Source organism: Vibrio sp. bablab_jr001 (assembly GCF_016464285.1).
Taxonomy (GTDB): domain Bacteria; phylum Pseudomonadota; class Gammaproteobacteria; order Enterobacterales; family Vibrionaceae; genus Vibrio; species Vibrio fluvialis.
Window position 1 is genome coordinate 115,344 of sequence record NZ_JACDWZ010000082.1, and the last position, 57,671, is coordinate 173,014.

The following is a 57,671-nucleotide window of genomic DNA, read 5'->3' on the forward strand; positions in this document are numbered from 1 at the left end:
GGCGGGGGTTTTGTTATCTGTGCGTGTAGAACCACAACACGCTGCTGCACACCAGATACATCACCAGAATGTAGCGCCAGTTGGCGCTCAGCAACGCCTTGGCATTGATGTCGTAGCGCGATTGAATACTGAGCTGAACGCCGGAAAACGGCGACAGCGTAATGCCCAGAGACCAGCCCATCAGCAGTGTCATGCCGAGTAAATCCGGATCGCTGACGCTCGGTGAGAGCACACTCCCCGCCAGTACCACGCTGGTGACCGGGTGCATGCCACTCATGGCCAGAACTGCCAACACCACCAGAGTCAGGCTCGCTTCCAGCGCGCCGAAATGCGCCGGTGCCAGTTGAATCTGCGTCGCCGCCAGTGCCGATGCCACACCAGAGGCCAGCATGGCCGCTGCCGCAAACAGCACCACTTCCCCGGCCGATCCCGCTACACCGGAAGTGATGTGATTGCGCGCACTGTGCAGCCCCAGTTTGCCCTTTTTCACCGCCAACCAACTGGCAGTAAAGAGAATCGCGGTCATGGTAACCAGCGATAACACGCTGATATGTGGATACAACTCATGACCAGAGATGACTACCAGAGCCAGCAATCCCGGCATCCACAGCGAAGAAAAAGAGATAGGATAACCGCTCATGCGCTCGGCATCCGGACGGCGGGTGATCTGCCACGCACTGAGCGACAGCGCCACCAGACTGACCGGCAAACCATACATCACTAACGTGCCAAGCTGCGCGCCTGGAGCGCTGATGAGGGTTAAACCCATTGAGGCAAAGAATGGCGACCAGAAAGCGCAGGTGGCAAACGCTCTCAAGAGCACCAACCCTTGTGTGGTGGACAGTTTATCTTTTGATGACAGTTTATCGCCGACGATGATCACCGACGACATGTTCAGCACCGCACCAAATAAGTGTGCGCCAAACAGTGTGCGGACTAACGCGCGTTTGCCTTGAGGCAGACGCTCTCCGGTACGGACACTCTCTACCGCAAAAATACGCAGAAAACCTACCCCGATCAGCATGGTGACCACGTTTTGGTTGGCTTCGATCGCCTTCAGCACATAGTGGCTGTCACTGCCCTTGAGCGCGCCATAAATCAGCCCGGCCGCCCCCAGACCAAACAACAGCAATATCTGTTTCTTTTGCGCGGGTTTTACGGCAGGCAGGAATAACCCTGCGGCGATCCAAATAGGAATACCCGCCCAGAAACCGCTCAGTTGATGGGTCAGCTGTGCACTCAGAGACAGCAGCAGGCTTGCCATCAGCAGCCAACCACCGGTTGCAGCAATCGTTGGGTTCATCACTTGTGTTGTACGCTCGTGAAGTTGAGATAAGCAGAGCAGAGACGTGGCACAATCCGGAATGGGCTTGATTAAGCGCGTGTCGTCATTGCTGACATAATAATCAGAGCCGCCTGACGACTGCAAGCGGTTGCGTGAGGGAAATAGGTGGTATCAGCCGCGCAGACAGGTCTGGAAGTAGGTCACTTCATTGCTGGGCAGGCGATAGACGGTGGCGGGTTTACCGCCCTTACCTTTGCTGGAAGCTGCAATCTTATTGGCGCTGACAATCACGCCCGTATCAATCAGGCGACGTTTGACGGTCATGCGGTTCACTTCGACCCCGAACTTGGCGTAGGCCTCAATGATGTCTGCGACCAGAAACTCTTTTTCCAGCGAAAACAGCACGACCGAGGTGTATTCCACCGCCGCGCGCAGCTTTTTCCATGCATGCTGAATTTGCGCCACGTGGTCAAAGGCCAGTTCCATCTCACCATTGAGCAGCGGATCGAGATCAAACCAGCCAGCTCGACGGCTGTCGATACCGAAATCTTCGATCTGCTGCACGTTAGAAGGGTTGAGCAGCGCGTAGTGCGAGATGCTCACGCTCCAGCCATCGGGATCTCGTTTGGGATTGCCGTCGACCAGCGGATCGCTGATGAAGTTCGGGTAGGTATGCACCTTCTGGCGACAAATCCGGCGCCGCGCGGAATCGAAATCTTCATCGGCCGGCTCGCCGCCGCTGGCCGTCATGTCCTCGTCGTACACCAAACCGCCCGGAACGGCCCACTTACCGCAATCTGGCCGATTAGGATTACTTCGCTTCACCAGCAGGGTCTGGATTCCCGTTGGTGCTAGGCGAAGGCAAATCATATCAATGGTGACGATCATAGTTTCTTCCCGCTTGAAGTGGCACTTTCCCCGGCAGCGACACATCAACAAGAGGTGCGTTGAGGGGCAGGAGCGGTCTATTGCTCCTGGGCGACTTCAGGTTATGGCTTGCGTATTTCATGACGAATAATGGGCTCATTCTAGGCAAGCGATCTGTTTGGGTCAAATGTAAATAACAAAATGTGACAAACTAAATTTTATGCAGAGAATGTTGGCTGAAACCACGGATAAAAGCTTGTAATCTCATTGTTTCGCATGAATATCCACTGTCGATGCGCGGGAATTTCGCTAATGTTAGGTTTGTCACAAAAGTTGACAAACTTCGTGTGCTCATTTAATGTGCCGGGAACAGTTAGGAACACAATGTTACTAACATGACCAACCCTATGTCGTGAATTGAAGGAAGGCATCATGAACTCTCGCCTGTTTTCTCCACACATCATCCGCAGTCTGTTGGATCTCGATGCCTATAAAATCAATATGATGCAGGCGATCCACTCACTCTATCCGGACGCTCAGGTGCGCTACGAGCTGATCGTGCGCAGCGATGAGGACGTGAGTGAACTGTTGGAAGAAGTGCGCGATGAGATTCGTCATTTGGCATCCCTGCGTTTTTCGGATGCGGACATTGTGTATCTGAAGCAAAGCTCTCCGCACCTCAAAACCTCATTTTTACAATCGCTGCGTTATTTCCATTTCCAACCGGATCGTCAGGTCGAATTTGGCGTGATGAAGCAAGATGGCAAACATCAGCTGCGCATTGGTATTCAAGGCAGTTGGCGCGATACCATTCTGTACGAAACCATCGTGATGGCGATCGTGTCAGAAGTGCGCAACCGTCGCCGCTGGGCTCAGGTGCCGGCAGAACTGCCGTTGCAGGTGCTGGCGGACAAAGTACAGAAACTGAAAGCGGAAATTGCTAAACGTGGCATCACCAACTTCTCTCTGACTGAAATGGGCACCCGTCGCCGTTTCTCCAGCCAGGTACAACGTGATGTGATGGCGTATCTGACGCAGGAAATTCCGGAGCTGTTGCTGGGTACCAGCAACTACCATTTTGCGCGCGAGTTTAACCTGAAACCGATTGGCACCATTGCGCATGAATGGTTTATGGGCCATCAGGCATTGGTTAATGTGCGTGATTCGCAGCGTGTGGCACTTGAGCAGTGGCTGAAAGCCTTTGACGGCCAGCTTTCGATTGCACCGACCGATACTCTGACCATCGATGCGTTTCAGGAAGACTTCAACATGCACTTAGCCAAGGCGTACGACGGTATTCGTCACGACTCTGGCTGCCCGTTCAAATGGGGCGATCGCATGCTGGAACACTATCAGAACATGGGCATCGACCCATCGTCGAAAGTGTTCATTTTCTCCAACGGGCTGAACTTTGATGAAGCGTTGGAACTGTGTGAATACTTTGCGGGCCGCGTACGTATTTCATTTGGTATCGGTACCTTCCTCACCAATGATCTGGCAGGCTGGAAAAATGAGCAGGGTAAGGCCTATCAACCGCTCTCAATCGTGATTAAGCTGACCGAATGCAATGGTCGTCCGGTGGCGAAAATCAGTGATGAGCCAGAAAAAGCCATGTGTGAAGATCCCCTGTTTCTGGCTAACCTCAAACGCCGATTCAACATTGAGTTGGATGTTGATGCGCTGATCGATGAACTGAAGCATCAAAAACGTACCAAAAAGCAGTACATCGCCGCCGCGTAGTTGAGCGACGGCCAAGACAAAATCCATAAAGCCAGTCTGAATCAGACTGGCTTTTTTTGTGCCTGCGCGTTGAGGCTTGTTCAATCCTGCGTGCGATTTTTTACGTGACATCATCATTCAATGCGGCATAATGCATTAAAAATACTTACGTGATTTTAAGTTTATGACCCAAGAAGAGCGCCTGATTCACTTACAAATGCTGATCAAGCAGCAGGGGAAAATGACCCTGACCGACATCTGTGACCAGTTTGGTGTGTCGCGTGATTCTGCGCGGCGCGATCTGGTGAAGCTCACTCAGATGCCGGGCATTCAGCGCATTCGAGGCGGTGCGATGCTGGCGCCGGTATCGCCGAAAAGCGAGCCGTTCTCGGCCAAAACCGTCAGCGCGAGCAAACACGCATTGGCGCAGTGCGCGGCATCGATGGTGGATGCGCAGGATTACATTGTGCTCGATACCAGCACCACGTTGGCGCTGGTCCCCGGTTATCTGGCGGCGCCTGCGACTATCGTGACTAACTCAGTCAACACGCTGGCTCAGGTTGAAGAAGGCTCTTCGCATTCGGTCCATTTGCTGGGCGGTCATTTCGATCCGTACAGCCGCGCTATTTTAGGCGCGCAGGCTGAACAGCAAATGGCTGGCTATCATGTCAACAAGGCGTTTATTGGCGTGTGTGCGCTGTCTGAGCGCGGCCTGACCACCAACTATGAACAAGAAGCGTCGATGAAACGCGCGATGATGGCGCAAGCGCAGCAGATCATTTTGGTTTGCGAACAGCACAAAATGGGCACCGAGAATTTCCATCACGTGTGTGATGTGGCGGCGATCGACATGGTGATCACCGACGCGCCACCCGCGCCAGCACTGCAAGAATTATTTGACCGTCACGACATTCAGTGTGTTGTGGCGACTGCACCAGAAGGACAGTTTTGATATGACTTACGCTCCGGTAAAAACCGCCGTGATTGGCTACGGCTATTCGGCGAAAACCTTTCACTTGCCTTTCATCAACGCGCTGCCTGAGCTAACGCTGAGTGCGATCAGTTCCAGCCAACAAGCCGCAGTCGCGGCCGATTGGCCGAACGCGCAATGGTTTGGCGATGCGAATGATCTTCTGGACAACAGCGATGCGGAGCTGGTGATCATCACGGCGCCGAACGATGTGCATTACCCGCTGGCCAAACGCGCGCTGCAAAATGGCAAGCACGTGATCGTTGAAAAGCCGTTCGTGACCCGCATTGAAGACGGCGAAGAACTGATTGCGTTGGCGGCGGAAAAAGGCCTAACGCTGAGCGTTTTCCATAACCGTCGTTGGGATGGCGATTTCCTCACTCTGCAAAAGCTGATGGCGGAAGGGCGTTTGGGCGACATCAAACTGTTTGAATCCCACTTCGACCGCTACCGTCCGGAAATTCGTCAGCGCTGGCGTGAACTGGCGCAAGATGGTGGCGGTATTTTGTTTGATTTGGCACCGCACCTGCTGGACCAAACGCTGGCGCTGTTTGGCCTGCCACAAGCGATCAATGCGCAGTGCCGCATGATGCGCCCGGGCGCGACCACCATCGATTACTACAACTTGATCTTGCACTACCCAAATCATTTAGTGCACCTGCATTCAAACCTCTACAGCCCAGAGCCGAACCTGCGCTACAAAGTGCTGGGCAGCCTGGCGAAGTATGAGAAATACGGCCTCGATCCACAGGAAACCTACCTCAAAGAAGGCAAGCAACCAGACAGCCCGCAATGGTCGCAGGAAGAAGCGTCGCAGTATGGTCAGCTACACAGCGAAACGGGATCAGAAACCATTGCGACCGAATTGGGCGGTTACCAGCTCTATTTCAAAGGCGTGGCGGATGCGATTCGTCTCGGCACGGCCAACCCTGTGCCGCCAGAGCAGGCACTGCAAAACATCGCGCTGATTGAAATGGCGCTGGAGAGCAGTAAAACGGGTCAAACGTTGCAGGTGAAACTATGAGCCTCACACTGGCCGAGATTGCGCAGCAAGAAGAGGCGTTGCAACTGAGCCATTTTAACCACGATGTGGCGTGGCAACTGGGCTGCGCGCTCAAACAGATGGCAGAAAGCCAGCAAGTCGCGGTGGCGATTGAAGTGTATGGTTTTGGCCAGACGCTGTTCCAATACGCCATGCCGGGCACGTGCGCGGATCATCTCGATTGGATGCGCCGCAAACGCAATTCGGTGCTGCGTTATGGCCGCAGTTCTTACTATCTGTCGCTGTACAACGCGCAGAAACAGCGCGAATTTGAGACGCAGCCGCACATTGATGCTGCGGAATATTGCGCTCATGGCGGCTCGTTTCCGATTCGTATTGCCGGATCTGGATTGGTGGGGGCGGTGACGGTTTCCGGTCTGGCCCAGCTTGAAGATCACCAGATGGTCAGTAACGCGCTGCAAAGCCTGCTACCAGAGTAAACCCAATAAAAAAGCCCCGTAAGGGGCTTTTTTATTGGCGGTTATCGCAATGCATTGATAAACAGTCGCGGAAATGGCAACAGAACAGAACCATCATCCAGCACGCGATACGCGTCTTGTAACATCTGCTTGTACTGGGTAAGAAATTGCACTTGGTCGCGCTCGCCCAGTTGCAGCAGATAGGGGCGCAGTGCGCTGCCCCGGAACCAATCCACTACATCATCAATGCCACCTTTCAGGTGATGAAAATAGCAGGTTCGCCAAATCGTCACTTGCGAGCTGTGCGCCGAGAGCAGTTCGAAGTACCACTCTGCATTCGCTCTTGGCAGACGTTCCACCGCAGAGAGCTGACTGCGCCACTGTGTGCTGGTGGCGAGCTCTTTCAGCAGCTCATGCGCTGGCTCGCCCAGATTATCGGGCGTTTGCACCGCTAATGCGCCTGTTGGGCTGAGCTGCTGCATTAAATGCGGATACAGTTGCTGGTGGTTCGGCACCCATTGCAATGAGGCGTTAGCGAGAATCAAATCGTAATGTTCATTTGGCATCCAGTCTTGAATACTATCGACGTCAAACCGGACATGGGGCAGTCGCTGCTGCGCCTTTTCAATCATGTCTTCCGAGCTATCGAGCGCGGCAATGGTTGCTTGCGGGAAAAAGCGTTGCAGCACTTCGGTGGAATTACCGGGGCCACAGCCGAGATCGATCGCATTGCCGGTAGTGCGGGTGGCGAGCGGAGCAAGCAGATCAAACACCGGACGGGTGCGTTCGTTTTCAAACGTCGAATAGATTTTCGCGTATTGGTTGAGGCTGACAGACATACATCTCCTGATAAGCAGAGTGAGTGTGTGATTAATCTGTCACCGAAGTGCGTAGCGGTCAATGTTACGCACTTGACGATTTTTCATGCATGGCTTTGAAAACAAAGCGTTGAACAGAATTCATGCATGTTGTGGCCAGGAGATCAGTGTCGTAGCCCGCAATGTGAGGCACGCTGCGGGCTGAGGATGAAAAGTGCGTGTTTACACTGTAAACCTAGCTCAGTTTGATCAACGCAAACTGTTTCTTACCGCGTTGCAGCAGGTAGTAGCGATCGAACAGCGCAAAGCTCTGGCTTAAATCGGCGTCGGCCAATTTTTCCCCGTTGACGCGAATGGCGCCATTGGCCAACCATTCGCGCGCCTGACGCTTGGAGCTGGCGAGTTGCGAAGCGATCAGCAGTTCAACCACATCATCAGCGGTGCTGACGGTGGTGCACGGCAGCCCGTCCAACTCCAGTTGCGCCAGTTCATCCCGGCTGAGCTGTGCAACTGCGCCACTGAACAGGGCGTCACTGATGCGCTGCGCGCTCGCTAAGCCCGCTTCCCCATGCACAAATGCAGTGATGTTCTCGGCCAGAATTTGCTGCGCTTGCGGTTTGCCGCTTCGCGCGGCATCTTCGGCTTCAATGCGTGCAATCTCGTCCACCGACAGGAAGGTGTAGTAACGCAGAAAACGGTATACATCGGCATCGTCGGTGTTCAACCAGAACTGGTAGAACGCGTAGGGCGAGGTTTTACTCGCGTCCAGCCAAACGGCGCCCCTTTCGGTTTTACCAAATTTGGTGCCGTCGGATTTGGTGATCAGTGGTAGCGTTAAACCATGCACGGTTTCGTTATTCAGGCGACGGGTGAGGTCGATGCCGCTGACGATGTTGCCCCATTGATCGTTACCGCCAATTTGCAGGCGACACTGATGTTCGCGGTTCAAATGGGCAAAGTCGAACGATTGCAGCAGCGAGTAGCTGAATTCGGTGAACGAAATGCCTTGGTCCGGGCGAGCCAGACGCTGTTTCACCGATTCGCGGTTGATCATCGCATTGACTGAAAAGTGTTTGCCGATGTCGCGGAAGAAGTCGATCACATTCACTTGGCCCGTCCAGTCGGCGTTATTGACACACCGCAGTGGCTGGGTGAGATGCGGCGTCATGGTGCGCGTGATCTGCTGGCGTAAATCGTCCACCCATTGCTGCACGGTTTGCGCTGAGTTGAGTGTGCGTTCGGTGGCTTTAAAGCTTGGATCGCCAATCATGCCCGTTGCGCCGCCAATCAGCGCAATGGCTTGGTGCCCCGCATCCTGAAAACGTTTGAGCATCAACAGCGGCACCAAGTGGCCAATGTGCAGGCTGCCTGCGGTTGGATCAAAGCCGCAGTACAGGGTTTGCGGTTCAGAGAATAGGGCGGTGAGTTCATCAAGCGATGTGCTTTGCGCGATCAGGCCGCGCGCGGTTAAATCATGAAATAGGGTTTGGGAATTCATACAGCCTCCAAGATGTCTTGCAGGCAGAGTAACGGAAAGGGCTTTGTGCCGGCGATGTCCCTAAAGGGATAATCGCGGTGATTTTTTCAAGCGCGTGGTGAATGGTTGGGCGAGCCAATCAGGTGATTTAAAAACAGCTGAAACAGTTCACTGAGCGAGGCGACATGGAGCTGCGCGTAGATGCGCTTGCGATGATTTTTGACCGTGCCGTGTGTGATACCCAACTGCGTGGCGATCTCTTGCGAATCCAACCCTTGTACCAGTAGCGCGGTAATTTGCTGCTCGCGTGGGCTCAGCAGTTGGGTGCCAAAGCTGGCTAGTGCGCGTTCCACCCAGCGGCGCATGTCGGGCGTGTGGTTGGTCTCGCTCTCCAGCGCGTTGTCATCGCTGTGAGCCAGCAGCAGCGCATTGGCGCTCCAATGTTGGCGGCAGAGCGGCGCCAGCGTGTGGAATCGGTTTTTGAGCGCTTGTCGGTCCTGCGCGGAAAAACGGCGCCCGGCAGCAAGGTGGCCAAGGTAGAGCAAGATCCAGCGCTCACTGTCGAGTTGCACTGCCAGGCTCATTTCATCCTGCCAGCCGGTTTGCGGATAAAACTGCTGCTGGTAATGGCTTTGCTGATAACTGTGCGGCGCACCGCTCATCTCGCTGAGATGAAACACGCCTTCTTGCTGCGTATCGGCCACTAAACGATAGAACGGATCGTGCTGATACGACTCCGTCAGGTAGCGTTGAAACAGCAGTTCGCGGTTATCCGGAATCGAATCGTAGAGATAAATCGGGTGTTTGTTGTGGCGATAGCCGAGCATCACCGCGCAGTCAAAATCGACAATTTCGCGCAGCAGCGCCACATAGCGTGATGTAAAGGCGGGCGTATTGAGCGCGATAATCGCATCACCTAAGGCGTGATATTCGGAAAGAGAGACGTGCACACACACTACCGATTGAGAAGACATCACGGCAGTATGCCTGTTTGCACGCCACAGATCGAGCGCGATGTCTGGGCTCAGCGACCACGCAAAGTGTGAAGCGAATCAATATTTTATTGCCGGTGTTGCGGCAAGCTGGACGTTCGCTGGCTCGTGAACTCAAGGAGGCGCCGCTTTATGGCTGAGATTTGTTGGACGCAGTTTCGTCACACACTGCATCAATATCCGGAACTTTCCAATCAGGAACATCAGACCGCTGAGCGCATTCTCGCGCAATTTGGCGCTTTCTCGCCCGATGAGGTGGTGACGGGATTGGGCGGCCGCGGCGTGGCGTTTGTATTTCAAGGCAAAGAGCCGGGGCCAACCACCCTGATTCGTTGTGAGTTGGATGCGCTGCCGATTGAAGAAACCAACCAGTTTGCGCACCGTTCGGTGCATCAGGGCGTGTCACATAAATGCGGCCACGACGGCCATATGGCGATCGTCACTGCTCTTGGCCAGCAGCTTAGCCAGCAACGCCCGCAAAAAGGACGGGTGGTGTTGGCATTCCAACCGGCGGAAGAGACGGGGGAAGGGGCGATCAACATGGTGAACGATGCCAAATTTTCTGCGTTCATGCCTGATTTCGCCTTTGCGCTGCACAACTATCCGGGGCTGGCGCTGGGCCATGTTGCGGTCAAAGCCGGACCGTTTAATTGCGCGTCACGCGGCATGATCATTCGTCTCAAAGGTAAAACATCTCACGCGGCGCATCCGGAAAACGGTGTGAGTCCGGCGCTGGCGATGTGTCAGATTATCGAGCAATTGAACGCGTTGCCGGCATCGCTCACGGAGCGCTGTTGGGTGACGGTGATTCACGCCAAATTAGGCGAGATTGCGTTTGGCACCGCACCGGGTGAAGCGGTGGTGATGGCGACGCTGCGCAGTGAAACCAATCAGGCGATGGAGACGCTGGTGGCCGCCGCTACGCAGTTAGCGCAGCAGAGCGCACAAGCGAGCGGGCTGACGTGGTCGCTGGAATGGCAGGATGTGTTTCAGGCCAGCGTGAACTCGTCACAGGGCTGTGATTTGGTGGTACAAGCGTGTCAAAACACCCAGACGCCGTGCACCCTGCTTGAGGAGCCGATGCGTTGGTCGGAAGATTTTGGTCAGTTTACCGCGGTCGCAAAAGAGGGCGCGATGTTCGTGCTCGGCTCTGGCCGGCAAAGCCCGCAACTGCACAACCCCGACTACGATTTCCCCGATGAGCTGACGCCGATTGGTCAGCGCATTTTTTCCAGCTTGATTGAGCAGATTAACGGCTTTCAATCTTAAGTAGTGACTGACACCGAGGAATTAAATAAGCACGCCGTGGCGTGCTTTTTTTTCGGTCTGATATGGCCATTTGAGCTTAGTTGAGCGGCGTCAGCTCCAAGCGGGTTTCCTGCATTTCATTCAGGCCGCCGCCGTTGTGCACGTTGGTAAAGCCTTGTTCTAGCAGCGCCTGCATCGCCATAGCAGAGCGGTTTCCGCTGCGACAATAGACCACGATCGGCTGGTGTTTATCAATCGACGAAAAACCAGTTGCGACATCACTGAGCGGAATATTGTGGGCGTTATCCAAATGGCCCTCGGCAAACTCATCCGGCGTGCGCACATCTACCACCAAAGCACCGCTATCGATCAATTGCCACGCCAGCTCTGAGCGTTCAGAAGCCAGTAACTGACCTGCGGACAGTGCCAGCAGCAGAGCCAGGCAAGCGGTTTTCCAGTTGAAGGTTGGCATAATATTCATCCTTGTGACGTTTCCAATGGGCTGATTATGGGCGATAGCGCGCTGTTTCTCCATGATGCCGATTCCAATTTACTCTCTTCAGGCACCGAGATTGCGACGGTATTCATCCGGAGTGACGCCCATCAAGCGGCGGAACATGGCAATGAAGGCAGACGCGCTGGCGTAGCCGAGATCATGGGCGATGTTTTCCACTTTATCGCCCGCTTCGAGCATTGGCATGGCCTTAACCACGCGCAGGCGCTGACGCCATTCCGACACCGAAATGCCTAAATCGCGCTGGGCTCGGCGCATCAGAGTACGTTCCGTGGTGTGGGCTTGCTTGGCCAGTGTTTGCAATGAGGCGTTGCTGGCGGGATCCTGTTCCAGCCACGTCAGCACTTTGCCAAGCAGCGGGTCGGTGGAAGTGGGCAGATAGCTGCCAATCGGTGTGGCGTGGGTCAGCTGTTCCACCAACACTTGCAGCAGACGAAACTCCTCTTCACGGTAAGGCGGCGTGATGGGGGTTTGGCGCAGATGTTCCAGTAGCGCGATCACCAGCGGACTGATTTCCAGCGCGCAGGTGTGCTGCGGCATGTGATGGCACAAGCTTTCATCCACATACAGCGAACTGTGGCAGGTTTCGTAGCGGTTTAGTCCCTGATGTTCAACATTCGGTGGCAGCCACAAGCCATATTGTGATGGCGTCAGATACTGGCGGCTGCCGACTTTCACTTCCATCACACCGCTGAACGAGTAAACGAATTCACCCCAAGGGTGGCTATGGCGTGGATACGCCGCATCGGCGGGCATACAAGCGGTGCGAAACACCAAAGGCGCCGGCAGCTCGGTGCTGAATGGCGGGATATGCATATGTTTAGTTGGAAAACTCATTGCTCACTCTGTCACATCAACGCTATGCGTTGTCAGATTCTAGCTATATGTCTGAATCACGACAACGCATAATGTTAAAAACACATAACAATATGGATAGTAACAATGACGTCGCGGAAACCCATTGATGGCATGGCGCTCGGTATCATGGTGGTGTTTTGTTTCACCATGGGCCTGCAGCAAATCGCACTAAAGGCCACAGGCAATGACATCGCGCCCATTTTACAAATTGGTATGCGCTCTGGTATGGCGGCTGTCTTGGTAATGCTGTATGTGCTGCTGCGCGGTAAAAAGCTGGTGTTTTCTGATGGAAACTGGAAAGCCGGGCTTGCCGTAGGCACCTTGTTCGCGCTGGAATATCTGTTTCTCGGTGAAGCGTTGCGATATACCTCGGCGTCGCATGCGGTGATTTTCCTCTATACCTCGCCGGTGTTCAGCGCTCTGATCCTGCATTTTCTGATTGATTCTGAACGCCTGTCACCCGTGCAGTGGGCAGGAATTCTGCTCGCGTTTGCTGGTATCGCGGTAGCGTTTTTATGGCATTCAGGAGCTTCGGTATCGGCTCAACCTGATATGTTGTGGGGCGATTTTCTGGCACTGATGGCGGGTGTTTCATGGGGATTAACCACGGTGCTGATTCGCAGCTCGAAACTGGCCTACGTCTCTTCTGAGCAGACGCTGCTCTATCAACTGGTGGTGGCGTTTGTGATTCTGATTGGTGCGGCCATTTGGATGGATCAACTGACCATCAATCCAACGCCATTGGCGCTCGCCAGTGTTGCGTTTCAAACTTTGATCATCTCGTTTGGCGGCTTTCTGGTCTGGTTCTGGATGCTCAATACTTACATTGCCTCACGCCTTGGCGTGCTGTCGTTTATGACCCCGCTCTACGGCGTGGTATTAGGCGGCCTGATTCTGGGTGAAACGATTGAAGCAGGCTTCCTGTATGGCTCCGCCATGGTGATTGCAGGCATTGTGCTGGTCAGCGGCCATGGCTGGATCAAGCAGTTGCTGACGCGTCGTCGGGTCAGCCTCAACCCCACCGTCAAACCCGACTAACTGATTGAACGGCTCTTCCTTGTGATGAGCCGTTTTACTTCACACGCAATTCAGGCCACAGCGTCAGCCAGTGCTTGTTCGCAATTCGCCGCCGAAAGACCTCAGGCTGCGGGAAATCGGGATTCATGCTCACCCGTAACGACCAGTTTTCTTCCAGACCAAAGGGCGCAAAAAAGTGCAGGTGGTCATCGGCCTCCAGACGCACACCGACACACGTCTGCACTTCCACCCAACGGGCAATCCCATCGCCGCAACTGGCGTACGGTGCGTGACCATGTTTTAGGTGCATTCTTGCCTGATTACGTACTTCCCAGTGAATCTCTGGCACCAGATGACTGAGCCGATGTTGCCACTGCTGCTCGGTGTCCAGTGAGCAATCATCACGGTCAAAATAAACCACATCCACATCGTTGAGCGGCGTCATCTCACGTTTGTCATGCAGCGAATCCCAGATGGCGTTGCGCAGAAATCCGGCGCCGAGATAGCAATCGGGCATATTCAGCGATTGCATCGCACGCAGGCAGCGCATGCGCAAGTCGTCGTGGCGCAGCAGATTGTCGGTCAGAAGGAGATAATTCATCGGGTCACACCAGTGAAAACACAGGGTGACATTGTAAAACGACGTGGCAGGAAGCCAATGAAAAAAAGCCCTCAAATGAGGGCTTGGGCAGATGAATTACAGTGAGCGGGCAAACTTGGGCTGGCGCTGATCCAGACGATGGCTCAAGCGGGTAAGCAGCAGCGCACCGGCAACGATCAGCGCGCCGACCCACGGCGTGGTCATCAGTCCTGATTGTTTCACTACGATACTGCCACCCCATGAACCGAGCGCAATGCCGACGTTAAACGCGGCGATGTTCAGACCCGATGCCACATCAACCGCTTTCGGTGTGTAGTGTTCCGCCAGTTTGACCACATACACCTGCAAGCCCGGGACGTTACCGAATGCGAAGGCGCCCCAAATCAGGACCATCAGCACGGCGGCGACAGGGTGCGGCGCAGCAAAAGTGAACAGCAGCAGAATCAGGCTCAGGCCGGTGAAAATGATGGTCAGCGCGCGGGTTGGCCCATGTTTGTCGGCCAGTTTCCCGCCCCAAATGTTACCGACCGCCACAGAGACGCCGTACACCAGCATCAAAATACTGATGGTGGTTGAAGCAAAGCCAGACACGTTTTCCAGAATCGGTGCAATAAAGGTAAATGCGGTAAATGTGCCGCCGTAACCCAGCGCGGTGATAGCAAACACTAACAGCAGACGAGGCTGTGCCAGTACTTTAACCTGCTCAGACAATGAGGTTTGTGGGGGCTGTGGCAGATTGCCCGGTACCAAAAACGCACTGCCAATCAGGGCCAGCAGACCCAAAACGGCGACGATCAAAAAGGTGGTCTGCCAACCAAAAGTTTGGCCGATATAAGTCCCCAGCGGCACTCCTGTGACCAGTGCTACGGTCAGGCCGGTAAACATAATCGCGATCGCGCTGGCGGCTTTGTCTTTGGCGACCAGTCCGGTGGCGATAGTGGAACCGATGGAGAAGAACACCCCGTGCGCAAGGCCAGTCAGAATACGGGCCAGAATCAAGGTGGAATAACCCGGAGACTGCCAGGCCAGCAAGTTCCCCAAGACAAACAGCGCCATCACCGACAGCAGTACGCGTTTGCGATTCCAGCTACCGGTTAAGGCCGTCAGCACGGGCGCGCCGATGGCGACGCCCAACGCATACAGGCTGACCAGCAAGCCAGCAGAGGGCAGGGAGACGTTAAGATCATTGGCCATGGTCGGGATCAAACCGACGATGACAAATTCAGTGGTGCCGATGGCAAACGCACTGAGTGTAAGAGCAAATAGAGCGATAGGCATAGATTGATTTCCTTGTTTTACTTCACCGTGACAACGGGAAGTGGGCTGTACTATGCCGAGCATTATTGTTGAGCTTTTATTTGTGAAAAACGCTAGTATTAGCAAAACAATTTTGTAATTTTTGCAATAAATGGAGTGCGTATGCTGACTCGTTCGGACGATTTGGAAATTCTCATCACCGTGGTCGATAGCGGCAGCTTTTCACAGGCGGCTGAGGTGATGGATGTGCAGGTGGCGAAAGTGTCGCGCGCCGTTAGTCGGCTTGAGCAGCAACTGGGCATCACAATTTTAAACCGCACTACGCGGCGGCTGGAACTAACCGAAGAGGGTAAACGCTTTGTGGAATCGGTACGCTCCGGGCTGCAACATCTGCGCCAGGCGGAAGAAGACATTGTTTCGCGCGGCGAGTTACCCAAAGGCAAATTGCGCGTCGATGCAGCGAGCCCATTTATGCTGCATCAACTGGTGCCGTTGGTGCGTGAGTTTCATGCAGCGTATCCGGATATTGAGCTGGAACTGACCTCCAATGAAGGCTTTGTCGATTTGCTGGAAAAGCGTACCGATGTGGCGATTCGTATCGGAAAGCTCAGTGATTCAACCCTGCATGCCCGGCCGTTGGGTAAGAGCGCGCTGTATGTGGTGGCGTCACCGGATTATCTCGCCCGGCGCGGATTTCCAGCCTCGCCGCCAGAGCTGCATCACCACGATATTGTCGGTTTTACGTCGCCGCGCACGTTAAATATCTGGCCGCTGCATGGGGTTGAGTTCATTGAGCCGACCATCGCTTGCAGCAGTGGTGAAACGGTGCGTCAGTTAGTCATCGCGGGCAACGGTGTTGCTTGTCTGTCGGGCTTTATGGTCAAAGAGGACATCGCGGCTGGCCGTTTGGTCGCCCTGCTGGATTCGCACCGCAAGCTGCATTCCGACCGGGAACTGATCAACGCGGTGTACTACAAGTCATCCAATGTGGCGCGCCGTATTTCGGCCTTTATCGATTTCATCCAGCCTAAGTTCACTCTCTGAACCTCACTTTTGCAAAAAGCACAAAAATGTTTTGTCTTTTTGCCACTTAATTTGCTGCGGCGCGGCGGTTAGCATGGTTCCATCGCTGAGTGACTCTGCGTTCTTTGTGAACCAGAGGCTCTGGCCCGAAACATCAAGGGGAACCCTATGACCGACGCTCTATTTCAACCACTGCAAGTGGGCCGCTTTCGTTTGGCCAATCGTATTGTCATGCCGCCGATGACGCGTTCGCGTGCTTCGCAGCCGGGCGATGTTGCCAATGATTTGATGGCAACCTATTACGCCCAGCGAGCCAGCGCGGGCTTGATCATTGGTGAAGGCACGCAGATTTCACCGATGGGGAAAGGCTATGCCTGGACGCCGGGCATCTACAGTGACGAACAAATCGCCGGTTGGCGCAAGGTGACCGACGCCGTGCACGCCGAAGGCGGCCTGATGTTCGCGCAATTGTGGCATGTTGGCCGCGTGACGCACCCGGATAACATCGGTGGCGAGCAGCCGATTTCAGCGTCGGCCATCAAAGCGGAAAACGTCAAAGTGTTTATCGATAATGGCACCGATGCACCGGGATTTGTCGATGTGGTTAAGCCGCGTGAGATGACACACGATGACATCCAACACGTGGTGGCTCAGTTTGGTCAGGCGGCCAAAAATGCGTTGCTGGCGGGCTTTGACGGCATTGAACTGCACGCGGCGAACGGCTACCTGATCAACCAATTCATTGACTCACAATCGAACCATCGCACCGATGAATACGGCGGCAGCTTAACCAACCGCCTGCGCTTTTTAGACGAAGTGGTGACTGCGCTGTGTGACGCGATTGGCGCGGATCGCGTCGGCGTTCGACTGGCGCCCCTGACCACGCTTAATGGCACGGTGGATGACCACCCGGAAGAAACGTACGTGGCGGCAGCCAAACTGCTCAACCAACACGACATTGCCTATCTGCACATTGCTGAAGCCGACTGGGAAGATGCGCCGCTGATGCCACAAGACTTCAAACGTGCACTGCGCGATGTGTTCTCTGGTGCGCTCATTTATGCCGGCAAATACACCGCAGAACGCGCGGAACAAGCAGTGCAATCGGGCTTGGCTGATTTGATTGGCTTTGGTCGTCCGTTTGTCGCCAACCCAGATTTACCTTCACGCATTCAGTTGGGGCAGCCGTGGGCGAAACACGACCCAGACACCCTGTTTGGCGGCGCAGAGAAAGGGTTGACCGACTACCCAACCTACAGCGCCGCGTAACGCATACCAATAAAAATGAAGAGAAAGGAAAGTTAACCATGAAAATACCTCAGCTTGGCGCGGGGACCTTCCGCCTGAAAGGGGAAGACGCGTTTCATTCTGTGACTATGGCGCTTGAGGCGGGTTACCGCCACATCGATACCGCGCAGATCTACGGCAACGAAAAAGAAGTGGGTGAGGCGATCGCCGCTTCGGGTGTGGCACGCGATAAGCTGTTCTTGACCACCAAAATCTGGATGGACAAACTGAGCAAAGCGGCATTCTTGCCAAGCCTGAAACAAAGCCTGAGCGATTTGCAAACCGACTACGTGGATTTGTTGTTGATTCACTGGCCACTTAAAGACAACGCGGTAGCGATGGACGAGTATCTGCAATGTCTCAAAGAAGCGCAGGATCTTGGTTTGGCGAAACAGATTGGTGTGTCGAACTTTACGGTGGCGCAGATGCAACAGGCGATTGAGATTCTTGGCGAAGGCGTGATTTACACCAACCAGGTGGAAGTGCACCCTTACCTGCAAAACCGCGCAGTGGTGGAGTTTTGCCGCGCGCACAACATCATCGTGACCGGCTACATGCCGTTTGCTTACGGTGATGTGCTGAAAGATGTTGTGATTCAAGAGATTGCTGCCGCTCATCAAGCCACACCCGCGCAAGTGGTGTTGGCATGGATGGCGGCCAACGAGTTTGTCACCATTCCATCGTCCACCAAACGTGCCAATATCGAGAGCAATCTGGCGTACGTGAACGTGACGCTGAGTGACGATGACATGGCGCGCATCGCGACGCTGGATCGCAACCATCGATTGGCCAATCCGGACTTTGCACCTGAGTGGGATTAACTATTCATCATGAGTAGACAGCCCGGCTGATGCCGGGCTTTTTTATGCAGATTCGGAACCGATTGGACTTTTCAGATGTTGCAGCACTTGTGCCAGCGGCATCGGTTTAAAGTAAACAAACCCCTGAATCAAATAGACACCGCGCTGAGTCAGATACTCTACTTGTTTTTGTGTTTCCACGCCTTCGGCAATCACTTCAATGTCCGTTTCACGCGCAGAGGCGATGATGGAATCGAGAATATTACGTTTAACGTCGGTGGTTTCGATGGTATCGATGAACATCTTGTCGATTTTGATGCTGTCTATCTGCAGTTTTTGCAAATAGGAAAAGCCGCCATATCCGGTCCCAAAATCATCAATTTTGAACTGATAGCCGTGCTGAGTCAGGCGCTGAATCATGGCGTCGGCAAAATGCAGGTTTTTGATCGGTACACGTTCAGTAATTTCAAACTGGATTTGTCGAGGTCGAGGCCAGTTCAGCCTTTCCAGCAGGTTAAACAGAATCTCTGTTTCAACGTGTTCGGCGACCAGATTGATACTCACCCATTGCTCCATGTTCAGCCTGGTCATATCTCCCAACACTTTTTTCAGCAGTTGTTCAGTGATTGGGATAATCAACCCCGTGGTTTCTGCTACCTGAATGAATTGGCTGGGCGCAACCCATTCGTTACCTCGTTGCCAACGCAACAGCACCTCAAACCCGACAATACGGCCATCCCGACTATCGACAATCGGCTGATAAAAAGGAACAAACTCATTATCACGGATGGCGACCTCAATCAGTCCTTCAATTGAGTTGCGATAGTTACGCAGCATAAAATAACCAAAGCCAATCATGATGCCGAGTATCAGGCTGAGCGGGATGCCCCAAATAATTAGTTGCCTCAGCGCGTAGTGATGCAGTTTATCGCCGGCAGAGAGCGTTATCTGGCTGATGATCTGAGTATCGCTGCTCTGAATAGCGATGGAAATCCGCGATGCCTGTTTGGCGATATCAGGATCACCGCGTTTGATTTTCATGTGTTCCAAGGAAGAGTCGAGAAACTTAAAAGTCATGAAGAAGCAGTCGAGGCATGGCGTTTTGAGAATGTCCTGACCCCAGCCACCATAAAGTACCCAATAGACGGTATTGCCATTGTGTCGATAACTGACCAGCAGCTCGCTCTCGCTATGCTCATACTCCGGAGTGGTCGACATGTAGAAGCCAGTAGCGGGTATGCGAACGCCTTCCAATTCATTTTCAACCAGAGACATGCCAACGGTTGAACAGGTTTTTCCATCAGCCCCGATGATGCCGATGATGCGCACGAACTTGTTGTAATAGTTCGGGTTGCGCATCAGGCTCATATCGTCATCACTGCAATCAAAACGTAACTGTTCGGCTTGTTGCAGCATCATGTCGTTCAGCGCTGTGCTTCGGGTATCAAGGAACTGGCTGACTTCATCCATTTTATGGTTAAGCAGATAAAGGGAATACTGCCGTTCCAAAATTGGAATCGACAGAGAAAAGAGGGCAACGGGTAGTAAAACCAGCAGGACAACAATTTTCTTCGGCGTACGTAACATCCCTTTACCCATTTAATGAGTATTTAGTAGAGAGTAATCTATCACGCAAGAATATGCATATGTGAGACTCAAAGCGGATTAAGCAAAGAGTTTTCCCTTGATGGTGTGACATCAAGGGAAAAGTGTTATCCCCAGTTCAGTACTTGCCAGTGTGGCGGGCGGGAATGACGTGCCAGTTTCTCACATGGATTGACTAAATAGGCATAGTCCGCATGTTGGCACAGTGGCAGATCGTTAATCGAATCGGTGAAGAAATGCAGTTCACCCACGTGCTCGGGGTGAGTCAGCAGCCAGGTTTCAAGGCGCGTGACTTTGCCTTCACGATAACTCGGTACGCCGACAATCTCACTGGTGTAGCGGCCATCGCGTACCGCCATATCAATCCCCAACGCATGCTCGATGCCAATTTTGCGTGCCACGGCTTCGACCAGAAAACTGACGGAAGCGGAAATGATCAGCATGGTGATGCCATCATTTCCTAGCTGCTCGATCAGGGTGTTAGCCTGAGGAAACAGGCGCGGCAGTATTCGGCTGTCGACGCACTCTTCGATCAGCGCGTGCACTTGTTCGACTGACAGCGCAAACAGCGGCTGCATGACGTAATCGAGGTAGTCTTCCATGTCCATTTCGCCGCGGGCATACAGCGACATCAGGTAACGATCCTGCGTGAGAAAATCCGGGTCGGTGGCAATACCTTTGTCGACCAGAAATTCGTTCCAGATCATGGCGCAATCGCCGTCAATTAAGGTGTCGTCCATATCAAAGACGTACAGAGGCTGAGACATTTAGGCACTCACAGGTTGAATTTCATTAAGATTAAAACGTAGCTCCAGCGCACTGCCGCTTGGCAACAGACGTTCGGAGGAACGGTTCAGGGTATCGACCGTCAGTTCGCACTCATCCACCGCCACGTGATAACGAATCACGTTCCCCAGCAACTGATGGCTTTTGATCACCGCGCGCTGCGGAGCTGAGATGTGCGCGCCATAGTGACGGCCGTGCTCGGCGACATAAATCGACTCGGGACGAATCGCGACTTTCCACGGTGTGTCCAGATTAAACAGCGTTTTCGCCTGCGCGGCATCGACCAGATTGTAGTGACCCATAAAGCCGGCGACAAACTCGTTCGCGGGTTGAGTATAAATCGACTCCGGCGAGCCTTGCTGAACAATTTTTCCCTGATGCATCAAAAAGATACGATCTGACATCGTCATCGCTTCTTCTTGATCGTGGGTGACGAAAATCGTGGTCAGGTTGAGCTCTTTTTGAATGTCACGAATCTGCTGGCGCAGGTGTTTACGGATCTTGGCATCCAGCGCCGACAAGGGTTCATCGAGCAATAAAATCCGCGGTTTCACCACCAGCGCGCGCGCCAGGGCTACGCGCTGACGCTGGCCGCCGGACAACTGGTGCGGATAGCACTCTTCTTTGCCTTGCAATGCGACCAGCTCAATCACTTGGGCAACTTCACGGGCCATGGTGGCTTTATCGAGCCCTTGCATTTTGAGGCCAAAGCCGATGTTGCCCGCCACGGTCATGTTCGGAAACAGCGCATAGGATTGGAACACCATGCCAATGCCGCGCTTTTGTGGTGCGGCGTGGGTGATCTCTTCGCCGCCGACGATGATCGAACCGCTATCGACCGGATTGAGGCCGGCCAGGCTGCGCAGCAGGGTCGATTTCCCACAGCCGCTCGGGCCGAGTAGGGTAATGAATTCGCCTTGCTGAATGTCGAACTGAATCGACTCAAATACGGTATTGTCGCCAAAGCGTTTGGTGAGTTGCTGAACAGAAACGTAACTCATTGTTTTGCTCCCAATCGGCTTGCTAGCCAAGTACAGAAAAAGATAAAAAGGAAGTAAGTCATCACTAACGCGGACGTGAAATGGCCGCTGGTCTGGCGCATGTTGTAGAGATAAATTTGCAGCGTTTCATAGCGTGTGCCGACCAGAATATTGGCGAACACAAATTCGCCCAACAGGAATGAAAACGACAGAAACAGCGACGCCATCAGACCTTTGCGCACATTGGGTAACACGATTTGCAGAAAGGCTTGGGTCGTGCTCGCGCCGAGCAGGTGCGCCGCATCCATCAAATCGCGCAGGTTAATCGCCGAAAAACTGTTGGCCAGCGCGCGGTACATAAACGGCAGCGCGATGGTGAAGTAGGTGCCAATCAGAATCCACGGTGTGCCGACAATCGGCACGGCGCTGTCGGCGTAGAGCTGCAACAGGCCAACTGAGGAGACCACGGGCGGGACGGCGAACGGCAACAAGATCAGCAGGTTCATCACGCGGTCCAGCTTCGGAAAGTAGTAAAACACCACAAAAATCGCGGGCAGGATCAGCAGCGTGCTGAGCGCTAACGCGGCCACGCACACCAGCAGTGAGCGTCCGAAAGCTTCGATAAAACGCGTATCGCTGAGCAGTTTGAAATACCAGTCGAAGGTGAAGCCGTCTGGCAGGATGGTTGCGCCCCAGCGAGAGGAGAGCGAATACACCAGCGTGGCGATAATCGGCACCAACATAATGCCGACGATGCCGTACACCACGGTTTTGTGATAGAGGCTATGATTAGCGTTTTGCATGGTAACTCCTTGCAATCAGCCATTGGTTGATCAGCGTGATGAACGCCAGCAGCGCCATCAGCACGACTGAAATCGCCGCAGCAAGATTTGGTTCCAAAAACAGATCGCCTGACACCAGGCTGGCAATGCGCACAGTGATCACGTTGTAGTTACCGGAAGTGAGTGCGTACACACTGGCGTAAGCGCCCATGGCGTTGGCGATGAGAATAATAAAGGTGCCCAGCAGCGCCGGAGACAGCACGGGTAGCGCGATTTTGGCCCAATATTGCCAGGTTTTGGCGCCCAGCAGCGCGGCGGCGGCTTGCCAGTCGTCGCTCAACGCATCAAAGGCCGGGTAGAGGAGTAACACCGCCAGCGGGATCTGAAAATAGATGTAAATCGCCATCAGCCCGGATTTGCCGTACAGGTTGAAATCGTCAATCAGGCCGTACTGTTTGAGCAGCAACGTCAGTGCGCCGTTGGTGCCGAGAATGATGATGAAGGCAAACGCCAGCGGCACGCCCGCGAAGTTACTGCTCATGTTGGTAAAGGCAATCACTGCATCGCGCAGGCGGCCACTGACGCGGCGTAGCGAACTGACCAGCAGCGCCGCAATCGCCAGCCCGACCAGACTCGACCAGACCGAGAGCCACAAACTGTTGCCAAAGCCTTGCTGAATAAAGCTGGAATCGAGGATTTCGCGGTAATTGTCCAGCGACCATTCATCGTCGACCTTAAAGCTGTTGACGCCAACCCAGACCATCGGTGCCAGTTGAAACAGATAGAAAAACAGCGCAAATGGCGAGAGCCACGCCAGCGGCTTAAAACGCTGCCAAGCGTTGCGCGGCTGCGATGCCGCGGTGGCGCCTTGACTGGTGGCGCGCGAAGAAAGGGTGGAACTGCTCATAATGCTAATACCTGCTGGGCAACGGGCTTGTCGTGTTCAAGGCGCAGCAATTCACACACCGTGCCGCAAATCTCAGTTTGCGCGAGGGTGGCGTCGACGTGATGGGAAAAGTGTTCGCCGATGACAAACAGCGGCACCTGACGCTCTTCAGCGAGAATTCCGCCGTGTGACAGGTCGTTATTCATGCCGTGATCGCTGGTCACCATCACCTGATAGCCATCATCAATCCAGCCTTGCAGATAGTTGGCGAGAATGACGTCGGCATGGCGGGCGCTGTTGCGATACTGACGTGAATCGAGGCCAAATTTGTGTCCGGCATCATCGATGTTCATCGGATGAATCAGCAGAAAGTCCGGCTGATGACGCAGGCGCAGATGCTCAGCATCAAGAAACAGCGCTTCATCCGGATAATGGTCCCAGTGGTAAAAGCAGCCGTGCTGAATGTTGAGTGATTCATCATGGGTAAAGCGGTCACGCACGGCATCAAAAGGCGCGCGGTTATACAGTTCACTGACCCAGTGATACGCAGCCGCGGCGGTGGTCTTACCCTGCGATTTGGCGAGGCTGAAAATCGAGTCGAAATGCGACAGGCGCACAATCTGGTTGTTGACGATGCCGCTGTCGACCGGGCGAATCCCTGTCAACAGGCACTCGTAGAGTGGGCGTGACATCGAAGGCAATTCACATTGCAGGGAGTAAAGTGTTGCTCTTTGCTGCTCAATTAAACCGTTGAGATAGCCCATGCAATCACGGGCTACCTGATAATTGAGTCCATCAAGAACAACAAGGATCACCTTATTGTTCATGGTCACCTCTTACTGCTGGTGGATTAGGACGTTTTCTTGCCACTGACGCGGCAGTTTGCGGGCGGATTTTTCCCAGGCATTGAAGTCAGTGACCGGGTGGACATTCTGGTACTGATCGTTCGACAGCAGTTTCGCTTTGATCGATTCCGGCAGCTCAATGTTGCTGCGAATCGGACGTGCGTAACCTTGTGCCAGGTTGATTTGGCCTTGGTCGCTGAAGATGTACTCACGCGCCAGCTTGGCCGCATTCGGGTTCTTCGCGTATTTATTGATGATGGTGGTGTAGCCCGAAATCACCGAACCGTCTTGCGGAATGGTGACCGTAAAGCGGCTGCGATCAATCTGGTCGCGGTAGTTCAGCGCGTTAAAGTCCCACATAATTGCGACTTCCACTTCGCCTTTTTCCAGATTGGCCAGGCTTGGGTCGGTGAACGACAGGCGGCCTTTTTTCGCCAGTTTCGAGAAGAAATCCAGCGCAGGTTTCAGGTTGCTTTCATCACCGCCGTTGGCAAATGCGGCCGCGAGTACCGCGTTATTGGCCTGAGCCGCGACACCGACATCACCCACGGTCACTTTGTATTGGCCGTTGAGCAGATCAGCCCAAGACGTTGGGGCTTGCTTGACCAGATTGTTGTTGGTGATAAACGCAATCGTGCCGGTGTAAGCAAGTGCCCAGTGACCATCTTTATCTTTGGCCCAGTTTGGAATGTCGCCCCACGTGGTCGGTTTATAAGGCTGAGTGACGCCCTTTTTCACCGCAACGCGGGCAAACGCAAAGCCGACATCACCGATATCGGCGGTCGCGTTTTTCTTTTCCGCTTCGAACTTGGCAATTTCCTGCGCTGAACTCATGTCGGTGTCCTGATGGTTCAGGCCGTAATGGGTGTTCAGGTCGTTCCAGGTGTCTTTCCAGTTTGCCCAACTTCCCGGCATACCGACGCTGTAAACAGCGCCTTCTTTTTTGGCGGCATCGATCAGCGATTGAATGTCGCCGTCTTTGGCTAAAGCGGGCATCGCGAGCGTGGTCGCAATCAGTGTTGCACTGGTCAGTAACGTTTTCATTGTCTCCATCCTTCTGGACTAGGTCAGTAAGTTTGTTTTTTATCCTAGGCAGCGAATGTGACGTTTTGGCTCAAGAAATATGACGCTTTTTCGTTAGTTTTATGGCAGTTATGTTTCAGTTGTCTTTAATTAACAGAGGGTTAGCTGTAATAAATTTGTTATGTGCGTTGATTAGTCTGAAAAAAGAGAGACCTTATTGGACTAGATCAGGATGAAGCTACAGGCGACGACCCAACTGGGAAAAATAAAATCCACCCTGCGTGAGCAGATTTGCGGCGGCATCATGAACGACAGGCAGAAGCTGCCATCCGAGCGTGAATTGAGTGAGCTGTTCGAAACCACGCGCATTACCATCAAGGACGCGTTGGTATCGCTCGAAACAGAAGGACTGATTTATCGCGAAGAGCGCCGCGGCTGGTTTGTGTCGCCGGAACGGGTGCGTTACAACCCGCTGTCGCGTTCGCATTTCCATCAGATGGTGCGCGAGCAGGATCGCATTGCGGAAACCAAAGTGCTGAATGTACGAAGCGTAATGGCCTCGCGTGATTACGCCAAAGCGATGCAGATCGAACGCATTACGCCGATTCATATTATTGAACGCCTGCGCTATATCGACGGGCGCGCGGTGTTGTTTGTCGAAAACTGCCTGATTGCGAACCTGTTTCCCAATATTCTGCATGAAAATCTGCAAGGTTCACTGACGGGTCTGTACGCGGAAAAATATGGTTACCGCACCCAGCGTTCGCGCTTTGAAGTGATTCCGACCGCCGCGCCATCGCATGTGGCGAAGGCGCTCAATCTCGCCACGGGGCAACCGGTGCTGAAAATCTGCCGGGTGAACTACAAACAGGACGGGGCGATCATGGACTGTGAATTTGAATACTGGCGACCCGATTCCGTGGTGATCACTATCGACAGTTGTGGCGACTGAGCGCCGCCAATCAATCGGGGTTAACGGTTCGCTTTAAGTTCATCCAATACGTGGCTGAGTGATGGGCGGATGCTGTGACCCAGAGCCACCACATCGTCACTTGGCGTGACCAAATCCGGAATCTGATAGGTGATCATCTTGGCCGCCATCGCTGATTTGACGCCATTATTGGAATCTTCAAACGCCAGGCAGTGCTCTGGTTCGACGTTCAGGCGATTGGCCGCCAGCAGAAAAATTTCCGGATGCGGTTTGCCCTGACTGACTTCACAGCCTGTGGCGAATGAATCGAAGTAATGATCAATGCCAGCCAGACGCAATTTGACGCTGGCGACGTCGCGCTGGCTTGATGTTGCAACCGCCGTAGGGATCTGATGCGTTTTCAGCCATTGCAGCAACTCAATCACACCCTGTTTGACCGGGATTGGCTGATGTTTTACCACCGCGTTGTAGCGCGTGCGCCATTCATTGTGCAGCACCGGATAATCGAGATCAGGCCCGTAGCCTGCGCGCAAAGAGGCTTCAATGCCTGCGGCATTACGGCCAATCACCGATAAATACAGGTCACGCAAAAACGGAACGCCAACGGCGTGACAGGCTTGTTCAAAAATCTCTAAACAGACGCGCTCGGTATCGAGCAGCAGTCCATCCATATCGAAAATAGCAGCTTGGAAATTCATCGGTTCAACGGTATTGGGTGGCGAATATGCTGATCATTGTCACATAAACGGCGCGGTGGCGACCAATGTTTTCTGCCCGAATGGGACGGCAGAGGTTCCGTGATTTCGGCGATTCACTGAGCAAAAATCAATCCTTTGTAAAATCAGCAAATTAGCAGCGAGAGTTTGCGGATCTTGAGTTATGCTTAAATGAGTCGTTGTGCACAGGCAAAAACTTGAGTCAGAGGTGAGGTTACGTTGAAATCGGCTTGGATCCGGCAATGGATGCCGGGATTGTATCAGTTTAAACACTATGAACGCGCTTGGCTGGTTGACGACATGCGAGCGGCATTTTCCGTGGTTGCGGTGGCGCTGCCCGTGGCGATCGCGTATGCGCAGTTGACCGGGGTATCAGCGATCGTCGGGCTGTATTCGTGTGTGGCTCCGATGTTGATATATGCACTGTTCGGGACTTCACGCCAATTGATCGTCGGCCCTGATGCAGCCACTTGTGCCGTGGTTGCGGCGGTGGTGACTCCGCTGGCGGGAGGCGACCCGACCAAACACTGGCAATTAGTTATGACCATGACCGCGATGATGGGCATGTGGTGCATTCTCGCCAGTAAGTTTCGTCTTGGCATTCTGGCTGATTTTCTCTCTCGTCCGATTCTGATGGGGCTGCTCAATGGTGTCGCGCTGACCATCATCGTTGGCCAGTTGAGTAAAGTATTTGGCGTGAAATATGAGCAGCGTTATCTGCTGGAACGACTGGCAGAAGCGCCGCAGCGTCTGTTTGACGTGCATTGGCAAACCGTGGTGGTCAGTTTGCTGACGGTCGTGGTGTATTTTGTTGCCAAGCGTTTTCGCCCCTCTTGGCCAGCGGCGATGCTGGCGATCATTGCGGCTGGCGTGTTGGTGTGGGCTACCCAGTTGGATGGTCAGGGGGTCAGTGTTGTCGGCTTGATCCAAGGCGGATTGCCAGCATTCCAGACGCCAATGTTTGACATCGGTATCAGCCGTGAATTGGTGGTGCCTGCTCTCAACCTGGCGATGGTGAGCTTTGTCAGCATGATGCTCACCGCGCGCAGCTTTGCGGCCAAAAATGGCTACGATATCGACGCTGACAAAGAGTTCCGCGCACTGGGTTTTGCCAACTTAGCCTCCGCCTTTTCTCAGGGTTTTGCGATCAGTGGCGCCGACTCGCGCACTGCGGTAAACGATGCGAATGGTGGTAAATCGCAACTGGTGTCGGTGATTGCCGCAGTCGTGATTGGCGTGGTGGCGATTTTCCTCTACCGCCCATTGCAGTACATTCCTACTGCAGCTTTGGGGGTAGTGCTGATCATCGCCTCGACGTCATTGTTGGATCTGAAAGGACTGTGGGGCCTGAAAAAGCGCGATAAAGATGCGTTTTATCTGGCGGGGGTGACGTTTATTGCCGTGCTGATCGTCGGAGTGATTCCTGGTATCACACTGGCCGTGTTGCTGGGTTTGTTCCAGTTTCTGCGTGTGGTGATGAGACCGAGCGATCAGCGTCTGGGCTTGGATGAGGACGGCACCATTCGCACGATTGACGGTTCAGGTAAAGCGTCACCCATTCCTGGGCTGATGTTGTATCGTTTTAACTCGCCGCTGACTTACTTCAACGCGCCGTATTTCAAACGTCGTCTGTTGGAGCAGGTCGAAACCAGTGATTCGGAAGTGAACTGTGTGATCATCGATGCGGTAGCGAGCTTTACTCACCTTGATTTGAGTGTGATGGCGATGTTGGGGGATGTGCAGAATATTCTGAAGAAACGCGGTGTCCGCCTGATCCTTGCCGGGCGTAAACGTAGCATGCGTCAGTGGTGTGAGCTGAGTGGCGTGCCTGTCGGCGATGGTGGTTTGGTATTGCGTGCCGATATGTATCTGGCGATCAAACTCAGCGGTTGTTACCAACAAGCGGTGGAAGAGGGGCAGGTGCCTCCGGTGCAGAAAGAGCCAGAGGTCGATGCACCACCGAAACCCGTGCCCGAAGTGGCCTAATACGAGAAATAGAAAGCCTGCCAATTGGCAGGCTTTGTTTTATCTGCAAAGTCTTGCGCTTCAGGCGCTGAGTTCGGCTTCGATTCGGTTCGCTTTCTGATAAGCAGTTAGTGTGGACAGACCTGACAGATACGCCTTGATGTTCGGGAAATGATCCAGCATGCCACTGGTTTGCACGCCCTCGGCGATGAACGACATCATGATGTCTGCGCCACTGAGTTTGTCGGCGACCAAGTAGTTTTTGCCTTCGAGCTGTGCGTTGACATAACCCAGTACTTTGGCGGCTTCATTGTTGGCATAACCTTCCAAAAACTGCGTTTTGGCCCCGTCTTTGGCCAAGAACAATTTTAGCAGCAGCGGCAGGATACCCGAGCTTTCAGCAAAATGTAACCATTGCAGATAGTCGATGTAGTCGGCGCTGTCACGCGCTGGAGCGAGACGCTGTGGCGCAAAGCGTTCAATCAAGTATTCGGTGATGGCGCCTGATTCGGCAATCACGCGTCCGTCGATTTCAATCACCGGTGATTTCCCCAGAGGGTGCACCGCTTTCAACTCCGGTGGCGCCAGAAAGGTCAACGAATCTCGTTGGTAAGGAACGATTTGATACTCGACTTCCAGTTCTTCCAGCAACCAGATGATGCGTTTGGAACGTGAGCGATTGAGATGGTGCAATGTGATCATCATGCTCTCCTGTTTACAGCGGCTTGTTCACTGCAATAACCAGTTTGCCGAAGTTTTTCCCTTCCAGCAGACCAATCAGTTGCGAAGGTGCATTCTCCAGCCCTTGCTCAATTTGTTCGCGGTACTGCACTTTGCCTTCGGCAACCCATTGGTTCATGTCTTTGGCGAATTCGCCATAGCGGTGACCGTAATCGTCAAAAATAATAAAGCCTTGCATACGAATGCGTTTCGTCAGGATGAGGCCTGCCAGCAGAGACAAACGATCCGGACCGTCTGGCAGTGATGTGGCGTTGTATTGAGAAATCAGGCCACACACTGGAATACGTGCGCCGGTGTTAAGCAGCGGCATCACCGCATCAAACACTTTGCCACCGACGTTTTCGTAGTAAACGTCAATGCCTTTAGGACAGGCTTTGGCGAGTTGCTCGGCAAAATCGTCCGCTTTGTGATCGATACAGGCATCAAAACCCAGTACTTCGACGGCGTGACGACATTTTTCTTCACCGCCAGCAATACCCACCACCCGGCACTGCTTGATTTTACCAATTTGACCCACAGTCGCTCCCACCGGGCCCGTTGCCGAAGCAACCACAATGGTTTCCCCAGCTTTTGGCGCGCCAATATCCAACAGACCCATGTAAGCGGTAAAGCCAGGCATACCCAGCACGCCCAGTGCGTAGGAAGGATGGCTAGGGTCCATCCCCAGTTTCAGCAGACCTTGGCCATTTGAAACGGAGTAGCTCTGCCAGCCAGTCGTATATGACAGCACCCATTCGCCGACCGCGAACTCCGGGTTGTGTGATTCTTCAACCTGACACACGGTGCCACCGACCATGACGTCATCAATGGCGACAGGCGCTGCGTAAGATTCGGCTGCGCTCATGCGACCGCGCATATAGGGATCGAGCGACAGGTAAATAGTACGCAGCAGCACTTCGCCTGCTTGCGGTGTCGGTTTCTCAACGGTTTCCAGACGGAAGTTTTGTTCAGTGGGGGCACCTGTTGGGCGAGATGCCAGAACAATGCGTCGATTCATTGAATCAGTCATGTGATATCCTTCTTGATTAGACCAGTCGTCTAGTGTTCGTTGCAAAAAATCCGCTATCGAGATAGCGGCATTGATTGTTGTGTATCAGTTGAGCTTGTTGCCTTTCAGCAGCTGCTCTGTAGCCAGTAACGCTTGTTGCAGGCTAATGTCATCTTGGCGAATTTTGTTCAGCAAGCTTGCCCCAATCCACAGATTGTAGAGCAACTCTGATGTTTGCTGGCTGTTTTGTACGTGCAGTTCACCACTTTGGATCCCTTGCTCAATACAATCGGCTACCCGGGCAGTGATTTTATTGGTGCCTTTGAGCAGCGCCAGGCGCATAGGTTCTGACAAGTCGGAGACTTCACCAGCGAGTTTGACCACCAGACATTTTCCGGCTGAACAACTGCAACTGTTTTGCTCCGTCCAGTAATGCCAGTAACGCATCAATTTTTGATAGTGGGAGCCGTCACTGCCGTTGAACAGAGCATCGAGTTTGTCGAGATAATGGGCAAAGTAGGCTTCAATCAGTGCCTCGCCAAATTGCTCTTTGGACTTGAAATAATGATAAAACGAGCCTTTGGGCACATCGGCGCTTTTCAGCAGTTCCGATAAGCCGACACTGGTAAATCCTCGGTTCACCACCAATTGGTAACCGACTTCCAGAATATGTTGACGTGTATCTTGAGTTTTTGCGTTCATGGGATGAAATATAGTGATAATTAGACCAGTCGTCTAGTCTTTGTTGTAGCGAAATGATGGTTGCGAGTGTAACACCCTGAAACCCGGGGGAAAAAGATCGGTTTGTATTGTGGTTGGAATGTCCCGGCAGCCACAGTGGTTGTCGGGACTCGGTGTTTGAATGGCGCGCAATTAAAACGCCGGGTCGACCTGAAAAGTCATGCGCTGCTTGGTGTAAGGGTGATCAAAGCTGAGACTTTCCGCATGTAGGTGCAGGCGATCGGCTTTCTCACCATAGAGATCATCACCCAGAATCGGCGTATTGAAACCTTGCTCATGGGCGCAATGCACTCGCAACTGATGAGTGCGCCCTGTCTTAGGATGCAGATAAACTCGCGTACGCCCTTGTTCGGTACGGATCGTCTGCCAGTCAGTTTCGGCGGCTTTGCCGTGCTCAAAACAGACCATCTGACGTGGACGATCGTCTAAGTCTGGACGCAGCGGCAGGGTAATACTGCCTTCCCCGAGGGGGATTTCACCACTCAGCAGCGCCACATAGCGCTTCTCTACACCGCGAGTAATAAACTGCTTTTGTAGGCTTTTATTTGCGCGACGAGTGAGAGCGAAGACCAATAACCCCGAAGTCGACATATCCAGACGATGCAACACAAACGGACCTTCTGCATCGGGAAATTGCTGTTCCAATCGCGTCAAGGCAGAGTCTTTAACGTTCACACCGGGCACGGAGAGAAACTCGGCTGGTTTGTTGATCACCACAATCGCTTCATCCTGATACACAATCTCGATCTCTTTACCTTCTGCCGGGTTTTCCAGCAACGGATTGTCGTCGAGTACCATACCACTCAGCATATGGCCAAGGATCGGATGACACTTATTTTGGCAGGCCGGATAGAATTTCTTGTGCTGGCGAATTTCTGATTTGGGAGAACGCCCCCACCAGAATTCCGCCATCGCGATCGGTGTCAGTTGATGCGTAAACGCGTATTGCAGCAGTTTAGGTGCTGCGCATTCCCCTGAGCCTGCGGGTGGGATCGGATTGGCCGCGAGTGAGAAAATGTCATTCAGCGACTGCACATCACCGCGTTTGTTTAAGAAACTATATTGGGCAAACAGCTTTTTCTGCAGCGCCGCCGAGAGCTGTTTACGCTGCTCCTGCAACGTATGAAGTTCGGCGTTTTGTGCCGCTAACTCATCCTGTAAGGCGCGAATACGTTGTTCCCACAGAAGTTTTAACTGTTTGAGCTGATTTTTCTCGGCCACACTCTCTTTCGCCAAGCGTTCCAGCAGTGCATGCTGATCATCTGCGTTGGCTTCGGCGCGTAACTGCTTACGCTTTGCTCGAGTCTCGATCATCTGCAGGCGCAGCGCTTCAATCTCCGACTCTGCTTGCTGTTGGTGCGCAGAAATCGCGCTGCGCAGCGTGTCTGCCTGGGTGTTTTGCTTCAACTCTCGCACTTGTTGATTGATGGCGGCAATCTGGTTGGCTTCGGTGCGAAAGAAAGCGTCGTCGGCAAAGCGATCAAATACCGGCGGCACAAAGCCTGGTAGATGGTTTTGCTCGGCCAGTTGGCCGGAAAAAGCAGAGAGATAACCCAGCTGCCCAGCGCTGTTTTTGACGACCAGTACGCCGAACATCTTGCCGCTAGCGCCCGCTTCATCGTCTTCAAGACCGAACGGATGTGACCACTCTTGCTGGGTGCGGATATGCTGCTGCAGTTCATCGGCAGCAATCACACACAGAGCATGCGGCTCGTAACAAAACGGAAAGGTAAAACGGTCCGGCAGAGCAATAGCGGAAACGTCGGCCTTAAAAGGTGTAAAGCAGCGGTCAGAGTGTGGCATAACAAAACAATCGCGTGGAATAGACGGCCTGAATTGTACTGAGCTGCCTTAGAAAAGCCAGCCCGGAATCAACATGGACTATTTCGGCTCGCGGGCAACAAACACCAGCAATATGCCACCCAGAATCATCAGGCTCACCAGTATCAGACGCAGAGTGAGGGTTTCATTGAGCAGCAGGCTGCCGCCAGCTAACGCGATAGCAGGAACCGACAGTTGTGCGACCGATGCTTGCAGAATGGTTAAGCGGCTGATGACCTGATACCAGAGAATGTAACCCGCGGCGGATGCGAGACTGCCCGACAACAGCGCAAGAATTACGCCGCGTGTAGAGATGGAATCCTGATGAATCATCCAGGGAGAGACGAGTATACACAGCAGACTTGCCGCCCAGAATCCCTGGGCGATCGCGTTGGTCGGATTGCCGCTGTTGCGCCCAAGCAGGGTAAACGCAGCCCAAGCGAGTCCCGATACGACCATCAACAGTGCAGATATCCAATCGGGTTGTTCAGCACTTGGCAGCATCAAATAGATAAAGCCGGCGATGGAAATCGCCAGCCCCAGCCATTCTAATGCTCGGATCTTGTTGCCTTGCCAACAGTGCGCAGCGAGCAGTGACAGTTGCACGGTACCGAAAAGCAGTAATGCGCCAGTGCCAGCCGATAATGTCAGATAAGCGATGGAGAAACAGAGCGCATAGGTAAACAGAGCCGCCCCGGCTTTGAAGGCGAACGGCAGCGAATAGCGACGATGTTCGCGGCGCACGACGATGGCATGCAAGACCACCAACGTGATTCCACCCGAGATTAATCTCAGTGCCGTGAACGATCCGGCGTCAATGGCGTGTTCTTGCAACGCCAGCCGACAAAGAATGGAATTGGCCGCAAAGGCGATCATAGTGATGGCGGTAAGCAGGGCTGGATGCACATGTAATCCTTTATGTGTTTGTTTTATAACCTCACCTACATTTAAGGCGAAAAAGCATAATGGAACAAATGTGTTTTACTTTGATATTCAAACTAATTATTATTTAGAAAATTTGATAATCAAAGTATTTATTATGCAATCACCAAGTTGTCCTCAGTCTCATACCTTTTCTTATGCGAACGAAAAAGGTGAAAAGCGCACGCTGTATGTATTGTTGTTAACGCTGATCACCATGGCGGTCGAGATCAGTGCGGGCTCTATTTACGGATCTATGGCGTTGCTGGCTGATGGCTGGCACATGGGCACTCATGCCGCGGCATTCTGTATCACGCTGTTCACGTTTCGTTACGCACGTAAACATCAGGACTCACGTCAGTACACGTTTGGGACTGGCAAAGTTGGCGTGTTGGGCGGCTACACCAGCGCAATTGGCCTGGGATTAGTGGCGTTATTTATGTTTGGCGAATCTCTGCATCGTCTGTTCAATCCGTTGTCAATCCAATTTAATGAAGCGATTTTAGTGGCTGTGATTGGCTTGATTGTGAATGTTGTCAGTATGTTTTTATTGCACGACCATCACGACCATCACGACCATCACGACCATCACGACCATCATCATGAACACGGCCATGCTCATGAGCACCATCATGATCACAATCTCACAGCAGCGTATATGCATGTTCTGGCTGACGCACTGACGTCGTTGCTGGCCATTGCAGCATTGATTGTGGGCAAATATCTGGGTTGGGTATGGTTGGATCCAATCATGGGTATTGTGGGGGCGTTGGTGATCACCAAGTGGGCGATTGGTTTGATGAAACAGACGGCGCCAATATTGCTGGATGCACATATTGGCCGTGATTATGAGCAAAAAATTCTGACCAGGCTGGCGCAGAGTGGTGCCGATGTGATGGACATCCATATGTGGAAAGTGAGTTCCAGTCATTACGCCGCGACGATTCGACTTAAAGCTGAAGCTGAGAAAGATGCTGAGTACTTTAGACAGCAACTGACCGAGTTTGATAAACTGCACCACCTCACACTAGAGGTGAATACCAAGTAAAGGCAAACACATGCAACATCTGACTGAACTCAACAATCTGATCACCGAGTTTTACGACAAAATGTCCTCTTGGGAACTGTCAGTGGTCAAAGAAACCGGTTATTCACTGGCGCAGATCCACACGTTGGAGGTGTTGGGCAGTCATGGTGCGATGCGCATGAAAGAGCTGGCCAATCGCTTAAGTATCACGACGGGCACACTGACCGTTCAGGTTGAAAAACTGGTGCAGGCGGGGTTGATTGAACGTCAGTCGTTGGAAGGCGACCGACGTTCTATTGTGGTTGATTTAACTGATCAAGGGCAAAGTGTTTACCGCGAGCACAATGCGCTGCATATCGCGCTTACGCAGGATTTGACCCGCCACTTTACCGAACAGCAGCATCAGGCTCTGGTGCAAATGCTGACTCAAATGAACAAAGAGTTCTGATCGTACCTCACAACATCGGCACGGTGGACAGCAGGAGCAAGCCGCCCATCGAACCGTTAAACCAACGCACATACTTCGGATGTGTCATCCAATGGCTGAGCTGTTTTCCTGCAGCCGTCCACACGCTGACGGACGGAATGTTCACTGCCGCGAACACCAACGCAATCAACAGTAATTGAGCCCAACTTGCACTTTGGTTATAAACACTGACTGCCGTTAACGCCATTGACCAACCTTTGGGATTGACCCACTGAAACATGGCTGCTGAAAGAAACGACATCGGCTTATATTGATGGTTTTTATTTGCTGGCGTGCTGCGAGCAATTTTTATCGCCAGATAGACCAGATAAACCAGACATGCCACGTGCAGGATCTGCTGCAGCACTGGGTAGGCTTGAAACAATCCCGTCAGGCCAACGCCCACTAACAGCACCATGACACTAAACCCAAACGTAACGCCCAACATATGGGGAATCGTACGCCAGAAGCCTACATTGGCACCGGACGTCATGAGCATGATGTTATTCGGGCCTGGGGTAAAGGTTGATACAAAAGCGAAAGCCACCAGCGGGCCCCATTGACTGTAATCCATACAAAGTTACTCATTCATCATCAAAACATATGAAAAATAGTAATGGTAGCTGAGCGCAATTTTGTGCTTATATTTGTGTGTTATTGAAGTTTTTAGCAATGGATGGTGGCAATGGATAAGTTTGACGAAAGAATATTGCGTGAGTTGCAGCAAGACGGCCGAATCTCCAATGTAGAGTTGGCGGAACGGGTGGGTTTGTCGCCATCAGCCACGCTGCGTCGAGTTCAGGAGCTGGAACGTAAGAAGGTCATCAAAGGTTATCGTGCGGTGTTGGATAAACCTCAACTGAATGTTGGGTTTATTGCCTACGTTTCAATTGGTTTGAACAGCCATACTAAAAAGTCGCAACTGAGTTTTGAAGATCATGTGCGCTTTGCAGATGAAGTCGTGGAATGCCATAACATTACCGGAATGAATGAATATCTGCTTCGGGTTGAAACAAAGGACCTCTCGGCTTATAAACGTTTTCATGCTGATGTATTAGGAGAATGTCTACAAGTGCAATCGATTACAACCATGGTGGTTATGGATTCACCCAAAGATGAACGGCAATAATATTAGGAAAATATATTTTAGAAATATCAAACAATAATATTCAACTAGATGAATTAAATTAAAAATGAAAAGTAATTATTTACTCAATATATAGAGTTATATTTTCTCTCAAAAATAAGACATTATTAATATATTTATTATCGACTAAAAGTGATATTCAGTCACAAAATTGATCAATTAAATGACAAATGTGTATATTGTGGTGATTTATTAGAGTTTTTACTTTATTAAATTTCATTTCTCTGACATTGATAAACCATCGAGCAAATTTTTGTATTGGTTTGGGTAATGTATTGCTTGTTATGGGCAATAACTTGCCTGATTATGTTCTGGTTTAACCAGTTGCTGGATAAACAATGGGTATACATTTTGCTTTTATCAGAGCCACACATATTTTAATGATGGTTCAGAGAAGAGTTTGTTATGGGAAATGGCATAGTAGTCGGGCATATCGGGTCAGCACATGATGGATTCCCTCCGACTCCGGTCACTGCGGGTTCGGGTTCGGTCAAAATTGATGGCATTCCTGCCGCTCGTCAGGGGGACCCGCTTGCACCGCATGATAAACCGAAAAATCCAGCTCACCCGCGCAGTATTGCGGCAGGCTCTGCAACCGTGATGATTGATGGCAAGCCCGCAGCAAGAGCTGGCGATGCAGTGGATTGTGGTGGCGTGTTACAAGGTGGTAGCAGTGTCAACATTGGTTAAGTCTTGTCTGGTTTCTCTTGTTCTCTCCTTTGGCGTGACGAGCTTTGCTACGCATGGTGAAGATTACGATGCCAAGTTGTTGAACGCGCAGCAGGCGTTCGAAAGTGGTCGCTTATTGCGCGCCCAGTTTAAAAATGTTGAGTCTCGCCAGTATCTGAAACACGCAGCGGACAATGGCAATGCTGATGCGGCTTACCTTTATGCTATGGAACTTTCCAACTATCGGACGACGATTCGTACCCCGCCGCAAGCCCGTGAATATTTGCTTCAGGCTGCACAAGGCGGTAACCGCCACGCGATGCAACATTTGTATCAGAATGGTCAATGGCTGAGTAAAAAGGAACGCGAGCAGTGGCAGCATCAATACCACGACACGCTGATTCGCTTGGGGCAGCTTAACCCGGCGCAAGCTTTGTTTGAATTGGCGCAGTACTACCATTCAAGCAATAAAGAACTTTCAGAATATTACCTGGTTAAAGCAATGGCTTTTCATCATCCGCGAGCATTAATGGAGCAGGCCAGACGGATAGAAAGTGGTTCTGGCTCATATATGATGCCTGGTTCTCGTGACACCAAAGTGCGTGAAACGTATCTGGCAGCGGCTAAAACCGGTTATGTTCCAGCAATACGCGCCTATATCAACTTGTTGGAAGATAAAGGTCGCTACGAAGAAGCATTCGAATGGCGCCAGAAGGCCTTGCAGGCCGGAGATCTCACATCGCTAGCCGCACTGGGTTTCATTTACAGCGGACAAGGAGAAGCTTATCCGTTTGTGGAAACCGACTTGGTGCGAGCAAAAGCTTACTTCGATCTGTATCTGGAAACGGCGGGGACGGACCGCTTAGAAAATCTCCATTCTGCAGTGGCTGAAAAGTATCAACAATTGGCACCACGTATTACCTCTGAGCAAGAGACTGCGGCAGATACATTAGAATTAAACCTGAAAAAAAATGTCGACTTTTATAACCATGATCTGTTCTGGGATATTTAGTTTATTTCAATATTAGCGATAGATAATAAGTGTGATAAAAGTAATCGTTTTTGGGGTGAAGATCATATTCTTGTGATTTTTGTGCAACAAAACATTATTAAATGAATAGAATGTGCTCGCTTTCGAATATCAGGAATAGGGAGATTGGCTTGTCTCTTTATTCATAGTTTTATAAATAAAAGTTTATATGTAAGTTTAACTTGTATTATTCAATGGTTATATTTGTCTGACGAGAAGTCGGGTGAATTAATCAATTTCAAGAAGTTATATTTACTAAAAATCAAATAAGATAATTAAGATATTTCTAATGTGTATTATCAATCAGATATTTACACAACTATTTCATTGACAACGACTGGCATAGGTATTTGGAGACGTTATATGTCTAAAGAAGGAAGTGTAGCTCCTAAAGAGCGCATTAATATTAAGTATATTCCTGCGACTGGGGATGCACAGGCTGAAGTGGAATTGCCATTAAAAACCTTAGTGGTTGGTGATTTCAAAGGCCATTCAGAAGAGACGCCAGTAGAAGAGCGCTCAACCGTTTCTGTGGATAAGAATAACTTTGAAGCCGTAATGCGTGAAAGCAATCTCAAACTGACGACAACAGTGAAGAACAAACTGGGTGAAGATGAAAACGCCGATCTACCGGTGGAACTGAGCTTCAAATCCCTTGCGGATTTCTCCCCGGATTCTGTGGCTTCGCAAGTTCCTGAATTGAAAAAATTGATTGAGTTACGTGAGGCGCTGGTGGCACTGAAAGGTCCGCTGGGCAACATTCCTGCGTTCCGTGAGCGCTTGCAAGATCTGCTGAACTCGGAAGAGTCGCGCGAGAAACTGCTGGCAGAACTCAGTCTTGTTAGTGAGTCAGAAGAGCAAACTCAAGCCTAAGTTGACTTGATACTTTTGTCATTAATTCTTAATCAGGAACAAAAAGATGTCTACTACTGAAACGGTACTGGAAAGACCGCAGCTGGCTGAAGGAAGCCTGCTGGACGAAATTATGGCGCAAACCCGCATCGCTCCAAGCGAAGAAGGGTACGATGTTGCGAAAAAAGGTGTTGCAGCATTTATTGAAAATCTGATTGGTGGCAACCAGTTAGATGAAGCAGTGAATAAATCTCTGGTCGATCAGATGTTGGTTGAACTGGACAAAAAAATCAGCGCGCAGATGGATGAAATTCTCCACGACGAGAAATACCAGCAAATGGAATCGGCTTGGCGTGGCTTGAAACTGTTCGTTGATCGTACCGATTTCCGCGAAAACAACAAAGTTGATTTGCTGCACGTCACCAAAGAAGAGCTGCTGGAAGACTTTGAATTTGCACCAGAAACAACTCAATCTGGCTTATACAAACACGTTTACTCCTCAGGTTATGGTCAGTTTGGTGGTGAACCAACCGGCGCTATCATTGGCAACTTCGCTTTCACGCCATCAACACCGGACATGAAACTGCTGCAATACATGGGCGCATTAGGCGCAATGGCGCACGCACCTTTTATCTCTAGTGTTGGCCCGCAATTCTTTGGCATCGATTCTTTTGAAGAGCTGCCAAACATCAAAGACATCAAGTCTACGTTTGAAAGCCCGAAATACACCAAATGGCGTGCACTGCGTGAGTCAGAAGATGCACGTTACATTGGCCTGACGGCGCCTCGTTTCCTGCTGCGTGTTCCTTATGACCCAACAGAGAACCCAATCAAATCATTCAACTATTCAGAGAACGTGAGCCAATCGCACGAGCATTACCTATGGGGTAATACGGCGTTTGCATTCGCAACTCGTTTGACAGATAGCTTCGCGAAATACCGTTGGTGTCCAAACATTATCGGCCCACAAAGTGGCGGTGCGGTTGAAGATCTGCCAGTACACGTATTTGAATCGATGGGCGCGCTGCAAAGCAAGATCCCAACGGAAGTGCTGATCACTGACCGTAAAGAGTTTGAACTGGCAGAAGAAGGTTTCATTGCTCTGACCATGCGTAAGGGCAGCGACAACGCCGCATTCTTCTCGGCAAACTCCATTCAGAAAGCCAAGATCTTCCCGAACACCAAAGAAGGCAAAGAAGCAGAAACCAACTACAAGTTGGGTACGCAACTGCCTTACATGATGATCATCAACCGCTTGGCGCATTACGTGAAAGTGCTGCAGCGTGAACAGATTGGTGCCTGGAAAGAGCGTCAGGATCTGGAACGTGAGCTGAACGCTTGGATCAAGCAATTCGTTGCCGATCAGGAAAACCCGCCAGCAGATGTACGCAGCCGTCGTCCACTTCGCGCTGCGAAAATCGAGGTGATGGACGTGGAAGGCAATCCAGGTTGGTACCAAGTTTCTCTGGCTGTTCGTCCGCACTTTAAGTACATGGGTGCGAACTTCGAACTGTCGCTGGTAGGCCGTCTGGATCAAGCATAACCATGACTTACATTGCACCTGAAGAGAGTGCATTTGGTGTTGGCTTCTTTGAACGTTTGGAAGCCAATGCTAAACCCATGTCTCTGACCCAAGGGCCAGATGCATGGGATGTACTCGAATCCGTTAAGCGTAATGTGTCCAATATCCTCAATACACGAATCGGTGGTGCTCAAAGCGCCCCGCATCTCGGGTTAGTGGATTTTAACGACGCTACTTTGGAAACTATGGACTTGTCGCTGCGCATCAAACTGGCGATTCAGCATTGTCTGGAACGTTATGAGCCGCGCTTAAAACAGGTACTGGTGCGTGCCGACTCGGACCATTTCAATCCTTTAACGCTGCGTTTCCACATTGTGGCCAGCATTAACTGCGATGCATTACACAAGAAAGTTCAGTTCAGTCTGTTACTGGATCAAAACAGAAAGTATCGAGTGTTTTAATCACCATGACTCAAGACAAGTATTTCAGGGAAGAGCTCGCTTTTCTTAAAGAGCAGGGGAGAGAATTTACCGAAATTCACCCTCAGCTGTCGCGCTTTCTGCATGGCAGAACAACCGACCCGGACGTTGAACGTCTGTTGGAAGGTTTTGCGTTCCTGACTGCGCGTCTGCGTGAAAAAGTCGAAGATGAATTCCCTGAGCTGACACACTCGATCATCAACATGCTGTGGCCGAACTATTTGCGGCCCGTGCCGAGCATGAGTGTGGTGGCCTTTACACCGGACAAAAGCGTCAGTGAAAAGCAGACCATTACACGCGGCACACAACTGGATAGCAAACCCGTGTTTGGCACTAAATGCCATTTTCGAACCTGCCGAGATGTTGCTCTCTATCCGCTTCATTGTCTGGACGCCAACGCGGAACACACGCGCGAAGCAACCACCATTAAATTAGCGATGAAGATGAACGGCGACATTTCGATTGGTGATGCTGAACTGGGTGATTTGCGTTTTTACTTAGGTGGGGACAAGTACAGTTCACAAATGCTGTATCTGTGGCTCAATCACTATCTGGATAAAGTCACCGTTGAAGTGAATGGTGCGGTGTTCACTCTGCCGCGTAATACGTTTGCAACAGTGGGCTTTAAGAGCGACGAATCGTTGTTGCCTTATCCAACTAATGTTTACGAAGGCTACCGCATTTTGCAGGAATACCTGTCATTTCCGGAAGCGTTCCACTTTTTTGATCTCAAGGGATTGGGGCAAGCACTGCCAAAATCGGTGCACGGCGAATTCACGCTGCACATTCATTTATCCAAAACGTTGCCTGCCGACGTTCGCGTGCGTAAGGACAATTTTCAGCTCTATTGCACCCCAGTGATCAACCTATTCGAACATGATGCCGACCCAATCGATCTCAATGGTCGCAAATCGGAATACCGTATTGTGCCGTCAAGCCGCTATCCAGCGCACTATGAAGTGTTCAGCGTTGATAGCGTGGTGGGTTGGCAGGACAACAGCCAAGCGGGTCAACGGGTGCGTGGCGAGAAGCGTGTGTACTCCTCATTTGAAAGCTTTCAGCACGAAGTAGAACGCGTTCGTCATCGTCAGGCGTTGTATTACCGCACACGCATCAAAGAAAGTATTCGCGGTGACGGCTTTGACTCATTTGTGTCCTTTATTCGCGGCGATGAAACCCTGTCGGTTGATGTTGATGAAGCGGTGTCAATCAAGCTGACCTGCACCAACCGTCTGTTACCGTTGGAACTGGGCATTGGTGACATTTGTGAGCCGACCGATACCTCGCCGCCGTATGCGACGTTTCGCAACATCACCGTGCCGTCGCAGTCACTGCGTCCGGTTCTTGATGGCAGCCTGCTGTGGACACTGATTTCCAACTTGTCACTCAACTATTTGTCGCTGCTGTCCAAAGATGCGCTCAGCTGTGTGCTGCGTGCTTACGATTTTCGCGCGCTGGTCGATCGTCAGGCAGAGCGTGTGGCGCGTCTGCGCATGGACGGCATCAGCAAAATCGAATCACAACCGGTGGACAAAATGCTGCGAGGCTTACCCGTGCGCGGCCTGCAATCGACCCTCTACATTGATCAGGCTGGTTTTGGTTCAGAAGGCGATTTGTATCTGTTTGGCACGGTACTGAGCCATTTTTTTGCGCTCTACGCCAGCATCAATTCGTTTCATGAGCTGGTCGTCATCAACGTTAGTAACCAAGAGAAATACACATGGGGAACACAGACCGGAATGCAGCCGTTGATATGACGGCTGACAGCCAGCTGGTGCCCCAATCGCACTTGCCTGGTGATGTACGTGCTTACAACTTCTATCAGTTGGTCGAATTGTTACAAAAACTGCAGCAATTCAACCCAGAGTCGGAAGAGTGGGAGCGTCAGTGTCAGTTGGTATTCAGTGCAAACCCAAGCCTTGGTTTTTCGCCATCAGACGTGAATTCCCTGCACGAGCGCGCAGATGAACGCCTGGTGATGCTGACCAACTTTTTTGGCTTGTCTGGCGCGCAGTCACCCTTGCCAGGATTCATCATCGAGCAACTGGTGAATGAAGAACCGGGTGGTTTTAAGCAGCCATTTCTCGATTTTTTTAACAATCGGCTGATCAACCTCGTGTATCGCATCTGGCGAAAGTATCGCTATTACGTGCGCTTTCAGCCGGATGCTAAAGACGCCTTTTCCGCTCAGTTGTTTGCATTGGTCGGGCTGGGTGATACCGACTTGCGCGGTGAGACACCCATCAACTGGTGCAAGATGCTGGCTTACGCTGGCACTTTGGCCGGACGTAGCCGCTCACCGCAGGTGGTGGCTGGCATCATCGCCCACTGTTTCGATTTGCAGGATGTGCAAATTCGCCAGTGGGTGCGCCGTAAGGTGCATATCGACAAATCCCAGCAATTGTCGCTGGGGCAGCAGAACGCTCAACTGGGCGTTGACAGCATGGTGGGTGAATCAGTGATGGACTGCAACGGTAAGTTTGTCATCTGTATCGGTAAGTTGTCGCGCGAGCGTTTCGCCGATTTTCTTCCTTCCGGTAAGGAACACCAACCGCTGTGTAAATTGGTGGAATTTATTTTGCGTGAGCAGATGGCCTACGACGTAGAGCTGACCATGGATGAAGATGAAGCGCCAAAACTGAGCCTGGCCGCTGACAGTGGTGTGGCTCTTGGATGGACTTCGTTTCTGGGTGACAACGCGCAAGACCAACACGTTCTGATTCAAGTGAGGCAATAACAGATGAACGCAATGACTCAGACGTCACTGATCCTTCAGGTGGCTAACGTACAACTGCTCGAATCGGGCCTGACCGCTCAGTCACACTGGACTGCAGAAGGCGGCAACATCGGATCTGAATCATGGGCAACCTGGCGACTGAAAGATGCTCAAGGCCGCGTGAAACCGCAGCATTGCGCGATTGTCTCGATTGATGGTGCGTTTTGTGTTCGCGATTTGTGTGGTGACACCTATGTGAATGGATCACACATGCCGCTGGGTAAAGATCAGTTGGCGAAGCTGGAACACAAAGACGAAATCACCGTCGGGCCTTATCAGTTGCGCGTGTCATTTGGCCATGCGGACGATCATGAGCGTAATTCTGGTCCGCTGGATGCGATGTTTAAAGCCGATCAGGTCGATCTGCTGGCGGATGAACCTTTCGATGATGAAGAACTGTTGGACGACGATCAACCTGCTGTTAATGCCGATCCACTACTGGCACTTGATGCGCTGCTTGAGGCCAAAGACGACGCCGATGCACTGTTGCGTGATGTTGAGCTGAAAGAAGACAGTGACAAACCACAATCCTTGGTGCCGGAAGATAACCTGGTTCTTCATGATTTGAAATTTACTCCGCAGGCAGACAGCGAATACGAAATGACGTCATCAATCCGATTGAAAAAAATTCTGGGCTTTGGCCAGCGCAAAGATGATGCCGCGCAACGCGACATTGAGCCTGAGCATCAGCCGCTACAACAAACAACAGCACCATCACTACAAATCAATACTCACAACGTATCAGAGGGCTTAACAATGGATGAAAAAGTATTGGATCTTCTTGAAGAGGAAGTCGCCAAAAGTCTGCAACCAGCTAAGGCAGAAAGTGCCGCAAGTTCCGCTGGCGGTAAACATTTGCTGACTGGCCCAATGCTGCAGGGACTGGGAATCGATCTTAGTCAGGACACTGACATGGAACGCATGCACTTTTTGTCTCAGGAACTGGGTGAGTCGCTGCAGGCGTGTGTCAAAGGCTTGCTGGAACTGCATCAACAAGTCAGTGAGGGTCGCTTTGGTACTATGAACCGTAACCTGCAACCTATCGAAGATAACCCACTGCGTCTGGGGCTGTCTTACGAGCAAACTATCCGCACCATGTACGATGCCGACAAGAGCTTGGTTCACCTCTCTGCACCAGCGGCGATTTCAGAAAGCCTGAAGAACGTACGCGACCACAACGAAGCGATGCAACATGCGACATCGGAAGCGCTGAATCAGATCCTGAACGCGTTCTCTCCGCAAGTGTTGTTGCGCCGTTTCCATCACTACAAACGCAATACAGACAGCAGCACAACCTCGGATGAAGCGTGGGCGTGGAACATGTACTGCAACTACTACCAAGAGCTGACTTCCAACCGTCAACGCGGTTTTGAAAAGCTGTTCTGGGAAATTTTCGAACAGGCTTACGACAAGAAAATTCGTGAGAAGCAACTGGAGCTCTAATCGTGAACAAACTGCTGTTTATGCTGCTTTCGTTGCTGGTATTGACCGCCTGCAGTTCGACGGAACCGTACGAGCCAGCGAAACAGCCGACGAAAGTCACGTTCAGTCTGCTCGCTGATGACGGGGTCAACCCTAGTATCTGGGGTGAAGCGTCTCCGGTCGAGATTCAGGTGTTTGAACTCAAAGATGACTCGATGTTCATGTCCGCCGATTATGACCAACTGAAAGCGGACTACAAAAAGGCGCTTCGCAGCAACTTCGTCAAAAATTACGACTACGTGCTGATGCCGGACCAGTTCAAGTTTGTGAATGCGTTTGAAGTGGATGAAGAAACAAACTACATCGGCGTGATGGCGCACTTTTCTGATCCGGAAATCAGTGAATGGAAAAAGGCCGTCAAAGTGCTGAACAAAGGCAGGGAATACCACCTGCTGATGTTTTTCAAAGATTACGATGTGAAATTGGATAGGGTGGAATAACAAAAGATGTTTGCGCGTAACCGTGTCATTTGGAATGAGGGGCTGTTTATCAAGCCGCAACATTTCCAGCAGCAGCAACGTTATGTGGAGTACCACATCGACGAGCGCATGACCGCTGTCAGCCGTTATCTGTACGGTGTGTCTGAGCTGTCACTCAATCCTGAATATTTGTCTTTTGGTCGCATTGCCATTGAACGCGCGGTCGGCATCATGCCTGATGGTACGGCGTTTCGCATTCCTCAGGAAGACGCGATGCCAGATGCCTTAGAAATCGAAGACGCGTCGCTGGCGAACCAACTGGTGTATCTGGCGGTTCCGCTGCGCAGTGAATCGCTGATGGAAGTGAACTGGCCGGAAGAAAGGGGCACCGGGCGCTATGTCAGTCGCCGCTTGGAAGTGCGTGACGTGCACACAGTGCAGGGCGATACCACGACCATTGATGTCTCGCCAGTGCGCATGCAACTGATGTTGGAAAAAGAAGATCGCAGCTCGTTTGCCTCCATCGCCATTGCACGCATTCTTGAAAAACGTCCGGACGGCAGCGTGGTGATGGATCCGGATTTCATCCCTTGTCACCTCAACGTGGTGGGCAATGCTGCGCTGCACCGTTTCATCAACGAAATGTCCGGTCTGATGCGCGAGCGCGCCAAGAACATTGCGCAGCGTATCAGCTCGCCGTCTCAGGGCGGCGTTGCCGATGTGTCGGATTTTATGTTGCTGCAAGCACTGAACCGCCTACAGCCACAGATGCAACATTTGGCAGAGTTGCGTAGCCTGCATCCCGAACGTTTGTTTGAGTGCTTGGCGTCAGTGTGTGGTGAACTGGCGACGTTTACGGACGAAAGCCGTCTGCCGCCAGCACTGCCAAGTTACAACCACGACATGCCCAGCCAGTCTTTTGGCCCCTTAATTCGCAATCTGCGTCAGAGTTTGAGCGTGGTGCTGGAGCCTCGTGCCGTTTCGATTCAACTAGACAAGCGCAAGTACGGCCTGATGGTCGCGCCGGTGCACGATCCGCAGTTGATGGACAGCGCCGAATTTATCATTGCGGTGAAAGCGCGGATGCCGCTCGACGATCTGCGTCGCCTATTTACACAGCAAACCAAAGTGTCGTCGGTGGAGAAAATTCGCGAACTCATTTCCCTGCAACTGCCGGGTATTCCGTTGATTTCATTGCCTGTGGCTCCTCGTCAGTTGCCATATCACGCAGGTTACACCTATTACCAGCTGGATAAAACCAGCCCAGCTTGGGCGATGCTGAATCATTCGAGCGGCTTTGCGTTCCACGTCGCTGCGGCATTTGATGATCTCGACCTGCAATTCTGGGCGATTAGGAGTTAATCATGGCGTTAAGTAAAAAAGAGACCCAATACAGCAGCTTGCTCTTCGATGACGTGCAGCAGATCAACCATGATCAGGACTTCTGGTTCCAACTGCGTGGCGACAATCCCAATGTGCTGATCGATGCGGCGACGCCGCTGTTTGGTTTGTCGCTGCGTGTCCGTTCTTTGGCGGCCTGCGACAACATTGAGCAAATCTATAACCAGACCATTGAAGAGATCAAAGCTATCGAGATTGAGCTGGCTGAACAAGGCTTTGAGCACGCGATTCTGATGGCGTATCGCTACATCCTGTGCGCGTTTCTGGATGAAGCGGTGATGGGCACCGAATGGGGCGCATCCAGTGTTTGGGCTGAGCACTCTATGCTGTCGCGTTTTCACAATGAAACGTGGGGCGGCGAAAAAGTCTTCACTATTCTGAGCCGGTTGGAAGGCGAACCCAAGCGTTATCAGGCGCTGTTGGAATTCATTTATCAGTGCTTGGTGTTGGGTTTTGAAGGCAAATACCGGGTGATGGACGGTGGTCAACTGGAACGTGAAAAGGTCATCGCCCGCTTACACGGCGTTCTGGCGAGCCTTGAAGAGGAAGAGCCACAGGATCTCACGCGTGCTACTGATCATGTTGTGCGCGCCAAATATAAACTGAGCCGTCAGTTGCCAATCTGGTCGATTTTTGCCGGTTTTGCCCTGCTGTGGGTAGGACTCTTTCTCGGCTATACCTATTTGCTGCACAGCAAATCAAGCGACGTGTTAAATCAACTCAATCAAATACTTTAAAAAATTATAAGGCTAGGTAATCGCTGTGATTCGTATTGAACTACCCACTCTGATTTCAAAATTAAACGCCCAAAGCAAGCTGGCCCTTGAGCAGGCTGCCTCTCTGTGTATCGAACGTCAGCATCCGGAAGTGACATTTGAGCATTATTTGGATGTGCTGACGGACAACCCGCTGTCGGATGTGCGCTTGATTCTCAAACAAGCCAATCTGGATCTGGATACCGTGAAACAGGCTTTGTCCGCCAGCTATGCGCGCGAGCAGGTGCTCGATACTTATCCGGCATTTTCACCGCTGCTGGTCGAACTGCTGCAAGAAGCATGGCTGCTTTCTACCACCGAACTGAACCAAAGCGAATTGCGCTCGGGTGCAATTTTCCTCGCGGCCATCACACGCGCTGATCGTTATCTGCCTTTCAAACTGATCAGTCTGTTTGAAAGCATTAACCGTGAAAATCTGAAAAAACATTTTGATGTGATTGTGGCTGATTCGGCAGAAACTGAAGTGAGCAAACCAGCAGCAACCAAGGGTGTTGCCAATAGTCTGGAAGGGAACAATTCGCCGCTGACCAAGTACTGCACCAACGTGACTGAACAGGCGCGTAATCAAGAACTGGATCCGGTGCTGTGTCGTGAGAACGAACTCAACCTGATGATTGACATTCTCTGCCGCCGCCGCAAAAACAACCCGATTGTGGTCGGGGATGCGGGTGTCGGTAAAAGTGCCATGATTGAAGGCTTGGCGCTGCGTGTGGTCGCAGGCACCGTGCCGACACAGCTCCAAAACGTTGAGCTGCTCTCGCTGGATCTCGGTTTGCTGCAAGCGGGTGCTTCGGTGAAAGGGGAGTTTGAGAAACGCTTGAAAGGCGTGATCGATGCGATTAAGAGCTCGCCAAAGCCTGTCATTCTGTTTATCGATGAAGCGCACACCTTGATCGGCTCCGGAAATCAGGAAGGCGGCAGTGACGCGGCAAACTTGCTGAAACCCGCTTTGGCGCGCGGCGAACTGAGCACCGTCGCGGCGACGACGTGGAAAGAGTACAAAAAATATTTTGAAAAAGATCCGGCATTGACGCGCCGTTTCCAACTGGTGAAGTTAGAAGAACCGACGATTCACCAGGCGGTCGACATTCTGCGCGGCCTCAACAGTGTGTATGAAAAAGCGCATAACGTGTTGATCACCGATGATGCGTTAAAAGCGGCGGCAGAATTGTCTGCTCGTTATATCTCGGGTCGCCAGCTGCCGGATAAAGCCATTGATGTGCTGGACACTGCCTGTGCCCGTATCGCCATCAACATGACCACGCCACCCAAACGTCTGGCGCTGCTCGAAACTGCGTGTCACCAACGTCAGTTGGAAATTGACATGCTGGAGCGCGCGCAATACCTCGGTCGGGAAGTCGATCATGCTCGTCTGGATGAGCTGCGCACTCAGGAACTGGCTGACGAAGCGGAAAAAGCCTCGCTGACCGCAAGCTGGCAGCAACAAAAAGCACTGATTGAGTCGATCATCGCTCTGCGAGCGGAACTGATGGCCATGTCGACGGCAGATGACGTGGATGAGGACGCACGCTCTGCGCTGCAGGCGGATCTCGCAGCGCAATATCAGGCTCTGGAGGCAATAGCGCACCATGAGCGTTTGATGCACCCACAGGTCGATGCAGAGCAAATCGCCGAAGTCATTGCCGACTGGACGGGCGTTCCGGTTGATCAAATGAACACCGATGAGCTGTATAAAATTACCCACCTGACGGACATTCTCGGCGCGGCAATCAAAGGTCAGGACACTGCGATTGAGCGTGTCCATCGCCATCTGCTGACGGCGCGTGCGGATCTGCGTCGTCCGGGGCGTCCGAAAGGCGCTTTCTTGCTGGTGGGGCCGAGTGGTGTAGGGAAAACCGAAACGGTGGTGCAGCTTGCCGAGCAGCTCTACGGTGGTAAGCAATTCCTCACCACCATCAACATGTCAGAATATCAAGAGAAGCATACAGTTTCGCGTCTGATCGGGTCACCTCCAGGCTATGTGGGCTACGGGGAAGGCGGCATCCTGACCGAAGCGATTCGCAAAATGCCATATTCCGTTGTGCTGCTGGATGAAGTGGAAAAAGCTCACCCTGAAGTGCTGAACATTTTTTACCAAGCGTTTGATAAAGGTGAACTGGCCGATGGCGAAGGGCGCTTAATCGACTGCCAGAACATTGTGTTCTTCCTGACGTCCAACCTTGGTTATCAAACCATCGTGGATTTTGCTGACGATCCCAAAGCTCTGGATGAAGCGCTGTATCCAGAACTGGCGGCATTCTTTAAGCCAGCTCTGTTGGCGCGTATGGAAGTCATTCCATATATGCCACTCAACAAAGAGATTCTTGAGCTGATCGTCAAAGGCAAACTGGCGCGTCTGGAGAAACTGTTCCGTGATCGCTACAACGCTGAGGTGGTGATTGAAGATCGCCTGATTGAAGAGATCTTAAATCGCGCCACGCGCAGCGAAAACGGTGCACGCATGCTTGAAGCCATCATTGAAGGTCAATTGTTGCCGCCCGTATCGCTGGCGCTGTTAAATAAACTGGCGGAGAAGCAACCGGTACATCGTATTCATCTTGATGCGCAGGACGGTGAATTCAAAGGAGAGGTAGAGTAATCATGAGTAACTGGCTCGCTTTCACCGCCGATCTGGTGGGCCTTCGAAAGCCGCACCAGCTGGCGACCCGGTTTGTTGACATCATTGCAAAGGAGCTTGGGCTTTCAAATGCAATGCTGTTGATGCCCAGCTCCGATGGTCGTCTATTGGTTCCTCATGATGAACGTCTGACCTATTCGTGGGCAGTAACGGATTTTGATAATCCGTTTGCTCATGTACTGCAATCGTCGAAAGCCATGCATCTGACCGCAGAAGAGCTGGTGTTCTGGCAGTCAAACCGCACGTTTAGCCAACTGGTGTCAAAAGTGGGAATGTTTGATTCCGTGTGGATTCAACCGTTGCCGATGGGACATCGTCATGTGCAATCGATTTTACTGCTGATTGGCGAAAGCCATGTGGTGGCGAACATTTTCCAGGATGACGCATTCCTTAAATTCATCGATGTGTTCTCGCAGCAGTGGTCACTGCTGCATGACATGGAGCGTGAAGAGCAGAATCGCCGCGTGCTTAAAGAGTCGCTGTGTGACATTCAGCGTGACTCCGTGCAGCGTGTGTTGGTGAGCGATCTGTCACGCAAACTGATTGGCGACAGTGAGGTGATGCAAAAGCTGCGTGAGCAAATCGTCAGTGCAGCCAGCTCTAATCTGTCGGTGATGGTGCAAGGTGAAACTGGTACGGGTAAAGAACTGGCAGCCGAAGCGGTGCACGATCTTTCATCACGCAAACATTCGCCGTTTGTGGCTATTAACTGCGCCGCCATTCCGGAAAACCTGCTTGAAAGTGAACTGTTTGGTTACTGTAAAGGCGCCTTCTCCGGTGCAGACAGTGATAAACAGGGGCTGATCGCCCAAGCCAACGGCGGTACTCTGTTTCTCGATGAAATTGGCGATATGCCGCTGGCGTTGCAAGCGAAGTTGCTGCGGGTTCTGGAGTCAAAAACCTTCCGTCCGGTCGGGGGCAAACAAGAACTGACATCAGACTTTCGCTTGGTGTCGGCAACACATGTCAACTTGCTGGATCAGGTGCGTCGCAAAGCGTTTCGTCAGGATCTTTACTATCGTCTGTTCCAGTATCCGATTACCCTGCCGCGCCTTGCTTCCCGTCTGGATGATGTGGATCTGCTGGCGCAGCATTTTGTGCGTGTGTTCAATCAGCAGCACGGCAAAAACATTCGCGGCCTGCACTACAGCGCGATCGATTGCCTTAAACAGCATGATTTCCCGGGCAACGTCCGTGAACTCAAGCACTTGATTGAGTTTGGCTGCGCGCAAACGGCCGATGGTACGCAGGTTGAAGAGCACTGTTTTACGCACCGCATTGCTTCCATGGCGATGCTGTCGCCAACGGTGTCCGTTCACGACGAGACAATCATTTCGCAGGTTAATCAACCTCAGGCTCAGCACACCAGAGCGGCGGCTGATCACAACTACTCGGTGATTAACGATCTCAAACAAGCACTGAGCGACTTTGAAGAAAAAATCATTCGCGAACGTCTCAACCATTTTTCGGGTGACCGCGCCAAAGCGGCGCAGAGCCTTGGTATTCCTAAGCGCACGCTGGCATACAAATGCCAGAAGCTGGAGATCAAGGCGTTATGACAAGATCGCTATATACACTTTCTGGGGCCAGTTCACTGCTGCTGATGTTCTCGGCTTCTGTATGGGCTCAAGAGTCCAATGAGTTAGTGACGCAGGCTGAGCAGTGCCGCGTCATCTCGGGGCGACTAGAACGTTTGGCCTGTTTTGACCGCGTTTTTCAGACACCCGTGGATGAAGTGGTGATCGCACCTAAGCAGAACGTGCCACCTTCTTGGCAGCGAGCCATGCAGGCTGTCGCTGGCAGTGAAGCGGCGATGGTGTTAGTGACCGAAGGCGAAGGTAAGGGCAGCAACGCTTGGGTTGCTCTCAGAGCACTCAATCGCACCACACCGTTTGAGCATAATGCAAAACCCGTCCTGATGGTGAGCTGCATTGATAACCTGAGCCGCGTTGAACTGGCGCTACCAAGCAGTGTAGAAGATGCGCGCATTCAGATATCGGTGGCCAATGCGCAGCCGGAGTATCTGCGCAGTGATGATAACGGTGTCCTGATGTCGTCGGCACGCGGCATTCCCGCCATTGAAATGATGAAAGCGATGGCAAGAGAACCGCGTCTGGTGCTGCGCTCCAACTCACCATTTGCGGACGGTTTGCAGTTTGATGCGAGTGAACTTAACGACGCGTTGTCGGCACTGCGTGAACGCTGTGGTTGGTAGGAGGCCTGAATGGAAATAACCGAATACCGCCGCTGTGTGGCACAGCCGATTGCCGGAGATAATCCGGTCGGTGAACGTTTGATTGACGATCCCCTGTTTGACTTCATTGAAGATCAGATGATGAAAGTCGGCTCACTGTCGCATAGCAGCGTGCAGTGGGACGAAGTGGAACACAGCGCGCTGAAATTACTGCAGGACAAGACCAAAGACATCAAGCTGATGGTGTATCTGCTGCAATGTCTTCACAACCAACTTTCGCCTTCCCGTTTTATTCTCTCATTTGAACTGATGAGCGATTTTATGGCGTCTTTCTGGGAAGAAAGTTATCCCGCACCGGGCAAGCGCGGCAATCTGCCAAGACGCAAATTTTTCAGTCAGATTGCGCAGCGTTTTTCGATGGCGACGGAAAAAATCGATTTTAATCAGTTTGATGCGCAGGACCGCCAAGCATTAGGTGAGGCGGTGGATGCGTGGCAAAAAATCATTGAAGCGCAAGGGCTGAGTTCGGATGTGGTCGAAGCGGTCGCTCGCTCGGTTCAGAGTGAACTGAATAAAGTTGAAGCGCGTCAGCAAGCCGAGCAGCAGCAAACGGCCAAGCCTGCAGATACGCCGCGCCCGACCACGGCCAACTCAGCCTTGTCGGTGGATAATTCCAGTGACAAAGCGGCCAAGCAAACGCTGCTCAAAGTCGCGGATTTTCTTGCTGAGCAGGAGTTTGGCATTGCGCTGTCGATTCGCCTGCGCCGTTATGCCGTTTGGGGTTCGATTACAACGCTGCCGGATCACAAAGCCGACGGTGAAACCATGCTGCGCGGTATGCAGCAAGATCGAATTAAAGATTATCAGGACCAGATGCGCCATGCGGATCTGACACTCTGGCGCAAGGTCGAGCAGAGCCTCACGCTCTCCCCGTACTGGTTTGATGGCCAACTGATGAGTTTCACCATTGCGCAAAACTTGGGCAAAGAGAGCTGGTGTCTGGCTATCACCGAAGAAACGCAACAATTTCTCGCCCGTATGCCTTCGCTGCTGGAACTCAAATTCAAAGGGGGCGAACCGTTTGTCTCCGACAGCGTGAAGGAGTGGCTGGCATCCGGCAGCGGCTCGACTGGCGGGCAAAGTGTGGGCGGTGATTGGCAGGAAAAGCGTAAAGAAGCGATGGCTTTGGCTAAGGAAGGCGGCATCGCGGTCGCCTTGTCGATGCTAAATGATGGCCTGGTGGCAGCCACGGAACCGCGCGACAAATTTTACTGGCGGATGCTCTCTGCCGATCTGCTCAACGCCAATCATCTCGATGCGATGGCGAAAGAGCAGTACCAAACTTTACATAATCAAGTCACCACCATGCAGGTCACCGATTGGGAGCCGTCGCTGGTGGAACAACTAGAACGATATACAACGTCAGAGTAAACGAAGGACACAATTCACATGTGGAAATTTATTGTTGGAATAGTGAGAAAGCTTAAGCCAGGTATGGTGGCCGCTTTACCGATTTTGCTATTCACCACGTTCATTTTACTGAACGTCGCAATTTGGTGGGCGGGCCCTTGGCTAGAGGTTTCCGGTCACAAGCCGCTCGAGTCTGTGGCTGCTCGTGCTGTGGCAAGCAGCTTGTTTACTCTGGGCGCATTCGCCGTTTGGGGCTTCTGGCAATGGCGTAAACTGCAAGGCTATAAAGCGCAGCAGAAACGTGATGAGCAACTGCGCCAAGACCCGATTCAGCTGTTCGAAGAACGTCAGGAAGTCGAACTGAATCAGGTCATGGTCAACATGAAGCAGAACCTCAATAAGCGCAATTATTTGTATGCGCTGCCGTGGTATCTGGTTTTGGGGTTAGAAAATGCAGGCAAAACCAGCCTGATCAACCGCTCCGGCCAGAAATTCGTGTTCTCTTCAGTGATGCGTGCTTCGGGACAAAAAAGCGAAAACCCGTACTCGTTCGACTGGTGGATCGGCGATGAATCGGTACTGATTGACCCGGATGGTGAGCTGCTGACTCAGGGCAATCGCAGTGAAGACAACGACGGTGCGATGGAGCGCCGTTTGTGGCTGCATTTTGTCAACTGGCTGGACAGAACCCGCAGTCGCCGCCCGCTGAACGGTATCGTGTTGGCGTTGGATGTGTCGCATTTGGCGACGGCGACGGCATCGGAGCGTAAAGCTTACGCCAGTTTGCTGCGTGCCCGTCTGCGTGAACTGATGGAGACACTCTCAACGCGTTTACCAGTGTATATTGCGCTGACCAAGCTTGACCTTCTGTACGGCTTTGAACCGTTTTTCAAACACTATACCAAGAGCCAGCGTGAAGAAGTGCTGGGCTTTACTTTCTCGCTGGATTCAATTGATAACCTGGATCACTGGTTGGAAGAGTTTGCCAAAGAATACGCCGAGTTTGTCGAACGTATTAATGGGGTATTGCCACATGCGGTATCGGCACCAATGTCGCTGGATGAACGTAATGCCATCTACAGTTTTACTCGCCAGATCTCCGGTTTGAAAGAGATCCTGACACAGTTTTTCCAAGATGCCTTGGCGAGTGATCAGTTCTCAACCTCGGCACTGGTGCGCGGGGCTTACTTTACTTCGGTGTATCAGCAAGGTGTACCAACCAACGCATTCGATGATGCGGCGTCTCGCCGCTACGGCTTGTCGCATGCGATCAATACTGCTCAGCACGCGAAAAACTCGACCATCTATTTCACCCAGAAACTGTTCAGTAACATCATTTACCCGGAAGCCGGACTGGCTTCGGATAACTTTCGGATTGCGCGCCAAAAGCGCCGCTTGATCGCGTTGTCGTTTCTCACATGTTCAATTGCGACCGTTTTGCTTGCGGGGACCTGGCATCGCAACTATCTGGCTAACATCAAGCATTCCGATGCGGTTCTGGCGAAGGTCAACCAGTACAAAGATCAGTATCCGTCCAATGTCTATCTGGCGTCGCAAAAGGATGTGCTGGAGCCGCTGAACAAGATTCGTGAAGCCACGTTGGAATTTGGTTTCTTCCGTGAAAAACCCCGCTTTATTTCTGACTTTGGTCTCTATCAGGGCCATACCATCGGGCCGATGGTGGAAGCGACGTATCTGAACCTGCTGGAAAGCCGCTTTCTGCCTCTTTTGATGGCGGACGTGGTAGTCGATCTGAATCAGGCGCAGACGGATGAAGAGAAGCTGGCGGTGCTGCGGGTGTATCGCATGATGGTGGATAAAAGCGGTCGCTATAAAGATTACGTGATGGATTACTTCGCGAAACATTGGCAGCAAGAGTTCTCGGGCCGCCGTGAAATTCAGGAAGAACTGTTGGGTCACCTCGATTACGCCATGCGTCATACCGATCTGGCAGGCGAACGTGAACGCGGTGACAAAGTCGCGAATCAGGTGATGAAGCCTTATGACAAGACCATTGCGAAAGTGCAGAGCGATCTGGGTTCGATGCCAAACGATCAACGCGTCTATCGTAACCTGAAGCTGAATGCGCAAACGGTGCTTGGCCCAGCGATTAACCTGCGTAATCTGGTGGGGCCGGTATTTGATGTGGTGTTCGAAGAGCGCGTGATGAACAGCAGCACGCTGTATATTCCGCAGATGCTCACCAAGCGCGGCTTTGAAGATTACTTTATGCCGCAGTCTGAATCGGTGTCGGAACTGGCATTGATCGACAGTTGGGTATTGGGACAGTCAAAGTCGGCGCAATTCAGTGAAGCGGACAAGCAAGCGCTGCGCGATAAGATTCGAAACCTGTATGTCGCGGACTACACCAACACCTGGCGTGCGGCGTTAAATGAAATCGACATGAAGTATTTCAGCGATATCAACGACGCCGTCACGGTGTTGGACAACCTGACCGGCAACATTGAACCGCTGCAACGTCTGCTGCGCACACTCGACGACAACACCAAGATGTTTGCCGCGCTGCCAAAAGACGATAGCGCTCAGAAAGAGCTGCTCAAGAGTCCCAAATATAAAGTGGCCTCGATGATCGAAGCACCGTTCTCTGATTTGAACAATATGATCAAACCGGTTGGAGACAAGCCAGCGTACCTTCACGAAGTGTTGGCATCGGTGGAAGAGCTGAAGAACTATCTGAAATCCATTCAGGATGCGCCGGATGTTGGCATGGCAGCGCTTGATGCAACCAAGGCTCGAGTGAAGCTCGTCAACGCGGACCCAATCTATACCTTGAAGCGCATCTCTTCTGGCTTGCCAAAACCGCTTGATACGATGGTCGCCAAACTGGCGGATGAGAGCTGGTATGTAGTCAAGCAAGAGGCAATCAAACATCTTGAAGTACGTTGGCATGAAGATGTTTATAAGACATTTGAAGAGAAACTGGCGGGTCGTTATCCGTTTAATACGGCATCGAAAAAAGATGCGTCACTGGAGGATTTTGAATCCTTCTTTGCACCAAACGGCACGCTGGATAGCTTCTACAACAATCAGCTACGCATGTTCATTGAAGAGAACATCGCTGTGAATAACGACGATACCTCACAGTCGATCATTCGCAAAGACGTACTGAGTCAGATAAAACAGGCGCAGAAAATCCGTGAAGCCTTCTTTAACCGCAAAGGCATTCTGGATGTCAGTTTCTCGGTTGAGCCTCTGCGTCTGAGTGGCAACAAACGCCGCAGTGTACTGAATGTCGACGGTCAATATCTGGCATACAGCCATGGCCCACGCGATAGCGTGGAGTTGATCTGGCCAAACACGCTGCGTGACTCGGCGGTATCGAAAGTGACTCTGGTTCCGACCAAAGCCAACATGTCACCACGCAGCATCAACATTCAGGGACCATGGGCATTCTTCCGCCTGCTTGACCAGGGAGATGTGGTGGCTGCAAGCACCAC

Annotated in this window: 53 protein-coding genes (1 of these 53 only partly in view); 30 read left to right on the forward strand and 23 right to left on the reverse strand. The window is 52.1% G+C overall.

Annotated elements, in window-relative coordinates:
- Positions 1-13 precede the first annotated feature (13 nt).
- Both JIG40_RS13305 and JIG40_RS13310 read right to left on the reverse strand, forming a co-directional pair.
- Complete coding sequence (locus JIG40_RS13305) at positions 14-1,429, reverse strand: hypothetical protein (protein ID WP_244662674.1); 1,416 nt, start codon at positions 1,427-1,429, stop codon at positions 14-16.
- 27 nt (positions 1,430-1,456) lie between these two features.
- A complete protein-coding gene (locus JIG40_RS13310) occupies positions 1,457-2,173 on the reverse strand; it encodes an NUDIX hydrolase (protein WP_024375044.1) in 717 nt (238 codons plus the stop codon).
- Positions 2,174-2,584: 411 nt separating this feature from the next.
- On the opposite strand from JIG40_RS13310, the gene pncB reads away from it, so the two are divergent.
- From pncB to JIG40_RS13330, 4 genes are all read left to right on the forward strand, one after another.
- Entirely contained in the window at positions 2,585-3,892 is a 1,308-nt protein-coding gene (pncB, locus tag JIG40_RS13315; protein ID WP_020329691.1) for a nicotinate phosphoribosyltransferase, read from the forward strand.
- 163 nt (positions 3,893-4,055) lie between these two features.
- On the forward strand, positions 4,056-4,823 hold the full coding sequence (locus tag JIG40_RS13320) for a DeoR/GlpR family DNA-binding transcription regulator (protein WP_024375046.1): 768 nt from the start codon (positions 4,056-4,058) through the stop codon (positions 4,821-4,823).
- Between the two features lies 1 nt (position 4,824).
- Positions 4,825-5,865 (forward strand): oxidoreductase, encoded by a 1,041-nt coding sequence (locus JIG40_RS13325; RefSeq protein WP_199465471.1) that lies wholly within the window; start codon positions 4,825-4,827, stop codon positions 5,863-5,865.
- On the forward strand, positions 5,862-6,323 hold the full coding sequence (locus tag JIG40_RS13330; RefSeq protein ID WP_199465472.1) for a heme-degrading domain-containing protein: 462 nt from the start codon (positions 5,862-5,864) through the stop codon (positions 6,321-6,323). The genes JIG40_RS13325 and JIG40_RS13330 overlap by 4 nt, the downstream gene beginning before the upstream one ends.
- Positions 6,324-6,364: 41 nt before the next feature.
- Here the strand turns inward: JIG40_RS13330 and JIG40_RS13335 are convergent, their stop codons facing one another.
- The 3 genes from JIG40_RS13335 to JIG40_RS13345 form a co-directional block, all read right to left on the reverse strand.
- The gene (locus tag JIG40_RS13335) at positions 6,365-7,141 is read right to left on the reverse strand and encodes a methyltransferase domain-containing protein (RefSeq protein ID WP_199465473.1); all 777 of its coding nucleotides are present in this window, start codon (positions 7,139-7,141) and stop codon (positions 6,365-6,367) included.
- A 214-nt stretch (positions 7,142-7,355) separates the two neighbouring features.
- Positions 7,356-8,618, reverse strand: a complete 1,263-nt coding sequence (tyrS, locus tag JIG40_RS13340; protein WP_199465474.1) for a tyrosine--tRNA ligase — start codon at positions 8,616-8,618, stop codon at positions 7,356-7,358.
- An 86-nt stretch (positions 8,619-8,704) separates the two neighbouring features.
- Positions 8,705-9,547: a LuxR family transcriptional regulator gene (locus JIG40_RS13345; protein ID WP_199465493.1), complete on the reverse strand. Its 843-nt coding sequence runs from the start codon at positions 9,545-9,547 to the stop codon at positions 8,705-8,707.
- Between the two features lie 174 nt (positions 9,548-9,721).
- On the opposite strand from JIG40_RS13345, the gene JIG40_RS13350 reads away from it, so the two are divergent.
- Positions 9,722-10,858 carry an amidohydrolase gene (locus JIG40_RS13350; protein WP_199465475.1) on the forward strand — a complete coding sequence of 379 codons (1,137 nt, stop codon included), beginning with the start codon at positions 9,722-9,724 and terminating at the stop codon, positions 10,856-10,858.
- Between the two features lie 76 nt (positions 10,859-10,934).
- Here JIG40_RS13350 and JIG40_RS13355 read toward each other — a convergent pair whose 3' ends face one another.
- Together JIG40_RS13355 and JIG40_RS13360 are read right to left on the reverse strand one after the other, a co-directional pair.
- Entirely contained in the window at positions 10,935-11,309 is a 375-nt protein-coding gene (locus tag JIG40_RS13355; RefSeq protein WP_199465476.1) for a rhodanese-like domain-containing protein, read from the reverse strand.
- Positions 11,310-11,396: 87 nt separating this feature from the next.
- On the reverse strand, positions 11,397-12,188 hold the full coding sequence (locus JIG40_RS13360) for a helix-turn-helix transcriptional regulator (protein ID WP_047461441.1): 792 nt from the start codon (positions 12,186-12,188) through the stop codon (positions 11,397-11,399).
- Between the two features lie 105 nt (positions 12,189-12,293).
- Between JIG40_RS13360 and JIG40_RS13365 the strand changes: the two genes are divergently transcribed.
- Complete coding sequence (locus JIG40_RS13365) at positions 12,294-13,247, forward strand: DMT family transporter (RefSeq protein WP_158143587.1); 954 nt, start codon at positions 12,294-12,296, stop codon at positions 13,245-13,247.
- 34 nt (positions 13,248-13,281) lie between these two features.
- On the opposite strand, the gene JIG40_RS13370 is transcribed toward JIG40_RS13365, so the two are convergent.
- On the reverse strand, positions 13,282-13,827 hold the full coding sequence (locus JIG40_RS13370; RefSeq protein WP_199465477.1) for a nucleotidyltransferase family protein: 546 nt from the start codon (positions 13,825-13,827) through the stop codon (positions 13,282-13,284).
- A 96-nt stretch (positions 13,828-13,923) separates the two neighbouring features.
- Positions 13,924-15,105, reverse strand: a complete 1,182-nt coding sequence (locus JIG40_RS13375; protein WP_020329703.1) for an MFS transporter — start codon at positions 15,103-15,105, stop codon at positions 13,924-13,926.
- 141 nt (positions 15,106-15,246) lie between these two features.
- Between JIG40_RS13375 and JIG40_RS13380 the strand changes: the two genes are divergently transcribed.
- The 3 genes from JIG40_RS13380 to dkgB all read left to right on the forward strand — a co-directional run bounded on the left by JIG40_RS13380 (position 15,247) and on the right by dkgB (position 18,215).
- Complete coding sequence (locus tag JIG40_RS13380; RefSeq protein WP_199465478.1) at positions 15,247-16,128, forward strand: LysR family transcriptional regulator; 882 nt, start codon at positions 15,247-15,249, stop codon at positions 16,126-16,128.
- 147 nt (positions 16,129-16,275) lie between these two features.
- On the forward strand, positions 16,276-17,376 hold the full coding sequence (locus JIG40_RS13385; RefSeq protein WP_055452307.1) for an alkene reductase: 1,101 nt from the start codon (positions 16,276-16,278) through the stop codon (positions 17,374-17,376).
- A 38-nt stretch (positions 17,377-17,414) separates the two neighbouring features.
- Positions 17,415-18,215: a 2,5-didehydrogluconate reductase DkgB gene (gene dkgB / locus JIG40_RS13390; RefSeq protein WP_172571514.1), complete on the forward strand. Its 801-nt coding sequence runs from the start codon at positions 17,415-17,417 to the stop codon at positions 18,213-18,215.
- Between the two features lie 42 nt (positions 18,216-18,257).
- Here dkgB and JIG40_RS13395 read toward each other — a convergent pair whose 3' ends face one another.
- The 7 genes from JIG40_RS13395 to JIG40_RS13425 all read right to left on the reverse strand — a co-directional run bounded on the left by JIG40_RS13395 (position 18,258) and on the right by JIG40_RS13425 (position 25,122).
- Positions 18,258-19,781, reverse strand: a complete 1,524-nt coding sequence (locus tag JIG40_RS13395; protein WP_199465479.1) for an EAL domain-containing protein — start codon at positions 19,779-19,781, stop codon at positions 18,258-18,260.
- Between the two features lie 125 nt (positions 19,782-19,906).
- On the reverse strand, positions 19,907-20,566 hold the full coding sequence (locus JIG40_RS13400; RefSeq protein WP_199465480.1) for an HAD family hydrolase: 660 nt from the start codon (positions 20,564-20,566) through the stop codon (positions 19,907-19,909).
- Positions 20,567-21,586 carry an ABC transporter ATP-binding protein gene (locus tag JIG40_RS13405; RefSeq protein ID WP_020329709.1) on the reverse strand — a complete coding sequence of 340 codons (1,020 nt, stop codon included), beginning with the start codon at positions 21,584-21,586 and terminating at the stop codon, positions 20,567-20,569.
- Complete coding sequence (locus JIG40_RS13410) at positions 21,583-22,368, reverse strand: ABC transporter permease (RefSeq protein ID WP_158152456.1); 786 nt, start codon at positions 22,366-22,368, stop codon at positions 21,583-21,585. The genes JIG40_RS13405 and JIG40_RS13410 overlap by 4 nt, the downstream gene beginning before the upstream one ends.
- On the reverse strand, positions 22,355-23,254 hold the full coding sequence (locus JIG40_RS13415) for an ABC transporter permease subunit (protein WP_199465481.1): 900 nt from the start codon (positions 23,252-23,254) through the stop codon (positions 22,355-22,357). Before JIG40_RS13415 ends, JIG40_RS13410 begins: the two co-directional genes overlap by 14 nt.
- A complete protein-coding gene (locus JIG40_RS13420; RefSeq protein ID WP_024374436.1) occupies positions 23,251-24,060 on the reverse strand; it encodes an alkaline phosphatase family protein in 810 nt (269 codons plus the stop codon). The genes JIG40_RS13415 and JIG40_RS13420 overlap by 4 nt, the downstream gene beginning before the upstream one ends.
- A 9-nt stretch (positions 24,061-24,069) precedes the next feature.
- Positions 24,070-25,122, reverse strand: a complete 1,053-nt coding sequence (locus JIG40_RS13425; RefSeq protein WP_199465482.1) for an ABC transporter substrate-binding protein — start codon at positions 25,120-25,122, stop codon at positions 24,070-24,072.
- A gap of 211 nt (positions 25,123-25,333) precedes the next feature.
- Here JIG40_RS13425 and JIG40_RS13430 point away from each other — a divergent pair, with 211 nt between their 5' ends.
- Positions 25,334-26,053, forward strand: a complete 720-nt coding sequence (locus JIG40_RS13430) for a UTRA domain-containing protein (RefSeq protein ID WP_024374614.1) — start codon at positions 25,334-25,336, stop codon at positions 26,051-26,053.
- 20 nt (positions 26,054-26,073) lie between these two features.
- Here JIG40_RS13430 and JIG40_RS13435 read toward each other — a convergent pair whose 3' ends face one another.
- On the reverse strand, positions 26,074-26,730 hold the full coding sequence (locus JIG40_RS13435) for an HAD family phosphatase (protein WP_199465483.1): 657 nt from the start codon (positions 26,728-26,730) through the stop codon (positions 26,074-26,076).
- A 264-nt stretch (positions 26,731-26,994) separates the two neighbouring features.
- Here JIG40_RS13435 and JIG40_RS13440 point away from each other — a divergent pair, with 264 nt between their 5' ends.
- Positions 26,995-28,734: a SulP family inorganic anion transporter gene (locus tag JIG40_RS13440; protein ID WP_020329716.1), complete on the forward strand. Its 1,740-nt coding sequence runs from the start codon at positions 26,995-26,997 to the stop codon at positions 28,732-28,734.
- 60 nt (positions 28,735-28,794) lie between these two features.
- On the opposite strand, the gene JIG40_RS13445 is transcribed toward JIG40_RS13440, so the two are convergent.
- The 5 genes from JIG40_RS13445 to JIG40_RS13465 all read right to left on the reverse strand — a co-directional run bounded on the left by JIG40_RS13445 (position 28,795) and on the right by JIG40_RS13465 (position 33,910).
- On the reverse strand, positions 28,795-29,415 hold the full coding sequence (locus tag JIG40_RS13445; RefSeq protein ID WP_199465484.1) for a glutathione S-transferase: 621 nt from the start codon (positions 29,413-29,415) through the stop codon (positions 28,795-28,797).
- 13 nt (positions 29,416-29,428) lie between these two features.
- Complete coding sequence (locus tag JIG40_RS13450; RefSeq protein WP_199465485.1) at positions 29,429-30,463, reverse strand: NADP-dependent oxidoreductase; 1,035 nt, start codon at positions 30,461-30,463, stop codon at positions 29,429-29,431.
- Positions 30,464-30,547: 84 nt separating this feature from the next.
- Positions 30,548-31,144, reverse strand: a complete 597-nt coding sequence (locus JIG40_RS13455; RefSeq protein ID WP_020329719.1) for a TetR/AcrR family transcriptional regulator — start codon at positions 31,142-31,144, stop codon at positions 30,548-30,550.
- Between the two features lie 171 nt (positions 31,145-31,315).
- Complete coding sequence (locus JIG40_RS13460) at positions 31,316-32,986, reverse strand: RluA family pseudouridine synthase (protein WP_199465486.1); 1,671 nt, start codon at positions 32,984-32,986, stop codon at positions 31,316-31,318.
- A gap of 78 nt (positions 32,987-33,064) precedes the next feature.
- Positions 33,065-33,910: a DMT family transporter gene (locus tag JIG40_RS13465; protein WP_024374620.1), complete on the reverse strand. Its 846-nt coding sequence runs from the start codon at positions 33,908-33,910 to the stop codon at positions 33,065-33,067.
- A gap of 133 nt (positions 33,911-34,043) precedes the next feature.
- On the opposite strand from JIG40_RS13465, the gene dmeF reads away from it, so the two are divergent.
- Both dmeF and JIG40_RS13475 read left to right on the forward strand, forming a co-directional pair.
- Positions 34,044-34,973 carry a CDF family Co(II)/Ni(II) efflux transporter DmeF gene (gene dmeF / locus JIG40_RS13470; RefSeq protein ID WP_199251587.1) on the forward strand — a complete coding sequence of 310 codons (930 nt, stop codon included), beginning with the start codon at positions 34,044-34,046 and terminating at the stop codon, positions 34,971-34,973.
- Between the two features lie 10 nt (positions 34,974-34,983).
- On the forward strand, positions 34,984-35,400 hold the full coding sequence (locus JIG40_RS13475; RefSeq protein ID WP_024374622.1) for a MarR family transcriptional regulator: 417 nt from the start codon (positions 34,984-34,986) through the stop codon (positions 35,398-35,400).
- 7 nt (positions 35,401-35,407) lie between these two features.
- On the opposite strand, the gene JIG40_RS13480 is transcribed toward JIG40_RS13475, so the two are convergent.
- Entirely contained in the window at positions 35,408-35,992 is a 585-nt protein-coding gene (locus JIG40_RS13480) for a LysE family translocator (protein ID WP_020329724.1), read from the reverse strand.
- 111 nt (positions 35,993-36,103) lie between these two features.
- On the opposite strand from JIG40_RS13480, the gene JIG40_RS13485 reads away from it, so the two are divergent.
- The 17 genes from JIG40_RS13485 to tssM form a co-directional block, all read left to right on the forward strand.
- Complete coding sequence (locus tag JIG40_RS13485) at positions 36,104-36,547, forward strand: Lrp/AsnC family transcriptional regulator (protein WP_020329725.1); 444 nt, start codon at positions 36,104-36,106, stop codon at positions 36,545-36,547.
- A gap of 423 nt (positions 36,548-36,970) precedes the next feature.
- On the forward strand, positions 36,971-37,255 hold the full coding sequence (locus JIG40_RS13490) for a type VI secretion system PAAR protein (protein WP_020329726.1): 285 nt from the start codon (positions 36,971-36,973) through the stop codon (positions 37,253-37,255).
- Complete coding sequence (locus JIG40_RS13495) at positions 37,239-38,246, forward strand: hypothetical protein (protein WP_047462520.1); 1,008 nt, start codon at positions 37,239-37,241, stop codon at positions 38,244-38,246. The genes JIG40_RS13490 and JIG40_RS13495 overlap by 17 nt, the downstream gene beginning before the upstream one ends.
- Positions 38,247-38,627: 381 nt before the next feature.
- The gene (gene tssB / locus JIG40_RS13500) at positions 38,628-39,137 is read left to right on the forward strand and encodes a type VI secretion system contractile sheath small subunit (protein ID WP_024375571.1); all 510 of its coding nucleotides are present in this window, start codon (positions 38,628-38,630) and stop codon (positions 39,135-39,137) included.
- Between the two features lie 46 nt (positions 39,138-39,183).
- Positions 39,184-40,659 (forward strand): type VI secretion system contractile sheath large subunit, encoded by a 1,476-nt coding sequence (tssC, locus tag JIG40_RS13505; RefSeq protein WP_020329729.1) that lies wholly within the window; start codon positions 39,184-39,186, stop codon positions 40,657-40,659.
- A gap of 2 nt (positions 40,660-40,661) precedes the next feature.
- Positions 40,662-41,099, forward strand: a complete 438-nt coding sequence (gene tssE / locus JIG40_RS13510) for a type VI secretion system baseplate subunit TssE (protein WP_004727193.1) — start codon at positions 40,662-40,664, stop codon at positions 41,097-41,099.
- A 5-nt stretch (positions 41,100-41,104) separates the two neighbouring features.
- Complete coding sequence (gene tssF, locus JIG40_RS13515) at positions 41,105-42,874, forward strand: type VI secretion system baseplate subunit TssF (RefSeq protein ID WP_020329730.1); 1,770 nt, start codon at positions 41,105-41,107, stop codon at positions 42,872-42,874.
- Entirely contained in the window at positions 42,838-43,854 is a 1,017-nt protein-coding gene (gene tssG, locus JIG40_RS13520; protein WP_020329731.1) for a type VI secretion system baseplate subunit TssG, read from the forward strand. Before tssF ends, tssG begins: the two co-directional genes overlap by 37 nt.
- A 3-nt stretch (positions 43,855-43,857) precedes the next feature.
- Complete coding sequence (gene tagH / locus JIG40_RS13525; RefSeq protein ID WP_199465487.1) at positions 43,858-45,336, forward strand: type VI secretion system-associated FHA domain protein TagH; 1,479 nt, start codon at positions 43,858-43,860, stop codon at positions 45,334-45,336.
- A gap of 2 nt (positions 45,337-45,338) precedes the next feature.
- Entirely contained in the window at positions 45,339-45,815 is a 477-nt protein-coding gene (gene tssJ / locus JIG40_RS13530; protein ID WP_020329733.1) for a type VI secretion system lipoprotein TssJ, read from the forward strand.
- A 6-nt stretch (positions 45,816-45,821) separates the two neighbouring features.
- The gene (tssK, locus tag JIG40_RS13535; protein ID WP_020329734.1) at positions 45,822-47,156 is read left to right on the forward strand and encodes a type VI secretion system baseplate subunit TssK; all 1,335 of its coding nucleotides are present in this window, start codon (positions 45,822-45,824) and stop codon (positions 47,154-47,156) included.
- Between the two features lie 2 nt (positions 47,157-47,158).
- Positions 47,159-47,932: a type VI protein secretion system protein VasF gene (gene vasF / locus JIG40_RS13540; protein ID WP_020329735.1), complete on the forward strand. Its 774-nt coding sequence runs from the start codon at positions 47,159-47,161 to the stop codon at positions 47,930-47,932.
- Positions 47,933-47,957: 25 nt separating this feature from the next.
- The gene (tssH, locus tag JIG40_RS13545) at positions 47,958-50,570 is read left to right on the forward strand and encodes a type VI secretion system ATPase TssH (RefSeq protein ID WP_199465488.1); all 2,613 of its coding nucleotides are present in this window, start codon (positions 47,958-47,960) and stop codon (positions 50,568-50,570) included.
- A gap of 2 nt (positions 50,571-50,572) precedes the next feature.
- Positions 50,573-52,168 carry a sigma-54 dependent transcriptional regulator gene (locus tag JIG40_RS13550; RefSeq protein WP_199465489.1) on the forward strand — a complete coding sequence of 532 codons (1,596 nt, stop codon included), beginning with the start codon at positions 50,573-50,575 and terminating at the stop codon, positions 52,166-52,168.
- Positions 52,169-52,212: 44 nt separating this feature from the next.
- Complete coding sequence (vasI, locus tag JIG40_RS13555; RefSeq protein ID WP_199465494.1) at positions 52,213-52,824, forward strand: type VI secretion system protein VasI; 612 nt, start codon at positions 52,213-52,215, stop codon at positions 52,822-52,824.
- A gap of 9 nt (positions 52,825-52,833) precedes the next feature.
- Positions 52,834-54,234 carry a type VI secretion system protein TssA gene (gene tssA / locus JIG40_RS13560; protein ID WP_047463055.1) on the forward strand — a complete coding sequence of 467 codons (1,401 nt, stop codon included), beginning with the start codon at positions 52,834-52,836 and terminating at the stop codon, positions 54,232-54,234.
- A 63-nt stretch (positions 54,235-54,297) separates the two neighbouring features.
- Positions 54,298-57,671, forward strand: the 5' portion of a protein-coding gene (gene tssM, locus JIG40_RS13565) for a type VI secretion system membrane subunit TssM (RefSeq protein WP_171934570.1). 127 nt of this gene lie beyond the right edge of the window; 3,374 of the gene's 3,501 nt are visible here — the first part of the coding sequence; its start codon is at positions 54,298-54,300; its stop codon lies off the right edge, out of view.

What these genes read in the sequence shown, in the direction of transcription:
- JIG40_RS13310 (WP_024375044.1), bottom strand. Translation starts at nt 2,173, where the DNA reads ATGATCGTCACCATTGATATGATTTGCCTTCGCCTAGCACCAACGGGA.
- pncB (WP_020329691.1), top strand. Translation starts at nt 2,585, where the DNA reads ATGAACTCTCGCCTGTTTTCTCCACACATCATCCGCAGTCTGTTGGAT.
- JIG40_RS13320 (WP_024375046.1), top strand. Translation starts at nt 4,056, where the DNA reads ATGACCCAAGAAGAGCGCCTGATTCACTTACAAATGCTGATCAAGCAG.
- JIG40_RS13325 (WP_199465471.1), top strand. Translation starts at nt 4,825, where the DNA reads ATGACTTACGCTCCGGTAAAAACCGCCGTGATTGGCTACGGCTATTCG.
- JIG40_RS13330 (WP_199465472.1), top strand. Translation starts at nt 5,862, where the DNA reads ATGAGCCTCACACTGGCCGAGATTGCGCAGCAAGAAGAGGCGTTGCAA.
- JIG40_RS13335 (WP_199465473.1), bottom strand. Translation starts at nt 7,141, where the DNA reads ATGTCTGTCAGCCTCAACCAATACGCGAAAATCTATTCGACGTTTGAA.
- tyrS (WP_199465474.1), bottom strand. Translation starts at nt 8,618, where the DNA reads ATGAATTCCCAAACCCTATTTCATGATTTAACCGCGCGCGGCCTGATC.
- JIG40_RS13350 (WP_199465475.1), top strand. Translation starts at nt 9,722, where the DNA reads ATGGCTGAGATTTGTTGGACGCAGTTTCGTCACACACTGCATCAATAT.
- JIG40_RS13355 (WP_199465476.1), bottom strand. Translation starts at nt 11,309, where the DNA reads ATGCCAACCTTCAACTGGAAAACCGCTTGCCTGGCTCTGCTGCTGGCA.
- JIG40_RS13360 (WP_047461441.1), bottom strand. Translation starts at nt 12,188, where the DNA reads ATGAGTTTTCCAACTAAACATATGCATATCCCGCCATTCAGCACCGAG.
- JIG40_RS13365 (WP_158143587.1), top strand. Translation starts at nt 12,294, where the DNA reads ATGACGTCGCGGAAACCCATTGATGGCATGGCGCTCGGTATCATGGTG.
- JIG40_RS13370 (WP_199465477.1), bottom strand. Translation starts at nt 13,827, where the DNA reads ATGAATTATCTCCTTCTGACCGACAATCTGCTGCGCCACGACGACTTG.
- JIG40_RS13375 (WP_020329703.1), bottom strand. Translation starts at nt 15,105, where the DNA reads ATGCCTATCGCTCTATTTGCTCTTACACTCAGTGCGTTTGCCATCGGC.
- JIG40_RS13380 (WP_199465478.1), top strand. Translation starts at nt 15,247, where the DNA reads ATGCTGACTCGTTCGGACGATTTGGAAATTCTCATCACCGTGGTCGAT.
- JIG40_RS13385 (WP_055452307.1), top strand. Translation starts at nt 16,276, where the DNA reads ATGACCGACGCTCTATTTCAACCACTGCAAGTGGGCCGCTTTCGTTTG.
- dkgB (WP_172571514.1), top strand. Translation starts at nt 17,415, where the DNA reads ATGAAAATACCTCAGCTTGGCGCGGGGACCTTCCGCCTGAAAGGGGAA.
- JIG40_RS13395 (WP_199465479.1), bottom strand. Translation starts at nt 19,781, where the DNA reads ATGTTACGTACGCCGAAGAAAATTGTTGTCCTGCTGGTTTTACTACCC.
- JIG40_RS13400 (WP_199465480.1), bottom strand. Translation starts at nt 20,566, where the DNA reads ATGTCTCAGCCTCTGTACGTCTTTGATATGGACGACACCTTAATTGAC.
- JIG40_RS13405 (WP_020329709.1), bottom strand. Translation starts at nt 21,586, where the DNA reads ATGAGTTACGTTTCTGTTCAGCAACTCACCAAACGCTTTGGCGACAAT.
- JIG40_RS13410 (WP_158152456.1), bottom strand. Translation starts at nt 22,368, where the DNA reads ATGCAAAACGCTAATCATAGCCTCTATCACAAAACCGTGGTGTACGGC.
- JIG40_RS13415 (WP_199465481.1), bottom strand. Translation starts at nt 23,254, where the DNA reads ATGAGCAGTTCCACCCTTTCTTCGCGCGCCACCAGTCAAGGCGCCACC.
- JIG40_RS13420 (WP_024374436.1), bottom strand. Translation starts at nt 24,060, where the DNA reads ATGAACAATAAGGTGATCCTTGTTGTTCTTGATGGACTCAATTATCAG.
- JIG40_RS13425 (WP_199465482.1), bottom strand. Translation starts at nt 25,122, where the DNA reads ATGAAAACGTTACTGACCAGTGCAACACTGATTGCGACCACGCTCGCG.
- JIG40_RS13430 (WP_024374614.1), top strand. Translation starts at nt 25,334, where the DNA reads ATGAAGCTACAGGCGACGACCCAACTGGGAAAAATAAAATCCACCCTG.
- JIG40_RS13435 (WP_199465483.1), bottom strand. Translation starts at nt 26,730, where the DNA reads ATGAATTTCCAAGCTGCTATTTTCGATATGGATGGACTGCTGCTCGAT.
- JIG40_RS13440 (WP_020329716.1), top strand. Translation starts at nt 26,995, where the DNA reads ATGCCGGGATTGTATCAGTTTAAACACTATGAACGCGCTTGGCTGGTT.
- JIG40_RS13445 (WP_199465484.1), bottom strand. Translation starts at nt 29,415, where the DNA reads ATGATCACATTGCACCATCTCAATCGCTCACGTTCCAAACGCATCATC.
- JIG40_RS13450 (WP_199465485.1), bottom strand. Translation starts at nt 30,463, where the DNA reads ATGACTGATTCAATGAATCGACGCATTGTTCTGGCATCTCGCCCAACA.
- JIG40_RS13455 (WP_020329719.1), bottom strand. Translation starts at nt 31,144, where the DNA reads ATGAACGCAAAAACTCAAGATACACGTCAACATATTCTGGAAGTCGGT.
- JIG40_RS13460 (WP_199465486.1), bottom strand. Translation starts at nt 32,986, where the DNA reads ATGCCACACTCTGACCGCTGCTTTACACCTTTTAAGGCCGACGTTTCC.
- dmeF (WP_199251587.1), top strand. Translation starts at nt 34,044, where the DNA reads ATGCAATCACCAAGTTGTCCTCAGTCTCATACCTTTTCTTATGCGAAC.
- JIG40_RS13475 (WP_024374622.1), top strand. Translation starts at nt 34,984, where the DNA reads ATGCAACATCTGACTGAACTCAACAATCTGATCACCGAGTTTTACGAC.
- JIG40_RS13480 (WP_020329724.1), bottom strand. Translation starts at nt 35,992, where the DNA reads ATGGATTACAGTCAATGGGGCCCGCTGGTGGCTTTCGCTTTTGTATCA.
- JIG40_RS13485 (WP_020329725.1), top strand. Translation starts at nt 36,104, where the DNA reads ATGGATAAGTTTGACGAAAGAATATTGCGTGAGTTGCAGCAAGACGGC.
- JIG40_RS13490 (WP_020329726.1), top strand. Translation starts at nt 36,971, where the DNA reads ATGGGAAATGGCATAGTAGTCGGGCATATCGGGTCAGCACATGATGGA.
- tssB (WP_024375571.1), top strand. Translation starts at nt 38,628, where the DNA reads ATGTCTAAAGAAGGAAGTGTAGCTCCTAAAGAGCGCATTAATATTAAG.
- tssC (WP_020329729.1), top strand. Translation starts at nt 39,184, where the DNA reads ATGTCTACTACTGAAACGGTACTGGAAAGACCGCAGCTGGCTGAAGGA.
- tssE (WP_004727193.1), top strand. Translation starts at nt 40,662, where the DNA reads ATGACTTACATTGCACCTGAAGAGAGTGCATTTGGTGTTGGCTTCTTT.
- tssF (WP_020329730.1), top strand. Translation starts at nt 41,105, where the DNA reads ATGACTCAAGACAAGTATTTCAGGGAAGAGCTCGCTTTTCTTAAAGAG.
- tssG (WP_020329731.1), top strand. Translation starts at nt 42,838, where the DNA reads ATGGGGAACACAGACCGGAATGCAGCCGTTGATATGACGGCTGACAGC.
- tagH (WP_199465487.1), top strand. Translation starts at nt 43,858, where the DNA reads ATGAACGCAATGACTCAGACGTCACTGATCCTTCAGGTGGCTAACGTA.
- tssK (WP_020329734.1), top strand. Translation starts at nt 45,822, where the DNA reads ATGTTTGCGCGTAACCGTGTCATTTGGAATGAGGGGCTGTTTATCAAG.
- vasF (WP_020329735.1), top strand. Translation starts at nt 47,159, where the DNA reads ATGGCGTTAAGTAAAAAAGAGACCCAATACAGCAGCTTGCTCTTCGAT.
- JIG40_RS13550 (WP_199465489.1), top strand. Translation starts at nt 50,573, where the DNA reads ATGAGTAACTGGCTCGCTTTCACCGCCGATCTGGTGGGCCTTCGAAAG.
- vasI (WP_199465494.1), top strand. Translation starts at nt 52,213, where the DNA reads ATGTTCTCGGCTTCTGTATGGGCTCAAGAGTCCAATGAGTTAGTGACG.
- tssA (WP_047463055.1), top strand. Translation starts at nt 52,834, where the DNA reads ATGGAAATAACCGAATACCGCCGCTGTGTGGCACAGCCGATTGCCGGA.